The organism is Rhizobium sp. WSM1328, assembly GCF_057653715.1.
The window spans coordinates 732,172-784,985 of sequence record NZ_CM172788.1 but is presented as its reverse complement, the minus strand read 5'-3'; the positions used below and the strand labels follow the sequence as shown (position 1 = coordinate 784,985).

Genomic DNA, 52,814 nt, shown 5'->3' with positions numbered 1-52,814 from the left:
CCGCATCCAAGGAGGAAAACAGATGAATATCAAAGCACTAGGAATCGCCGCAGGCATCTTGTTGGCATCGACCTCTGCCTTTGCGCAGTCTTCGACGGTGACAGGAGCAGTAGGCGGTGCTGCAACGGGTGCGATTGTCGGCGGCCCGGTCGGTGCTGCTGTCGGCGGCATCGTCGGCGGCGTGGCGGGTAGCGTCATCGATCCGCCGCCGCAGCAGGTGTTGACCTATGTTCAGCAGGCTCCCGCCCCGACCACGCGCGTCGTGGTGAAGGAGAAGGTCGTCGTCGGGCAGCCCCTGCCTGAGGCCGTGGTCGTCACCCCAATTCCCGACGATCCGAAATATGCATACGCGATCGTCAACGATCAGCGTGTGATCGTCGAACCCTCCTCCCGGAAGGTCATCCAGGTCATTCAGTGACCACGTGCGGCTGACGCCGCCCCCTATCAACAGTCAGGGCACGCATCCGACGCATGAGAATGCGTGGCGGCATCGCGTGCCCGAAACCTCGGAGATCGATCATGAAAAGCAACCATCTCGCCATGCTCGTAGCAGCGTTGTCACTCAGCGTATCGCCGCTTGCCACACTGCCCGCGGCGGCACAGCAGGACACCAAGAGCGGCGGCCAGGCCCAATCCGGTTCGCAGACGGGCACGGACGCCGGTTCGCAGCCCGGCTCCAGCGCCACCGGCACCGGCGCCGACTGCACCCCCGACGCTTCGGGAGCCTGCCCGCAAGGCAAGGGCCAGTCATCGCAGCAAAAATCGGGTCAGGGTTCGGACATGAAAAAGAGCGCCGAACAGCCTTCGAACGATAATTCTTCGACAAAGGGAAGTGCCTCCGGCAAGGCTTCGACAGAAGCCAAACCCGGATCCCAAGACGCCGGCGGCGCCGCCACGACCGAACAGAAGCCCGCCGCCAAATCCGGCAGCAGCGATACAAGCGGCTCGGCCACCTCAGGCACGAAGAGCAGCACGCAAAATGCCAAGCCTGCAGAGGGCTCGGGCAACGCCGCCACCACGCAAAGCGGCGATGCGTCGAAACAGTCGACCGATCAGAACTCTTCGACGACGAGCAAAAGCTCTTCCGAAACCAACGTCAACAACAACACCACGACGAACAATCAGACGTCCAACACCAAGACCAACGTCAACATTTCCGTCGAGCAGCAGACCGAAATTCGCACAGTGGTGAAGGAGGTCCATGTTGCGCCGGTGAAGGAAGTGAATTTCACGGTCTCCGTCGGAACGACGATCCCGAAGAAGGTTCGTCTCGAACCGCTGCCGCCACGCATCGTGAAGATCGTTCCGCAGTACGAAAGCTACCGCTTCTTCATCCTTGCTGATGGTCGGATCGTCATCGTCGATCCCGATGCGCTGACGATCGTCTACATCATCGAGGTCTGACAGGCATGTCCCGGCGGCGTTTTGCGCCGCCGGAATCCCGGGAGCAATCAAGCGGGGTAACCCGAAACGTGATGAAGGCGGCCGGTTTGCGGGGCCGCCTTCTGTTTGATCAGGCCGTCCGCCTGACCATTCTGGCAATGGCGATGAGGATGCAGGCTCCGATGAAGCCCGCGATCAAATAACCCAGCCATCCGCCAAGCACGACACCGAAGAGCGAGAGGATGAAGTTGGCGACGATGGCGCCGACAATACCGAGAACGATGTTCATCAGCACGCCCATGTTGCTCTTCATCAGCATTTCGGCGAGCCAGCCGGCAATGCCGCCGATGATGATTGCGGCGATCCAGCCGATACCTGCACTTTCCATAGCAATTCCCCCTTGTGAATGATGAGCGGCCGGCGCGGGCTGTCACGTCTCGCAGATCAAGCTAAACCGATCGCCAAAACTATAACCTTCCGCGGTGCCAGTTGGTTCCATAAGCCCCGCCCCAACAGGCCGCGTGCCCCTCCCCGATCGGCTTCAGGTCACTTGTCGGCCGCCGGCCAATCGTTCGCAGGCTCTTCTATCACAACAGCGTCGTCCTCCGCAGGGTCAGGATCGCGCTCAAGGGCCGCGCGCAGATTGCCGATCTCCTTGATGATCGTATCGAAAACGTCCTGCTGCCTCGCGCCGGCCACAACGCAGTCGTCGACGAGATGCTCGAGCTTCGCGCGAAGCCCGACCTGCCAATTACTTTTACTCATGACCTCTCCTCCTCTGATCGATCCACACGGAGCATGGTCGCTCGCCTGTTCCACCGCCTTTGATGGGCGGGCGGCGGTTTCCGCACTCAGGAGACAGTGACCGATGTGTGGCCCTGGTTGACGGTTCGATCCTCGCGAAATCCTGTTGTCCGGGATGAGATCGCGGCGAACGGGTAAGGTGCTCGCCTGGCGCTTCGTTGCCCGCACCGAGAAATCGGAAAAACCGGTGCGTTCACCATCTCCGTCACGTCCGATTGGCACGCCGCGACCTCGGCGGATTAACCGATAGCCGCAGCAACGGTTCCGCCCTGTCTGGACTCTTTGCGTCCATAAAACTGTCTATAGGCTGGCCGTGTCTTCCCGAACCGTTAGAATACGGTCGATAAGACCCCATTCCAATGCTTCTTCCGCCGTCATGAAGCGGTCGCGATCCATCCCGCGCTCAAAGTCTTCATAGGAGCGTCCGCAATGCTCCGCGTAGAGCCGCGTCATGCGCTGCTTGGTCTTCAGAATTTCTTCGGCATGAATCATCATGTCGGAAGCCTGCCCCTGGAAGCCACCGGATGGCTGGTGAATGAGGATACTGGCATTGGGCAAAGCAGCTCTTCCGCCGGCCTCGCCTGCCATCAGCAGGAACGATCCCATGGAACGGGCTGTCCCCATGCAAAGCGTATGAACCGGCGCGCGGATAAAGCGCATGGTGTCGTACATGGCGAGGCCGCTGGTCACGACACCGCCCGGAGAATTGATGTAAAGATTGATCGGCTTCTTTGGATTCTCGGCCTCGAGGAACAGTAACTGCGCGCAGACCAGAGCGGAAACGGTATCGTTGACCTCGCCGTTGAGGAAGATAATGCGTTCGCGCAGAAGGCGGGAGTAAATGTCAAAAGACCGCTCCCCTCTGCTGGATTGTTCTATGACCATAGGGACGAGTTGCATCGCTTCGCGCATCGGCGAACTCCAATCTTGCAGACATCAAAGGGGAGAGCTTACCGCGTCAGGCGGCGAGCATGAGGGGCGGACCGTTGCTGTTCGCGGGCGTTTTCGCCATCCGGTCAAGCCTCTCGTCGGTCAGCTCGTGGATAATGCGCAGGCGGGTGCCGCCGGTCGCGTTCGGGACGATCGTGAACGTCACCGTGCTTTCAAGGAAAGGCGGAGCGTCGTCGCGCAGGCTGTAACGGACCTCCTCGCCAGGTGTGATCGTGGCCGGGGTGGGATCGGCTAAAGCGTCTTTCGGCAACCAGTTTTCCCGAAATTCCGGAATGCTGATTGCACGCCAGACCTTTTGCGGCGGTTCATCCAGATCGAATTCCAGGTCGATGCCGTCTTTCTGCTCCTTGGCCTTTCCATCGTTCATTGGTCCATATCCTTCAGCAAGACCTTGAGAGCTTCGATGCGGGCAGGCCAGTAGGCGCGATATTTCGCCAACCATTGTGCGATGAGAGCCAGCCCGTCCGGATCGACTTCGTAATTCACGAAACGCCCCTGCCGTTCTTCCCTCACGAGCTTTGCGCTCCGCAAAACCGAGAGGTGTTGCGACATTGCCGGCTGGCTGATCTCCATGCCCTCCCGCAGGGCACTGGCGTTCATGCCGCCCGCCGCCAGCTTCTCGAAGATCGCGCGGCGGGTGGGGTCAGCCAAGGCTCGGAAGATGTCACTCTCGATCATGCGAACACATAAGCACACACTTATGCGATTCGCAAGTCCATTTCGCGATGGCAAAACTCTTCGAGCCCGAGACTATGCCAAGGCAATTCCCTAAAGTCCGCGATCGGCATATTTCCCGCTGTGCGCGCGGCGGATTTGCGTCAACAGCAGACATTGCCGGCATCGCAAAACCGTCTGTTCTGCGACGTCGCAAAATTCAGGAAAACAAGCGTCGCTTTAATCGGGACTTTCGCGACAGGCACCCGATTGACAATTTTTGAAAATTTGCCCTTCTTGTCGTGTCTTAATCCTCGATCGGAGAGAGACCACAATGCGCAAAACCTTCTATGCCTCCCAAAGTATTTATTCGGAACCCGGCCCGTATCGTGAAGCCTTGATGCTCGGGGGCGACGCGCCGGAGTTGATTGCCCGGTGGATTGGCTCGTTCATGCAGCATCCTCGCGGTGCCGTGTCGAAGGAACGAGGCTTTACCACTAAACAGGTCATCGATCTGGAGCTTCGTTCCGTAACCGAGATTCTGGCAGTTGCTGCCGAGCGCAACTTGCTTGAAGGCGATCCTACGCAGATCAAGGTTGGTGGCCTCTGCCGGGATTTCGCAATTCTGGCAGCGAGCGCTTTTCGCGCCAAGGGTATCCCGGCACGTCTTCGCGTCGGTTTTGCCGACTACATCGTTCCCGACTTTTGGGAAGATCACTGGCTTTGCGAATGGCATGATGGCCAGCACTGGAAACGGCTCGATGTGGAATTTGCGGCAGCCGGTGGAGCTTCCTTCAACACATTAGACGTACCGCGCGAGCGGTTTCTCACCGCAAACGAGGCATGGTTTCGGATTAAAGACGAACCGGGCATCGCCTCGCGATTTGGCGTGTCGAGCCTCAACCTTGGGGGCGAGTGGTTCGTCGCGGGAAGCCTGCTTCGAGAAATCGCAGCCCTGCGTAAGCTGGAACTGAAGCCCTGGGATTACTGGGGTCTATCAAAGGACCTTTCCCCCGCTTCAACCGAGTTGTCGCAACAGGCGAGCACAACGCTAGACCAGCTCGCTTCGCGACTGAGGAGCGCCGATGTTGACGGGGACGGCGAGCCGGAAACTACAGCGGACTGGCCTTTACCAAGGGAGGTTATCAGCTTCCCACAAGGCGAGCCTGTGGTTGTCGCGTTGCAAAACTACTGACTTTTGCGACACGGCCGGCGGAAAGAGTTGTCTGGCTGCAGCCGACGCTGATCGCAGAGATTGAATATAAGGCGTCGACGGAGGACGCGAAGCTTCGGCATGCGTCATATAAGGGGCTGCGGGAGCGAGGACAACGCGGCGGTTTATGACCTAGAATAACGTTCAAGAGCTTCGGCCTGCAACCGACGCAAGGCTAAATAATTCCCGTCAAACCTAAAACTATGAAAGTCAACATAACAGAGGTAATTACCACGAAAGAAGGCCAGAAGATCAGGAACTTCTCTTTCGGCTTCATCAACACGCATTCATCATCACCTCCCCGATCGGACCAGTACGCCTCGGGTCCGAAATCTTCGCGGAAATCGAAGCCGTTTCTACTGTAGAAGATGATCGACCTGATGAGCCAATACCAATGGTAAGCGCAAAAGGCGCCCACCACGCAGAACATGATCCAACTTACAATTAAATCGCCATCAACCACTACGATGCTCCCAACGTCCGAAGCCTAGCAGCGGTGGCGCAGTTGGATCAAGCAGTGCCATCCACTTCGCCATCTCCATCTAGAGCGTGCACCGGCAGCAGGATTGGTTCCGCCATGCCGAAACTCTTTGGGTCCGTAAAAGTATCTCGCCGTCTTTGGCTCTTGGGAGATCACAAAGGCTGCACAAGCAGACCTGCCGCCAAGGCATGAAAAGCCTCGACCGCCTTTGGCATCACGCTCTGCGGATCTTCGCTGGCGGCGATCCAGAGAGCCGCATTGAGAGCGGCGCCGCTTAGCAATCGGGCGGCCGCCTCTGGGTCAAGCGGCTTGAGGATGCCTTGGGCGATCAGGCGCTCCACCGTGCTCTTGGTCACCTGCAGGCAATTGTTCTGGCTCGGCCACTGCGAGGGATCACCCAAGACCGCCGGTCCGTCGAGCAGGACGATGCGCTGGACTTCCGGATTGAGCGCCATCTCGATATAGGCCGCACCCTCGGCGAGCAGGCCCTGCCAATCATTGCCTGCGCCCGCGCCAATCTCTTGAGCGCGCACCGCCATTTCCGTGTCGATCTGATCGACGACCGCCGCCAGGAGCCCGCGCTTGTCTCCGAAGTTGTGGTAGAGCGCGCCCCGCGTCAGACCGACGTCAGCCGTCAACTCATCCATTGATGCTGCCGAATACCCCTTTTCCGCAAAGGTCTTGCGCGCCGCCGCGATCAGCTTGACGCGGTTTTCCTGCATCGTTTCGCTGCGTTTCCTCGCCATTCGACCCCTCAATTTCAGATACGAAGCGTATATGGACTTGACATACGATGCGTATCTCATACATTTCACATACGAACCGTATATAAAATTGGGCGCAAGATGTGAAGCGATACGTCGCGCTCAACGGTCGTTGTCAACAATGAAGAGAGACCAGAATGACAAAACGCGAAGCAATCTTTCCGGCCAACAGGCACGCTCTTTACGAGAAGCACGGCTATTCCGCCGCGATCCGCTCCGGTGACCTGCTGTTTGTATCAGGACAGGTCGGCAGCCGTCCGGACGGAACGCCGGAACCGGATTTCGAAAGCCAGGTGCGGCTCGCCTTTGAAAACCTGAAGGCGACGCTGAGTGCCGCCGGCGCAACGCTGGATGATATTGTCGACGTCACCAGCTTCCACACCGACCCCGAAAACCAGTTCGGAACGATCATGGCCGTCAAGCAGGAGATGTTCAGCACGCCGCCCTACCCGAACTGGACCGCCATCGGCGTCAACTGGCTCGCCGGCTTCGACTTCGAGATCAAGGTCATCGCCCGTATTCCGTGAAGTCACTGAACATTGCCGGGGCTGCATCCGTCACCCGCACGAAGTGCCGGCAGGAGAGCGGCCCCGCGCTGCCAGCCCTGGGACATTTGACAGCAGCACAACTTTAGGAGTTAGAGGACCGACCTCACTCCGAGAGGTTTCCTCAAGGCGCCCGTGGATCGTCGGCTACCCTCCCTCGTTACTGTCTGCTTACATTGCCCTGGCACCGTAGAGAATGACCCCGCAGCCCGCCGCGTTGCCTTATATTTAGAAAAATCAATTGCATAATCTTCGGGAACAAAGAACTCCCTTGCGTGTTTTCAGCGCATGGATCGTCATCTGATCCGCAAAATGAGAGGAAACACATATGAAGAAGATCGTCTTTGCGGCGACAATTCTCTGCGCGTCTGCCGTTGCAGCCCTTGCCCAGACAACGCCGGCTCCATCTGCTGATGGAAATACACCTGCGGTTGCAACCCCGGACACCAAAAATCCGACTGCACCCGTTGAGGGCGCCAACAGCTTCACCGAAGCCCAGGCTAAGGATCGCATTACGGAAGCGGGTTACACCGACGTCAAGGATCTCAAGCTCGATGACAAGGGGATCTGGATGGCCGCCGGCATGAAGGACGGGAAAGCCGTCTCCATTGCCCTCGATTATCAAGGCAACATCGTCGCCAAGTAACCCCCAGGGAGAAACATCATGAGAACTGTAACCGGACTTTTCGACGACTATTCGGACGCTCGCTCCGCCGTCAGCAAATTGGAAGCGGCAGGCATTCCCTCAAACGACATCAGCATCGTCTCCAACAAGGCTGGCCGCATCGATCGCGACTCTGACGTTGGCGAGGATGCCGCGACGGGCGCCGGCATTGGCGCTGCCGTCGGCGGCGCTGGCGGCCTGTTGACCGGACTTGGCCTGATGGCCATTCCCGGTGTCGGGCCGGTGGTTGCCGCAGGCTGGCTTGCCGCGACTGCAGCTGGTGCCGTCGCCGGCGCCGTCGCCGGTGGTGCTGCCGGTGGCCTGATCGGCGCCCTCACCGACTCCGGCGTCCCGGAAGATGATGCTCACCTCTATGCCGAAGGTGTCCGCCGCGGCGGCAGCCTGGTCACCGCCAAGGTCGACGACGCCCGCGCCTCCGAGGCGCAGGCTATTCTCCAGGGTTCAAACTGGGTCGACCCGATCGAACGCCGGCGTGCCTATAACGACCAGGGCTGGACGCGGTTCGACGACACGCTCGATCCATATGCGCCTGAGCAGATCGCGCAGGAGCGTGACCGCTATCGGCGGACGATCTAACCGGCCTTGAGCTCAACCCTCCTTGCACGTCGCAGGGAGGGTTGAAGCGTTAATTAAAGCGCAGCCACGCTGGCCTGGATCCCTTGCCTCCACCCACTGGCCGCCCTTCGCCCCACTCCCACCAATGACGCCGTAGCCGATTTCCTCCTGCCAATTGAACAATCACGGCGCAGCCGCATTAGGGTGTGCGCAGGAGGAGGACAAGAAGTGGTTGAAATAACAACTCTGTCGGAGGTCACTATCGACGGCAAACTGTCGCTGGGGGCGACGGCTTCCAGCAAGGGTCTGTTCGATTTCTATGGCGACGATCTTCGCGCGTGGTTCCATGGCCAGAGAGCGGCACACGATGCCATCATGGTCGGTGCCGGCACCGTCCTTTCGGACGATCCAGAACTCACCGTGCGTCACGCACCAGGGCCAAATCCGTTGCGGATCGTACCCTCGTCCATGGGCAGGCTGCCCCTCGACGCAAAGCTTTTGAACGACGGCCATCCGACGGTCGTCGTCGTCTCCCGCTCCGCGAAGGAAGCCGATATCGAAGCGCTCAAAAGCAAGCCCAATGTCGAAGTGGTGCGATGTGGCGAACGCCGGGTCGACCTCCCCGGCTTGATGAACATTCTCGATGCTCGCGGGATCAAAAGCATGATCGTCGAAGGCGGAAGTCGCCTGCTGCACAGCCTGCACGAGGCGCGGTTGGTCCACCGGATCGTCATAAAACATATACCCGTTATCACTGGATCGGCGGACGCCCCGAGCTATATGCGCCCTGACGAATACAGTCGGCCGTTCGAATTGTCGAAATGGCGATTGGTCGAGTGCTTCACAAAGAGTGGGATTGCCGTGACGATCTACGAGCCTGGAACGGCGCGCACATGACCTTCATCGGAAAGCAAGATCTGCTGGATTCGGCGAACGCCTCGCGGCGCGAGCAGGCGGAATTCCACCTTCGGTATATGATATTCGCATCGACGCTGAAGCTCTCCGCGGCAATGAAGATCCCAGCCTTCGGCGATTTGTCCAACATCAGGCGCTGATGCGCAGTTATCAGGGTCGTTATGTCCTGCTGCCAAGCGCAGCGCCTGCAGGCTCGATCCTGTCGCGGCTACAGAAGCACTACGATCCCCGCGAAATGCTGCGTCTCGACGAAATGCGCGCCAACCTTGAAGACGAGCTTGTTGGCCCGCTGGTTGCCGAGGCACGCAGCCTTAGCGATAGACAAGATTGCGCCGGGTATGTGGCAAACCTTATACCCAATCTCAAAGCGAACAGGCCGAGCGGCTTCCTTGAGTTTTTGGATAGCTCGAGCAACCGGGATCATTACTACCGGAACTTTCTGCTTCAGTCCTCTGTCGATTTGCTGGCTGAAGCCTCCGCCTCCGCGCTCGGCGTCATCGGCGAATATGGGGAGCCTCAGTCTGCACTCTTCCGCATTCTCATCGATGAATTCGGATACGGGGTCCACAACAAGAAACACAGCGTGCTCTACCGATCAACACTGAGGGGGTTCGGACTCAGCGAAGAATACAATGCCTATTGGTTATTGTTCGATACTCCGACTCTGGAGTTGCACAATGTCATCCACTTCATGTTCCAGAGCCCTCGCAATTTGTTTCTTCAGATTGGCTTCCTCCTCTTCGCCGAAGCAAGCTACCAGCGATCCACGGAGGAGCACTTCCGGTATCTCCAGCGCTTCCATCCCGGCGTAGACGCGCATTACTTTGGCGAACATGCACACATCGACATCCACCATTCCGCAATGGTTGCCGACGAAGTGGTCGCGCCCTTGGTGTCCAAGTACGGTCCCGAGGTCGGCTCCGAGATCGTCGCCGGCGCCGAACTGACGAGACTGGCCTTCGAGCGGTCGGGAGATCATCTGCTGGCCGTGACCTTGGCATTCGAGGCCGCGGTGAAGGCAGGACACGCCGAGTTTGGCATGCCGACAAATTTGGCCTCGCCTGGTCGCTGCGCGGTGCCCGCGACGAACTGGAATACGGGTTCGGCTCTGCAGATCGGCGGCATTGGATTTTTGACCGACCCGTCCGCCTTCAAGGTTTTTCCACCGCTGTCGGTCGGACGCGAGGTTATGCCATGAGTGAGGCGGCAAGCTGGATCGGTCAGGACCTTCCCCCGATTGTCAGGGACGGAATAGAGTATTTTCTACTTTCCTACCAAAGCGAGCTTTACCTGATCCCGAATAGGTGCCCTCACCGTGGAGGGCCGCTCAAATTTGGTTTCATCAATGAGCGTAATCGGATTGTCTGCCCGATGCATCACAACGCCTATTCTATTGAGAAGCTGATTGCACGCGATACGACCCTCAAACTGACCGCGGAGCCAGTATGAGCGTCGTCCATGGTTTGGGTTTGGGAGATGGTCCAATCAAGCTCGCCAACGTGGTGACGCTCAGTCGTGGCCTGTTGATAGCCCCTATATTGCTGCTTCTGAGCTATGGGTATGCTGGGCCGGCGCTTGTCCTCTACTTGATTGCATCCATGACCGACCTCGTCGATGGATGGCTCGCCCGACGGACGAAGCGAGCTTCCGAATACGGTGCCCGCCTTGACGCCATCGTCGACAACATCTTCTCCGTCGCCATTCTGTTTTTTCTACTCTCGTCATACCCCGGCCTCGCGTCCCGCCACGGAGTTGCGTTGACAGTCCTGTTCGGCGGCCCGGTGATCTATCTGCTCGTTTCGTGGCTGCTGACTCGACGCCTGCTGATGTTCCATTTTTGGTCCGCGAAGGCCGGCGCGCTTTTGCTATTCGCGTTGTGGCCGTTGCTTTATATCACGGGATGGGAGGCCTTCATTCCACTGGCTGCGACCGTCGTCGGGCTCAGTAGACTCGAACAGGTGATTTTCATTCTGCGCGGAGGTGTCGATCAGGATGCGCCACACATGTTCGCCTCGGTGGAACGGTCCCATGAGTAGCGTCTTACCCGCTCCTGCTGACGAACGCTCGCATCTGCTGTTGGTGGGACGGCGCTTTCCGGAAAGGCTTCGGCTTCCTGCTCGATGGCCTCTCTCCGAGACGATGGATATTCGTCATCGTCGGCTTATCGCGTCGACACGGCAGCCGCGATATTTAGTATGAAGGGATTACCTCTCAGGCGTGTTACGGTCTCTTTGTCGGGCTGAGCCCTTTGGCCGGTTGGCATTGTTGCCGAGTGATGACTTGCTTCGCGAGTCTCCGGCCCTTGAGGGCCTCTCCATGCAAAAGACACCCCCAGCGCATTTCGAAGCGGCGAGCACTCTTGACGTGGTGGTATCGTCCAATGAACCGCTGCTGTTCCTCTCCGACGACCAGAAGGTCATCGCAGCGAGCGCATCCTTCTGCCGGGTCTTCGACATCGATCCCAAGACAGTTTGCGGCCGACGCCTCAGCGAAATTGGAAACGGCGAATGGGCAATGCCCCAGCTTGCGTCACTGCTGACGGCGACCGCCTTGGGCAGCGCCAACATCGAAGCCTACGAAATCGACTTTCGACGGCCAAACCAGAAAACACGGCACCTGGTCGTCAACGCGCGGACGCTCGATGATGGCGACATCGATCATATTCGCCTGCTTCTGGCCATCACCGATGTGACCGATGTGCGCGCCGAAGCTCGGCTGAAAGATGATCTCGTTCGCGACAATGCGATCCTGCTGCAGGAAGTCCAGCACAGGGTCGCAAACAGCCTTCAGATCATTGCCAGCGTTCTCATGCAGAGCGCCCGGCGGGTCCAGTCGGAGGAAGCGCGCGGGCATCTCCACAATGCCCATCACCGGGTCATGTCGATTGCGGCCCTGCAACGCCAACTCTCCATGTCCAACAGCGGCAAGGTTGAACTCCGTACCTATTTCACTCAGCTTTGCCAAAGCCTCGGCGCGTCGATGATTGCTGACCCCGACAGGCTTTCGATTCAGGTGATGGTCGATGACAGCGCCGTGGAGGCGGACGTTTCCGTACGCCTGGGGCTTGTCGTGACTGAGCTTGCCATCAACGCCCTCAAGCACGCCTTTCCCGTGGAACGACCAGGCGCAATCGTCATCGCCTATCGATCATCCGGCAAGGATTGGACTCTCTCCGTTACCGACAACGGCATCGGCATGCCTGCAGGTCGCGACGCACCAAAGGCGGGACCGGGGACCGGCATTGTGGAGGCGCTGGCAAAGAGCCTGCATGGTGACATTCAGTTAAGCGATGCGGGTCCCGGCACGGCCGTCACAATCCGCCACCGGGAAAGCGCCGGTTTGCGAACCGACCTTTCTACGGCGGCTTCGGAACCGAATGGCTTGCGAAACGCTATCCCTGCGGAGCCCATGCGGCTCGCACCTCCAATCTGACCGAGTGAGCAATGAATTATGGCAAAGCGGTCGTCCTGGTCGTCGAAGACAGCACGATTATTCGGATGAGTGCCGTCGATCTGGTCTTCTCTGCGGGTTACGAAGCGCTTGAGGCGTGCGATGCGGACGAGGCAATTCGTATCCTTGTGTCGCGAAACGACATCGATCTGGTTTTCACCGATGTTCAGATGCCCGGCACGATGGACGGCATCAAGCTATCCCATTACATCCGAAATCGGTGGCCGCCTGTCAGGCTGATCGTTGCCTCCGGCGCGGCAATCCTCGAAGAGAGCGATCTCCCCATGGGAAGCAGGGCCTTCTCGAAACCCTACGACAACCACGCAATTACCGATGCAATGGCTCATCTGCTGTCGATCGGGAACACGCCTGAGCTGGTAAGTTAAGTACACCCTCGGGTCGAGCTGCGGGTGAGACGATCCGCCATCCGCTGCGCCGAAGGGGAGTTTGGCGGAAAGCGCCTCCCCACCCTCCGTCCTCCCAGGCCTCGAGCCTGGGATCCAGGTCCACTGCTGATGGAAGACCGGCGTGGGTCCTCGGGTCAGCCCGAGGACGACGGAGGGTGGGTAAAAATATGCAGATGAAGCGAACCATCTTTGTCTCCAGCCGGCTTGATGCGAGGCTGATCCGGGCGTAATCCAGAACACAGCCACCCTCTCCTTCGACACCAATCTGAAACGACCCCATGGCGCACTCCCTCAATACAGCCCCCTCGCCCGCCGGCGGCCCCAACCAGCCGAAACTCGATACGGACGACATCTGGCAGGCCCGCGTCGATCTTGCCGCCTGCTTCCGGATGGCGGCAAGGCTCGGCATGGAGGAAGGGATCTGCAACCACTTCTCGGCCGTCGTCCCTGGATATGACGACCTGTTCCTCGTCAACCCTTATGGCTACGCTTTTGCCGAACTGACGGCATCGATGCTGTTGATCTGCGATTTTCACGGCAACGTCGTGTCGGGCAGCGGGCAGCCCGAGGCCACCGCCTTTTACATCCACGCCAGGATTCACAAGAACATTCCCCGCGCCAAGGCGGCGTTCCACACCCATATGCCTTATGCCACCGCCCTTTCGATGACGGAGGGCGATCCCCTGATCTTTGCCGGGCAGACCGCCTTGAAATTCTATGGACGCACGGCCGTCGACCAGAACTACAACGGCCTGGCGCTCGATGCGCGCGAGGGCGATCGCATCGCCGCCGCAATCGGCGATGCCGACATCGTCTTCATGAAGCACCACGGCGTCATGGTCTGCGCACCTAACATCGCCGAGGCCTGGGACGATCTCTACTACCTCGAGCGCGCCTGCGAAGTGCAGACGCTCGCCCTGTCGACCGGACGCGAAGTCCTTGCCGTCGCGCCTGAGATTGCGGAAGCGGCGTACCGGCAAATGCGCGAAGGCGACCCGGAGTCGGCCCGGCTCCATCTGGAGTCCGTGAAGCGCGCGCTTGATCGCAGCGAGCCCGAATACAAGCGCTGAGCCGCAGCTCGCGGTCTAGGGCGTGAACTCATAAAAGCGCAGCCATAGTCGGATGGAGGCGACGGGGGTCCGCTCGCCAATGGTTGCATCTCCTGATAAGATCAGCATCACAAGCCCCGATCTGGAGGCCTCGCATGCCCTGCAGCAGCGCGCTCGCTCCGTTCGTCATTGCCGCTCTCGTGGCTCTCGGTCCGCTGCCGGCTGGAGCGCAGAACAATGCTGCGCCACCGCCGGCGGCAATCTCCCACAAGGCCAAGCTTTGCCAGATGTGTCACGGTAGGAAAGGTCTGCCGACTGTTAAGAACACGCCGATCATCGCCGGCCAGCACGAGTCCTCTTTGCTGATAGCTTTGCAGGAATATCGCAATGGAGCGCGCACCGACGACCTCATGGGCCGGATCGCGAAGAATCTTTCCGACGACGACATGAAGGCGCTTGCGGCCTACTTCTCCGCGCTGCCTTGGCCCGCCTACCGCGAGCCGGCCGACGCAGCGAGCATGACCCGCTTCCAAGCGCTCGACGTCGAGAAGAAGTGCACCTCGTGCCACCGGGAGGGTTTCGTCGGATACGCCAACACTCCGCGCGTCGCAAATCAGAAGCTGGACTACCTGATCAAAACCCTCTCCGACTTTCACGATAATAAGCGCCCGAACATGCCCAGCATGACGGCCTTGGTGCGCAATTTGTCGGCCGACGACATCGCTGCCATGGCTCACTATCTTGCCGGCCTCTGACGATCAGTTCGGGGTCGGCGATCGACCGAATAGGGCCGCAGCACGGCGCTCTAGGCGTGTGCCGGCCGCCAATGCGGATGGGTGACATAGGCGGTGAGCGCGCCCTCCTCGTGCGAGTGGATGGTCACCGTTTCACCCTTGGGCATGTAGACGATCTCGCCAGGCCCGGCGGTGACCGTTCCCCCGTCGGTCGAGACCGAAAGCCGGCCTTCCAGAACGATCATCACGTCGTCGACCGCCATCGTCTCGGTCAGGCTCTGGCCGGGTGCGTAACGTCCATAACCGATAGTGATCGGCCCTCCGTGCCGCTCGTCGACCAGATTGCCGACGGAGATGTCTGCCTCCTGTCCGGGGGAACGCTCCAACGACGCATCGGCGATCGTAAACTTCCGCATCTTCATCGTCTTCCTCCTTTGCCGTGTGCAGAGGTAGCGCGGAAATTTTACACGCCAAGACGGATGGGAGACGCACGAGGAGGAGGTTTCCGGTCTTGTGGTCCCCTCGCCAGCGAGAAAGGTGGGGCGAGGCATGGCGACACGCTTCCCCTCACCCTCCGTCATCCCAGGCCTTGAGCCTGGGATCCATTGCCCGCTGCTGATGAATGCCGGCGTGGATCCTCGGGTCAAGCCCGAGGAAGACGGAGGGTGGGGTGAGCTCTGCGGCAAGTACACCGGCAACAACCGTGAAAATCGACATATCTTTCGGACTGGCTTCGCAGCCAACCGGAGCGAGAGGCGGCAGGCCAGCCCCGTCCTTCGAGGCCCCTTCGGGGCACTTCAGGATGAGGCTGGAGAGAGGTTGCAGCCTGGTTCAATGGAAGCGCGGCGGCAAGACGCGCCGGTAGCCCATGCAAGCACCACGGTTAGCCCTCATCCTGAGGTGCGCAGGCCAAAGGCCGGAGTCTCGAAGGACGAGGGCGGGTGGCGCTTGGTTGCGTCTGAAGCCACTCCCCACCCATCACCTTACAAATCCGTAAGTTGCGGCCAAGCCGTCCTCTCGGCTAGATCTCGCCCCCAGGCATGCCGGGAATGATCGGGCTGATGCGAATCCTGCTTATTGAGGACGACCGGAAAACATCCGATTATATCGCCAAGGGCTTCTCCGAGGCCGGGCATGTCTGTGACGTGGTTGGCGACGGCCGCGATGGGCTGTTTCAGGCGCAGCGCGAGGCCTATGACGTCATCGTCGTCGATCGCATGCTGCCGGGTCTCGATGGCCTGGCGATCGTGCGTTCACTGAGGGCTGCCAAGGTCGGCACATCGGCGCTGTTCCTGACGTCGATCGGCGGTGTCGACGATCGGGTCGAGGGGCTGGAGGCGGGCGGCGACGATTATCTGGTCAAGCCCTTTGCCTTCTCCGAGCTGATGGCGCGCGTCAATGCGCTTGGCCGGCGGCCGCCGGTGCAGGAGCAGCGGACGGTGCTGAAGGTTGCCGATCTCGAGCTCGATCTGATCCGGCGGGAGGCCCGCCGCGCCGGCCAGGTGATCGAGCTGCAGCCGCGCGAATTTACCCTGCTCGAGGTGCTGATGCGCGGCGAAGGCCGGGTCATCACCAAGACGATGCTGCTGGAGCGGGTCTGGGATTTCCACTTCGATCCGAAGACCAGCGTCGTCGAGACCCATATCAGCCGGCTGAGAGCCAAGGTCGACAAGCCGTTCCAGGTCCAGCTTCTGCATACGGTCCGCAACACCGGATACAGCCTGCATGCGCCTCGCTAGAACAGGATGATTTCAGGGCCTATCGGCCTGAAAATCTCAAAACCTGTTCGCAATTTAAAGAGTAAGAGCATGATCTCGTCCGAAAACCGCGCACACTTTTCGGCATCATGCTCGAGCCTGCGCAGGAGCACGCCGTTCCGGCTTGCCGTCACCTTCGGCGTGCTCTTCGTCGTCACCTTCATCCTGAGCGGTGCGATCATCTACCACATGCTGCGCCTCGGCCTTGAGCGTGATCTCGAACAGTCGCTCCACGAGATGAATTCGCTCATCGTCTCGACCTACAATCCCGGTGACACCGAGGATCTGATCAACACGCTGAACAATTATGCGAGCTTCCAATCGACCTCCGACGGGCTCTATTCGCTGACGGATGCAGGCGGGCGCAAACTCGCCGGCAATTTCGCCGCACCCCGCATCCCGAACGGCGTCTATACCGTCACCTCCAGGGATGTCGGGCTGAAGGCGCATGAACGCTACCGGATGCAGGTCTCGACCATCGGTCCCTACAGCCTGGTGGTGGCGGAAAACTTCAACGATGTCGACGAGATGCTGCGGATCGTGCTGGTCAGCTTCGAATGGGCCGCCGCGATCGTCGTCGCGACCGCGATCGGCGGCGGCGTCTTTCTCGCCGTTCGCGCCCAGGCGCGGCTGGACCGGGTCGCCCTCACCATGAACGACGTCTCCCACGGCGCGCTCGACGCTCGCATTGCCATCACCGGCAACGGCGACGATCTCGATACGGTGGCGATCCAGATCAACGCGGCGCTGGAGCGGCTGCAGAGATTGGTCGAGAGCATGCGGCAGGTGAGCGCCGATATCGCCCACGATCTGAAGACGCCTCTGAACAGGCTGCGCCTGACGCTGGATGCCGCGGTGGCCGGCAACGACCAGCAGGCGGATGTTTCGGCTCTGCTTGACGAAGCCAGACACGAGAGCGACCGGATCAACGCCACCTTCGAGGCGCTGCTGCGCATTTCCCAGATCGAGGCCGGCGCCCGCAAGGAGCGTTTCCAGGCAACCGATATCGACGCCGTGCTTGCTGTCATTTCCGAAGTCTATGTCGATGTCGCCGAAGACGCACTGATGGCGCTTGATATCACGGAGCGCTGTCCGGCGCTCATCCGGGGCGACCGTGATCTGTTGACGCAGATGATCGCCAACCTGGTGGAGAACGCGATCAACCACTGCCCTGATGGAACCGACATCACCGTTTCGCTCCGCTGCCAGGGCGGCCGCGCTATCGTCTCGGTCGCCGATACCGGCCCCGGCATTCCCGCCGGCGAAAGGGACAAGGTCTTCCGGCGTCTCTACCGGCTCGACAAGAGCCGCGCGACGCCGGGAAGCGGGCTCGGGCTCAGCCTCGTCAAGGCGATCGCCGACCTGCATTCGGCTAAGATCACCATGGCGGACAATCATCCCGGCCTCATCGTTTCGATCGGCTTCCCGCTGATCTCGGCGGCAGGTGCTAATTTCGCATCCGCCATGCCGCGAGCCGGCTGAAGCGGGCGGCAAAGCGGCGCAGCTCGGCGGCAGCGCGATACGGCAGCACGCTCCACGGCCGGCGGCGGCCCAGCCGGTAGGTCGAAAGCCCTGCCTGGATCTGCGAGCAGGGATCGGCCCTTTGGCTGACCGGCAACGGATCGACGAAGCAGGCGCTCAGCCCATCATCGAACTCCAGATCGAAGGCGAGATCATAGGGCAGGCGCATGGGGACAAGCACATCGGCAATCCAGCCCGCCGCCTTGCGATTGATCAGATAGGCGCCGGAGCCCTTCTCGCGGGTCAGCGCGATGGCGAGCGAGCGCGATGCGGTCAGCGGCTCCACCTTGTGCTTTCGCCCGGTATTGACGGTCGACAGCCGCAGGATGTCCCAGCGCGCCTGGTGCTCGAGAGCGGCGTCGAGCAGCTCGGCCAGATCGTCATCGAAATCGAGATCGTCTTCCAGAATGAGCGCGAACTCGGCATGGCTGCCGAGGAACCGCTTGGCGCATTCGACGTGGCTCAGATAACAGCCGATCTCGAAAGGGTTCGGCCGGCGGCCGTGCCGGCGGAGATAGGATGCTTCGTCGAAGCCCGGATGCGGCAGGCTCAGCCCTGCGCCATCGACCGCCGCCACACGCTCGAAGGCAAGGCCGAAGCTTGCCAGCAGGCGCTCCATTCGAAACCTGCGCAATGGCGCACGGTCGAGATTGATCAGGTAGGTGTTCACCCGCAGGCTGACCGGATGAAGGGCCGGCATAAGGGCGGCAGGTGCGGTGCGCATGTTCATGAAAGAGCTGACCTTCAACTTGGCAATGATGGCGCCAAGCCTGCGCTCCAGACCTCACGGGGACCTCGCTGGAACTATACATTTTGGTAAAGTGCGGCGGTCGAACGGCCGGGGCTGCATTCTTACGGATTGGTATGATCCCGGCAAAGTGCGCGCAACAATGCCGCGCTACCAGCTCTCCTGCGGCACGCAGTGGACGCCTCCCTTCCCGCGATCGAAACGACAACCCCGCGCCTTCGATGACGACAGCGACCACTGCGTGCCGCGCCGGATGATCCCTTGGCTTGAGCAATCGGCTCAGCACCCCCACCCACTCAGAGATCGCCGCCCGCCCCTCATCCGGCTGCCGCCACCTTTGTAACGCTCGCTGGTGAGGACACCTCGCCTTCTTCCCCGGGGGCCGGAGCACGGGACGGTGGCGGAGCTGTTCCTGCCGTTGAGTGGTTCATCTTCGAAAGTGGACGAAATGTTCCAATCCATTGTCACCCATTGACGTGAACAGGTTTCACCCCAATACGGTCAGGCCAGCCAGACGACAACAGGAGTGCAATCGTGAGCGAACCAACCGTAGCAGATGCAACAAACCGCATTTATGAGTCGCTCCAGGCGGACAACGCCGACATCGACGTGCATATCGCGGCCCTCAAGGCAGCGTTGACGCGGGCGGGTGTGAAAGAGGCCGTATTCGACCCGGCTAGGCTCGTGCAGAATAACCGTTCTGGCAGGAAGCGGATGGAGGCCTACTTTCGCCAGCGCGGTGTCATGGTGAAATTCTCAGCCTCGTGAAGCCTTGCTATGAAGGCAGGCGGCTGTAGTCACCCTCAGTGGGGCCTGACACCACGGTTGCTGGTCTTGCGGGCGCGGTCGGCGAAGGTTTCGGTGACCTCGCCTTCATGGCCTTTGACTGAGAACAGCGATTGCGCCCTCGGGCTCGGGGCCGGGACTGCAGCCCTCGGGATGGCGGAGGCTAAGCGACGGGCACCACCCCGTCACTCCTCTTCCTCCCAATATCTTTGCCAAAGGTCGAGCCTTGGCTTCAGCGGATCTGCTCCGAACGTCACGCCGTGATTGGTGAAGTCGATGACCCTGTGGACGAAGGGGTCGTGGTGAGGCCATTTTGGCCGTGAGCCTCCATTGGGGTCACCGCTCGTTGCAAAATCGACCCAGTAAGCACTCGCCAATGTGGCCATGGCCCAGTCGGCAGGCGTAACCTTGTCTTTCACCAGCGCGTCTGGAATGTTGAGCGTATACGGAATTTCGAAGCCGTGCGGAGTGCCTTTCCATGCCGGATCGTTGCGGAGAGCCTCGGCGACATAGGAGAAACGATACCACCACGTCGGCTGACCAGCGCGGATCATCTCGTCAGCGAGGTGGCGAGACGGTTCAACAAGCGTTTTGTCGGCCAGAACCTGCTGCTTCAGCTCATCGAGCGTTTGTTGGCCGGTCGGATCGTAGAGGGTGCGGGCCTCAGCTGCATGCTTCCCGAACAGCGCGAAGAGATCGTCTTTCGTCGCTGCCTGACCGATACCGAGATCTCGATTATTTGCCCCGACGATGACGGGAACCGGCGCCTGCCGGCCTGCCGCAAAAGCCGCTTCCGGCGTTTCGAGCAAAAACCGTCCGTCAATCATCGCGCCTGAGATGCCGATGACGGGCTTGCCTGTCGACATTCCCGCCAGCACCTCTTCTACCGATGCACCCTCGGTCAGCTTTTCCGCAGGCAGCGCCCGAAGCGCCGTGAGAGCCTCGGCATCGCTGCCGTTGATCCCCAGAGAAGCCGCATAGTCCAACGCGGCTTTCTCCGCTTCTTTCAGAGGTGACAAAGGCGTGCTCTCAGCACGCGCGGTAGGCAGAGCCGGTGACTGTAGAATGGCGCCGCGGAAAAGCCCCCGCGACAACGGCGATATCATGTGCGCCATCACCGAGCCGCCACCGGCCGACTCTCCGAATATCGTCACTTTCTTCGGATCACCGCCGAAGGCTTCAATATTTTGCTGGACCCATTCCAAGGCTGCAAGCTGGTCCATGTAACCATAATTGCCGACGGGCTCGTCAGGGGATTCCTTGATCAGTGCAGGATGGGCAAAATAACCCAGTCGTCCCATGCGGTAGTTCATACTGACGAACACGACTCTGCGGGCGGCCAGCTGGCCACCGGGATACTGAGGGGTGTTTCCCTGGGCAAGAGCGCCGCCATAAATCCAAACCATCACCGGCAGCGGTGTCCTGGAACGCTTGGCGGGTGTCCAGACATTGAGAGTCAAACAATCCTCTGACTTCGGCAGGTCATCGGTCTGCATGCAGGACGGGCCGAAATTGCGGGCATCCCTGGTCCCGTTCCATCTCTCCGTTGGTCTTGGATTGCGCCATCTCAGATCACCAACCGGCGGCGCCGCGTAGGGTATGCCTTTGAAGCTGACGACCGTGCCCGACCTCTCACCCTTCAGCATTCCGCTGTCGATCGTAACGGTGTCGTCTGCCGCACCCAATCGTGGCGCGAACGTCAGTTGACACGATGCGACGGCCAAAAAGAGCAGGAACTTGCGACTGCCGTCCACAAACACTGCACTCTCCAACGCCAAGTTGAGACACTTTGAGAGCAAAATACTCCCATAGAGCGGCAACGAAAAGGGACCGTCCGACGTCGATCAAAGTCGCCATGTCGGCATCGGCCTCTTGCTCGCGCTCATTTATCTGGGCGCCAGGACAAAGTTCTTTGAACGGCGGTGGGCCGAGTAGCTCGGGGGCGGTCAACCGGTCTTAGACCCGCGGCGTTTTGGACGCGAGCAGCGGATCCCATGTCATGCGGCAATCCCGCACATAGATCGCAGCCTGCCCCTCATCCGGCTGCCGCCACCGACCGGCGTCCGAGCCACGGGTCTCGCCCCGTCCTTCGGACCCCCGCGCGCGGGGAGAAGGGACATGCCGCACCGGCTTCCTCAATCTTGACGCTGCGTTTGGCACGTCCCCTCGCCCCGTTTTTACGGGGAGAGGGTTAGGGTCATATGCGCTAGGTTTAGCCCTGGACATAAGGAATCTGGTTGTGATTCAAGCTTTGGATGAAGATTCGTCCTGAGGTTTTGGATCATTGGCCGGAAGTGCGCGAGCGGCTTCCGGCGGGTTTTGACTTGGAAGCAACGGCGCGGTTGCGCGGTGCTTTTACGCGGGTGCGGGAAATCAAGAATGCCGAGACGCTGTTGCGGCTGGCACTTGCCTATGGCGGCCTTGGCATGTCGCTACGCGAGACCTGTGCATGGGCCGAAGCGGGCGGGATCGCCCGTTTGTCAGACCCATCGCTGCTCGAGCGGCTGTGCAAAGCGGCGCCTTGGCTTGGCGACATCGTGGCCGCGCTGATTGCCGAACAGGCCAAAGTGCCGACGGGGCGCTTTGCGGGATATCGCTTGCGTGTGCTCGATGGAACGTCGATCTGCCATCCGGGCGCTGACCGCACGACATGGCGGTTGCATGTCGGCTACGATCTGGCAACGGCTCAGGTCGATCAGCTTGAGTTGACCGACATCCATGGTGCCGAGAACCTTCAGCGCCTTACCTACGCACCCGGCGATATCGTGCTGGCCGATCGCTACTATGCAAGACCGCGCGACCTGCGGCCGGTGATCGATGCCGGTGCAGACTTCATCGTGCGGACCGGCTGGAACTCGTTGCGCCTGTTGCAGACGAATGGCGAGCCCTTTGATCTGTTTGCCGCACTCGCCGCTCAGCAAGAGCAGGAAGGCGAGGTGCAGGTTCGTGTCCACGAAGGCATGACGGGGACGCCGCCACCACCGCCGCTGGTCCTGCGCCTCATTGTCCGGCGCAAGGATCCGCAACAGGCCCAAGCCGAGCAAGAGCGCCTGCTCAAGGATGCCCGCAAGCGCGGCAAAAAACCCGATCCGCGCAGTCTCGAGGCGGCGAAGTACATTCTGCTGCTGACCTCGCTGCCGACCGCCACCTTCCCGCCGGCCGATATCCTCACCCTCTATCGCTTCCGCTGGCAAATCGAGCTGGCGTTCAAACGGTTCAAGAGCCTGGCCGGCCTCGACAGCTTGCCGGCCAAGAAGCCGGAACTGGCCCGGGCATGGCTCTACGCCAGACTGATCGTCGCCATCATTGCCGAACAGATTGCCGGGCAAGTCCCGGACTCTCCCCCCTCTGGATGTGGCAACCCCACTGGCTAGCCCCCCATTGGCAAGCCCATCGCGCTGGCGTCTCATGAAGATCGCCCTGGCCACCATTTGCGCCGCCATCCGCGGACCACTTCTGTGGCAGGCCGTCTGTAATCTCGTCACGCGAAGTCGTCGCCACCTCTGTGAGCCGCCGCGACGACGCCGAAAACAATGCGACGATCTACACGCTCGCTTAACCTAGCGCATATGAGGGTTAGGGTGAGGGGCAGTTCCCGGCATGAACCGGATAGAGCGGGAGTCCGGGCTTTCGCGGCTATTGCTTGCTGCGATCATCGATGACGTCGGTTCGACGCTCCTCGCCTTTGCAGGCACCTTCTCCGTTGACCCGTCAGTTCGCCCTCGCCTAAGCTAGGGTATGGACGAGCCAGAAAATCCTCTTATCGGCGGCAAGGATTCGAATGTCGTGCGCATCGGCGAAACGGTGCGGCGCGGCGGACGTGCGTGGTCTCCCGCCGTTCTCGACCTGCTGCGGCACGTCGAGCGCCAGGGATATGATGGCTGCCCGCGTGCGCTCGGCCTCGATGACCAAGGACGGGAAGTCCTTACCTATATCGAAGGTGATGTCGGCAACGGCGAAGGCTTCCTTCCCGATAAAGGCGGTCGCTTCGATCTCCGTCTCCCGGATTATGTCTGGCGCGATAACGTCCTCGAGCGCCTGGGACAATTGCTGCGATCCTACCACGATGCTGCAGCCAGCTTCTCATGGCGGGATCGCGAATGGCGTCTTGACGCCCGCCACCCTGTTGAAACGGTCTGCCACAATGACCTGACGCCGTGGAATACGGTGTTTCAAGCAGGGCTCCCCGTGGCTTTCATCGATTGGGACGCGGCAGCGCCGGGACCGCGCGCCTGGGACCTCGGCTTTGTTGCCTGGCGCTGGGTGCCGTTCTGGCGTGACGAGAAATGCGAGGCGCATGGCTTGCAAACGGGCGTCCGCGAGAAAGCCCGGCGCTTTCAATTGTTACTCGATGCCTACGGGATAGAGCCGGAGATCGGCATCATGCAGGCCGGAATCGAACGGGTTCGGCAAATGCAGCAACATATGCGCGACCTTGCCGCAGCGGGCTCCGCATGGGAGATGGAATTGGCCAGCCGCGGTGTGCTTGACGAGGGGATGCTTGAGGTCGCCTGGATGGAAGACCATGCGACAGACCTGATCCAGCGCCCACGCGGATGAGCGTCGGGCCGAGCAGCTCCGGCGTCGACCGGCCCGCCCCGCCGCAAGCCCCCTGCTCGCCCACGAGAACAGCGGCGGCGGCATCTGGTGCGGGCGCGCTTTCGCTCTCCCAAGCCACTGAGATCTGACCTAAGCGATTTTGCCGACGGTGATGAAGAGCCGTCTGTGAAGCGCCCCATTCCGGCCGTTCGGGCAGCGTTGGCGATATCCTAGAGCATGATGCCGAAAAGTGTGGTCGGTTTTCGGACGACATCATGCTCCAACTATTTAATTTAGAACAGGATTCAGATTTTAGGCCGACCGGGCCTAAAATCATCCTGTTCTAGGAGCTGCCGTTCTTCATCGCTTCCGCGGATGACCAGCTCGGGTGGAATTCCGACTGGCGGCAAGCGGGGATCGGTGGTGTCTTACTTTACTGCCGAAAAGGCGGTCGGTGACAACAGCTGGCTAGAGATATTGGCGAGGATTTGCCCGTCGCGCTCTGACTCGTCGCGGGCCTCAAGCCATGCAGGATCAGTGGTGAAAGCATTCCATTTCACCTCGCGATCAGCTAGCGATTCCCAGGCGATGAGATAGGTGAGACGCTGGCTGCTTTCGCCCACGATTGTGGTGAAGAAACCCGCCTGCTTGATGCCGTGCTTGTCCCATATTGCCAGCGTATGTTCAGCAAAGCGGTTGAGCAGCGCGGGCAATCGGCCGGGCAGGCAGTCGTAAATTCTGAGCTCGTAGATCACAGTCTTGCTTCCTTATGTCCCTTGAGAACGACATGTGTTTGGCAATTGCTCCCCCGCGCCCACAATGTCCTCAAAACTTGCAGCAACGTCAATTTCACGGTGGATCCGTCAATATCCCTATTAGAACAGGCCCTGCAGGTATGTGCGAACCGCTAATCTTCTGTCAATCCGATCGCCTGTGTTTAGGCGTGGCAATTTTGCCCCCCTGGTGATGTAGATCAGCGCTTGGCCTGCCCGGCGCTGGCCGGGGTTGCAGAGGGCGCAACGGCAGGGCACACCGACCAGCCCTCATCCTGAGGTGCGCAGGCCAAAGGCCGGAGCCTCGAAGGACGAGGGCTGGTGGCTGGACGCCAATGGCAGCATTGGTATATCGAGGCAGGCGGGAGGCCAGCCCCGTCCTTCGAGGCCCCTGCGGGGCGCCTCAGGATGAGGCTGGAGAGAGGTCGCAGCCCCGGACTCCCGAGAGGAGCCTTACCCCCCATCACCCATCCCTCGCCCCCCGCAACGCCGTCAATCCCCTCCGCAGCCACAGCAATTGCTGCGGCGGCATCTGCCGCAAGTGTTCATAGTCCATCACCGTGACGTTATAGACCATGCTGCGCACCTGCGGCCCATCAGGGCAGCGCAGCAGGATGCCCTGCAGCGCCATCATGCGGTTGCTGGCTTTGCGGGCGCGGTCGGCGAAGGTTTCGGTCACCTCGCCTTCATGGCCTTTGACGGTAAAGAGCGATTGCGCTCTCGGGCTCGGGGCCGGGATGCCTGTCGTCTTGTGGTAGCGGGCGATGGCCTCGGCATAGTCGTCGCCGGCCTGGCGCTGCTCGGCGGTGATCAGGCCGTCGAGGAACATGCGGCCGAGGGTGTAGCCGGCAAAGGGGCTTTTGACCGTCTCGTCATCAACCGTCCGGCCGAAGCCGTGGATGCGGCGGCGGGCTGATATCGCCACGCTGATATTCTCCTTCTCGGTTTCGAAGGGCTTGATCTTGCCGCAGGGAAAACGCTCGACATTCTCCTTGCGCGGACGGCCGGCGCCCTTGTTTGCCCGCCCTGTCTTCACCTTGGTGGCTTTGCCGCCCATGCTGATCGTCCCTCTATCGAATGATGCCGTTTCTGAGTGCCGCGGCGACCAGCGCCGTATCCTTGAAGACGCCGAGCCTCGCCTTAGCGTTGGCAATGTGCGTGTTCACGGTGATGTGGGAGATGCCGAGAATGGTGCCGATCTCGGCGGCCGTCTTGCCCGCCGCCATCCAGCGGATCACTTCGGTTTCGCGTGGGGTGACGGTGCTCATGGCTCTGCATACCCATCGATGCAGGGCACGCGCGGCATCGTCACATGCGCGCCCGACATGGTCACGCGCGTGACGCGGTCGGGGTGGCGGATCGGCTGGACGGGCGGGCCCGCCTTTGGCTGCGGATGCCAGGTGTCCTGCCTGGAGGGGAACCTGTCGCGGTTGCGATGCGCCATGTTGATGACGGTGTTCTTCTTCGAGCCGAACAGGTTGGCGATCTCTCTCGCCGATAGCCCTTCCTTCCAAAGCTTTTCCGCCTTGACGATCTTGTCTTCCGTCCAAAAGGTGATGGTCATCTCAGTGCCTCCTCGTATCGTGCGGCCCTTGCAATGATCGGGTTGTCGGGAAACATCCTGGCGAGCTCCCGCTTGGCGCTGCGGCTTCCATTGGCTGCGTCCCGCAGCAGCTGCATCTTGTAGGCCGGCACTTTCGGCTGCGGGCTCTCGGGCTCTGCCTCCATGCGCGGCCGGCTTTCCGCCTCGATCGCCGCCTGCTGATTGCGGCATTGCTCGGCGAAACTGGCTGAGCTCGGGGCGAAGGCGCGGTTATGATCCCTCACCTTTCCTGATATGAAGAGTTTGGCGGCCTGCCAGACCGCCTCCAGCGGGATGCCCTCGATCGCGACGAGATAGGCGCGGATCTGCATGTCGGGATCAGTGCCTGCGGATGCCGGGAAACCCGAAAGCATCCCAGCTATGATCTTCACCGGAGAGGAAATCTCTTGCGGCATCGACTGTCGTCCTTCTCGTGCTGCTGTTGATCGACCCGGCCTCCCTCGCTTTCTCCTTGAGGTACCAGTCGCATTTGATCGCCTGCCAGCCGCGGAAGATCTGCATCTCGGCGGCGCCGACCGGGTCACCGGTCATGAGATATTCCCTCGCCTGCATCCTGGCGGCATAAGCCGTCAGCGGCTTCTTCAGCGTGCGCTTGCGATGCTCGATGATCGCTGCCGCCAGCTCCTCCCCCAGCACCGGGCGGAGGATTTCCATGATCTCCTGGCTCACTGTGTCCTTGCCCATGCGATGTCCCTTTCCCGATTGAGATGGCCTCTTCAAATCCGCAGCCGCCGTCGCCCGCCGGCAAAATTGACCGGGGCACCGGGCCTGGCGGTGCGGCGGGGAAACCGCCTGATCTCTGCGCCGGCATGGTCCTCGTGGGCGGTGTCGCCCTTTTCCGCGCTTCGAAGCCGGTGGATCTCGGTTTCCACCGACGGCACCGACCTCCCGAGGAGGGCCGCGATCTCGATGTAGTCCCGGCCGCTGCGGAAGAGCTCGAGCGCGTTCATGTGCGTGCTTTGCTGCGCTGGCGTGGCCTCGGCCTGGATGCTCATCGCTTGATCCTTCCTTCCGATTTCAAGCGCGGCTCGCCGTTCCCGCCGGAGCGGGTGCTGCCAACGTCTTTGATTTTTCACGGATGACGACCGGAGCCCCGGCTCTGGGAGCAAAGGCTCCGGTCGTCTGCCAGGCCGCCGCCTGGGTCGGGCACGACATTGTCGCGCCCGAGATGCTGGCGTCGCCGAGGGAGGGCGACGACGCCAGCCACCGATAGCCGTCAGGGAGGGGCTGGGCTATCGGGGTTGGTGATCGGCAGAGCGCCGGGCGGGATCATCGTCTCGCTGATCTCTTCCGGGCGCGTCGGCCGATCGCAATTTTCGCAGTGGCGCTCGATCACCTCGGCAATCGACAGCGCCTTTGCGCAGATCGGGCAGCCGGTGTAGCGGGCGCCGCGGCGCTGGAACTCGCCGGCGGGTGTTGCGGCGGAGATGGTCATATCGACTCCACCTCCCGGTTGGCGTTCAGCACCTGCTGCAGGGCCTTGGCCAGGAAGGGGATATCCTCGTTGCGAATGGGGATCACCGACATGCGCCCTCCCCTTGGGCCTTGCGGCCGGTGAATGACGACGCCGGTCGGAATGACGTCCATGGCAAGCCGCTCTTCGCTTGAGATGGTGAACCTCATGGTGCCGTCTCCTCCAGTCCGAAAGGCTGGCCGTTGTTGATGATGTCGCTGTGTGTCATGGCGAATAGGGTACAATTAATACCCTAGATGTCAAGCACATTAGGGCATGACATGTACCTTAATTTAGGGTATTTTTTATATCATGTTGAAAGATCAGGAACAATTTGAACGCGAAGAACGCGCAAAGCGCCTCGTCATGGCCAGGAAGAATGCTGGCTTTGCCGGGCCGAAGGCGATCGTCGATCGGTTCGGCTGGAATGCCAATGTCTTCAAGGCGCATGAATCCGGCCGCAACGGCTTCGGCATTGCCGATGCGAAGAAGTATGCCCGCGCTTTCAAGGTCAATCTCAACTGGTTGCAGTTCGGCACCGGCAACGCGCTCGATCCGGATGAGCTGCCGGCCTCAGTCGCCGATGTGCCAAAAATCTCCTGGGTCAGCGCCGGCCAGCTGAGCGAGCAGGCGCCGATCACCGATTTTTCGGAATTCCCGACGGTCGCCGCCCTCGACCTGCCCGATGGCGAATGGATCGCGCTCGAGGTCGAAGGCAATTCGATGAACAAGATCTCGCCGCCCGGCTCGATCATCTTCGTCAATCTGCGCGACAAGCGCCTGGCGCCGAACGCGCTTTATGTCGTCGCCGACGAAACGGGTGCTGCAACCTACAAGCGCTATCGCCCGAACGACGACCCGCCCTTCCAGCCGGCTTCCTACGAAGACGTGCCGCCACCGGAATTCCAGGGCGCCGTCACCATCGTCGGCCGCGTCCGCCGATCGATCATCGAGATGTGAGGCTGACTGCCAAAGCTCGGAAATAACGCCGCGAATCAATCATATTTCAATAGGGAAAACAGGATGATACGCCCTTCCTCACGCTCCGGCCGAATCTGGTTCTATATCGTCACGATAGCGGTGTTGCTCCTGGCGTACAGTGCCGCGCGCGAGATGTACGGCCTGTAGGATTTCGCTCCGGAGCTCGCCGAGCCCTAGCCGGGATCACGATGTATATCGGGACGATTCATCCTCTGAAACCAAAAATTGCGGAAGCTTCGGATGCCCTTCGCGCACCACTCGTCACCGCCACCAGGATGGAACGGATGGCCGCGGGGAATGTCCTTCGGCAGCTTCTCATCCCATGGATCGTAAATTCGGTGATCCCAGACCCGCCTCGATCACCTAGTCGGTGATTTCGATTTCGTTGCGCATGGCCGGCCTCCTTTTTTCTCGTAGCTTTCATACTCCAACTTCAGTTCTCACTCCTCTCTCTTCAGCTTAGGAGGAGAAGGTTCCTGAAGGCTGGTGAGGGAGGGTTCCGGCCAAAGCTTCCCCCTACCCCATGAGCAAAGCCCATGAAGCCGGGAGAGCATTGGCCAGGTCTTGAAGGCCGGAGCCGGGATGGGACACGTGCCAGAGGGGCCATTCGCTTCGCCCTCGTCCTGATTTTCTGACAGCGCACTTAAGGACTTTCGCTTCCCGCGCCGCTGGGCTTCGTCATCTCGGGAGTTGCACCCGGTCGCCCAATCACTGGCGACAGACATAGACCTACGATTCGTACCTCGTCAATCGCAGAGGTATTTTTTATACCTTTTGCGATTGACGTAATCGGGTATTATATATACCTTTCCCTCACAGGCCGACCAGAGGCGCGAGAGGACAGGCGATGCAGCACATCCGCAATATCGAGACCGAGGAAAGCAGGCGGGACACCCGCTGGAATGCGGCGCGCACGATGGGCGACTGCCGCGCCTATATGGCCAATGAAGCCCAGCGCATGGGCGCCCTCGGCTTTACGTTCCTGCGCCGACCCGAACATTCGATCCGCGGCCCGTCCTGGCTGCGCGGTGCTGCGGCCAGCGTCGAGGAGCACTACCGCTATGCCCGCGAGATCATGGGCATTACCGATATCGATCAGCTTTACGCCTGAGGAGAAGGGAGATGTCTGCCGCCAATCCCGCACCAGAGCCATCGACCGAGAGCCCTTCCCTTCCTGCCGCCCGACGGGCCGGAGCAAACGAAAAGACCCGCGCCCGCTTCACCGCCGGGGCACCCGATCTCCTGAAGGCACTGGTGGAGGCCGAACGTTTCTTCGATGGCAGCGACGATCACGGCTGCCCCCTTCACCAGAAGATCCTCGCCGCCATCGACACGGTGAAAGGCGGTGCAGCATGAGCGATTGCCTGATCAAGGCCTTTACCGGCTGCGCCTGCCCGCCCGGTGAATGCGCGAAAAAGCCCACCGTCCCGGCACCGGTCACCTTCGTCTCGTGGCGGACCCAGGCCATCGCCTGCCTCACCTTCGGCTTCCTCGCGGCGATCGTCTCGGCCGCCTGGATGGAGACGCAGTTCAAAACCCGGGATCTGCGATACCAGGAGCATGTGTCATGGAAGTGAGCCAGGGCTTTCGCCGACACCGCCGCTCAGGAGCTGAACTTGATGTCGCTCGCCTTCGCCGCGGTAATGAATGCCCGCCGCACCTGCTCGGGCCCGGCGGCATCGTTGAACACGTCGAGCACAAGCCGCTCGGCCACCTTGGCCGCCGGCGTCTGCTCGGGCCAGTCATTCAACAAAGTGTTGCCGGCCTGAACGACATTATAGACCGTCCTGACCTTGCCATTGATGGTGATCTTCACCGGCTTGAACCTTCGTCGCCTGCTCATGATGCATCCCCCTCACGCTGGAAATACGCGACTCAACTAATCACCGCGGGACTCGTTCCGGTTGAGATGATTCTTTGTTCGCCAGCCGGGCGCCGAGCCCGATGTCCTCCGCCTGCATGACAGAGCGGGGCTCGGATGCGTGCGAGAATGCGGCAGATGAAGCCCGAACCGGGAGGCAACACAATGGACCTTCAGAGTCTCGTCGCCGCGCATATGCCAAACCGCCGCCGCCCGACGCAGATGGGCGCCGCGGCCGAGGATCGATACTACCGAAATCAGATCACCCTGCCGCGCCTGAAGCTTCGGCTAATCGGGCTGACTGCCGCGACCGCCGGCCTGACGCTGTTTCTGGCCGGCATCATCCACACATGAGGTGCCGCCATGATCCGACAGACCGATCATGCTATGCTGCGATCCGTTGTGGGGGACCGCGCGATGGACGACAGCGAGGCTGACCGGGCGGCGATCATGGCAGTGATCCGCGCCGAAACCGAGGCTTGGCTGCAGCGAGACTTCGAGGCGCTGGCAAGCCACTGGGTGCAGTCGCCGCAGACCCGGCGGATGGAATACTTCGCCTCGCTCGGCGTCCGGGTGGACGAAGGCTGGGATCCGATCGCCGCGCGGATCAAGAAGATCGTCGAGCGATTCCCGGAGAAACACGCCTTTTCGGAGCGCGTCCGCTGGGAAAAGGTCAACATCGTCGTCGACGGCAACATGGCCTGGATGACCTTCGATCAGATCGGCAGCGACACCGGCGAGGATCGCAAGCGCCAGCTCCGGATCCTCCACCGGATCGACGGCGCCTGGAAGATCGGCTGCATGGTGATGATGGAGAGCAGCGTCGAGGAGGCGAACTGCCCGCTGATCGAGGTCGACGCGGATGCAAGGATCCTCTGGACGAACCGGCTGGCGCGGGAGCGGATGCATGACCATCCCGGGCTCGTCGCCGCTGCCGGCCGCCTGCGTGCCCGGCAGCGCGAACGCGACCCTGCGCTGCGCGAGGCGGTGCGTCTGGCGTTCCGCGAGCTGCAGAGCCAGAGGCCGCTGAACATCGCGCCGAAGCAGGCCTGGGCGGTGGCGCTCGGCGAGGACGCGGCGGGGATTCCGCTCCACTGCTGGGTCCTGCTCGAGGACGGCAAGACGCTGGTCTCCTTCGACGACGCCGAGACGCTGGTGCGCCGGATCGCCGGCGCGCGGGAGGTCTTCGGCCTCTCGCCGGCGCAGACCCGGCTTGCTCGCCTGATCATCGATGGCCACGACCTCGCCGCCGCCGCCGATCTGCTCGGGGTCAGTGTCAACACGTTGCGCACCCAGCTACAGCGCATTTTCGACAAAACCGGCGTCCGCAGCCAGGCGGCATTGGTGCGGGCGCTGTTGAGCGCCGGGGCTCCGAGTCAATAGGCTCGACCGCCGGCGTCTGGCCGGGCCAATCCCGCCGCACCTGCTCGGGCTCGGCGGCATCGTTGAAGACAGCAGCTTGGCAGCTTTGACCGCGGCCCCTGCTCCCGGCACAGCACCTCACGCACCGATCTGAACCTGATCTAAACCCGACCTTCCAAAGAGATCGTGATATGGTTGGCGTCCAATTTGGAGAAGGGGCTATGCTGAAAAATCCCATCGTTGGACTGGCGGTTGGCGCGCTTATGGTTTTTGTGCCCCACGCAGCAGCGACTGCCGATCCGCTCCCCAAAGGTTTTGAGCGCCACAAGTTCAACGGATCGGTCAGACCGGAGGTCAAGGACGGCGTGACCCGGTTTGAGATATTCGACCGTCAGTGTTCCCATGTCGACTATGGAGATGGACGCGGCGAAAATGATTGTCGCAATGGCAACGTCCGCTCAACGATTCGCTATACGCGAGACATGAAGGTTGGCGAAAGCGTCGAATACAAGTTCGATTTCCGGCTCGATCCGACTTTTGCCTACAAAGGCTGGCAGAACAACTCCGCAAACGGCTTTTATCCCGATGGCTGGGACAGCCATTTGCGCCTCGCGTCCTGGGAAGGACCGGCAATCCACAATTTCATCTACATGCTGAAAGCCGACACGCGCAACGGCGTGAACTTTCTGGCCCGCCAGTGCCAAAAACCGCAAGACTTCGGCAAATGGGCGACATTCTCGCTGAAAATCCGATGGGCAAACGATGAGAGCGGATGGGTTACGGCAAGCTGCGACAACAAGGTGATCTACGCCGCCGAAGGCGAAGCAACCAACCAGGCTCCGCATTGCTGGGAATCGAACGAGTGCGAGCCGCAATCAAACCGCGACCCAAAATCATTCAACTTCATTCTCGGCCCGGTGATGATGGGTTGGGGCAATGAATGGAAGACCTATGACCATCATACGTCCCAGTTTGACGTGGTGCAGCCGGATGGTATCGGCATCGATGTCCGCAATGTCAGTGTGACCCGCGGTGTCAGCGACTATTCCGCCAAACAAGCAGTTTTGCTCAAGACGTTGCAGCAGCAACTGGCTCATTTGGGCTGCAAGCCAGGGAATGTCGAGGGCAAGCCTGACAAGGCAACACGGCAAGCCGCGCTCTCCTGCCGCAAGTTCGAGAGCGGTTCGCTTCCCCAAGCGCTCAACCTCACGACACTGCAAGCCTTCGCTGACGCCTATGCCAAGCCGGAGACCGCCAGTCTGCCTTCGGGCAACGCCGCGGTTGGTACCGAAGACGTTTCGTCAAAACCGAGGACCTATATCAAGCTGGGCGAAATGCTCGCCCTGACGACAGGCAAAGACACCAAGGTGAATTCCGACTTCTTTGGCAAGATCAAAGGCGCCAAGAAGGGGCAGAACGAGCTGGACTTCATCATACTGGGTCAGTTCGACTACACCGACAACAGTTTCAGCCAGCTGTCGTTTGTTCTGCAAGACAAGCTCTCCAAGCCCGAAGTGAATGCGGCGGCCAAGTGCGGCTATGGGACGATCAGATTTCCAGACGGCACAGATCATTTGGAGATCCGCATGGAAGGTTCAGGAAACACGTTCTCGTCGCCGCCAAGAACTGACTGCCTGATCCAAGCGCTCGGCAAACGATCGGCATCGCAGGTTCCCTACCTCACCAAGGGGTTTGCCGATCTGGCTAAATCAATGGTTTCCGACGGCAGTTGGAAGAAACTCCGGCATGAAGGTTTGAAGATATTTGTCAAACGTGTTGCGGATGGTGAAATCACAGTCGGCGGCTGAGATCGCAGCACAGCGCCGCACTTGCCATCGGCCTCTAGAGTCACGCCAGACCGATATCACTAGTGATGAGACGTGGACGTCGGCGCGTTGACATCAAGTGAGTGAAGGCTATCAAACTTCATGATCAGCAGCGTGCCCAGCTCCTCGCGCGTCCTGTGTCCTTGATTATAGAGGTCGATCGCCGCGCTGCAAAGCAGCTGTGTCGATTGTTCCGTTGGCGTGGCGTGATTATGCCGGTACCAAGTCCGAACAGCATCCGAAAGCATGTTCACGTCTTCTATCTGGAGTGAGAGATTGAAGTCCGTCATATCTTCCTCATTGAGCGTCGCAACAGCTCACCCGGATCGCGATAAGACAACCGTAGTGCATCAACCTCTGAAGGCCAACCATCAGTGCGGTTGCGCACAATTGCCGGCGATGACATGGGACAGTGGCGAATGCGTTATCGATGCCGTTGCCTTGAGCGCGACGGAGAGAGGCAAAACGAACCAGGCGATATCCTGCTCGTGTTGCCTTTTTTGGAAGCGGTTAAGCGAGTGGACTAATCTACCTGGCGCGGAGCGGAAGACCCAGCACCTTTTCGTATTCGCGCTCCGGCACTCCATAGCAGCCGCCGGCAATTTCGATCAATTTTTCCCTGTCCACTATTCGGACGTTTCCGCGGGTCGATCGGATGGCGTGGACGCCCTCAAGCACGTGTAGTTCATTGGTGACGCCCGAACGCCGGACACCAAGCATCAATGCCAGAAATTCATGGGTAATTGCCAGGTTGTTGCCTTCAAGGCGATCGTGACACATCAGGATCCATCGAGCCAACCGTTCATGCATATTGAAGCGGGCGCTCGCAAGCGCCGAATGGGCGAGCTGCAGCACGGTTGTGTGAACATAGCGAAGGAAGAAATCCTTCATCTCAGGATCATCGGCCAGCGCGCGCTGAAACGTCTCCATCGGCACCATAATTCCCGACCCTGCGACTTGCATGAACGTGCGCGTGGGGGTGGTCTCTACCGCCAGGACGACGTGCATGCCGGATGCGCCTTCGGGCCCGATGTGGCCAATCTCCACCGCTTCTTCGTCGGTGCTGCCGACAACCATAGATCCCAAGCCCCTTTCCAAGAAGCAGACATGCGTGGATGGGACATCGCTAGCAACAAGAACGTGCCGCAATGGAAGGTCGACGCGCTCCATCTCTCCCGAGAGGCGTGCGAAGCCGTCTACGCTCAACAATTTCAGTAGAGTGTTCTCGACCGTCGATTGGTCGAAGTGGGGCATAGCAGCTCCGCGTGGGGAGCTTGGATGTCAAACCAAACGCCTGTGGGTGTGGTGAAAGCTACGGGACGGCCAAAGATTTGGCTATCGGTCCCGCGAAAGGGTGCGTTTATGACAAACCGCACATAAGCCACTGACATTGTGGATGATCAGCGACGATAGACCGGCAACGCTGTTCGATACCGACCAAGAGAGCTTAGCACATTTTGCCTCGGCATGCGCGCTGATTGCGAAAGGACGAGCGATTGACAATATAAATATCTGCCGTTTGTGGATCGTTGATGGATGTCGCAATCAATCTCGCCAGCCAAGCCGGCGGCAATGCGCTTCGGCGGCAAAAACGCCCGCCTTTCGGTCAGCATAGGGACCTGGCAGATAGACCGTGACTCCGCGGAAACTGACGATCACCGCCTTTGTCACGCTATCGAAGACGATAGCCATATCAGGCTCATAGGCCATTTGTTTTCCTGACGGCGCTTACTCCATCGAGATGTGCTCTTATTCGAATGAAAAAGGTGCCGACAGCCATGCTTCCGACTATCAATGGGTTAGGTCGCAAGGATCGCGCAGGTGCCCCGTCGTGACGGGGCCGTACGCCACCCCTTGCAGTGCGATCCGCCCCTACCCGAATTACCCCGTTTCGGCGGGGCTCCTTTTTGATCCACAGTGCGCAAACGCGCAGGACGGTCAGGACGCGGCAGGGTTTGGCGATGATGTCACACGCACGTTCTGCGCCACACGGAGCCGATGCACCGCTCCCGTTCAGCCGCGCCTCAGTTATAACTTTCCTGTAGAAAAATTATAACCAGAGGAAGGATGGGCTTTCGGCCGGTCGAACGCGGTGTTATAATCTTTTTACAGGAAAGTTATAACCGGAGAAAATCCGTGCCCATCCGCGAGATCGATTTGATGTACCAGACCATGCTGGCGGAGCTCGGCCAGCGTTCGCTGGACGGAAGTTTTGTCGCCGAGTTCCCGCTGGAGGGTCGGTTCGTCTCCGTCCCCGTGAAGGGCAAGGAATACTGGTATTTCGATCATCCGGGCCAAGACGGAGTCAAACGGTCTTATGTCGGGCCAAAGAATGACGAGGAGCTTACGAAAAGAGTGACCGACTTCGGCGCGATCAAGGATGATCTCCGAAACCGCCGGCGAATGGTGGCCACTCTTACGAGAGAAGGCGGCATGAACGCACCGCCCAGGTTTACGGGCGACATCATCGAGGCGCTTGCCAATGCAGGGCTCTTCCGTCTGCGCGCGGTTCTCGTCGGAACCGTGGCATTCCAGACCTATTCCGGCATTCTCGGCGTTCGACTGCCGGCGTCGCTTATGCAGACGAGCGATGCCGACTTCGCCCAGTTCCATTCGATCTCGACGGCGGTCAACGACAGCATCCCTCCCATAGGCGAGGTTCTTGAAAAGCTGGACCCGACATTCCGGGAGGTCCCACATCTCAACCATCCCACGCGCTCGACCCAGTTCGTGAACGCGAAGAACTACAAGGTCGAATTCCTGACGCCGAATACGGGCAGCGACGACAATCAGCAGAAGCCCGCTGATATGCCCGCCCTTGGGGGAATTTCTGCCGAACCGCTCAGATTCCTCGATTACCTCATCTACAACCCGATCAGGACCGTGATCCTTCACAAGAGCGGCATTACGGTCAATGTTCCCGCTGCGGAGCGCTACGCAGTTCACAAGCTGATCGTCGCCTCGCGGCGGCAGAACGACGACAATGGCGTGCTCAAGCGCGAAAAGGACGTGCAGCAGGCTTCCCATCTTTTCGAAGCGATGGGCGCGACACGCCGCCATTCTGATCTTGCGCTGGCCTATTGCGAGGCGTGGGAACGCGGTCAGTCATGGCGTGACGCAATTGCACGCGGATTGTCGTTCATGCGACCGGACCGCCGTCTACAGCTCATGTCCGTTCTCGCCGAAGGCATGGCGGAAATTGGCGAAGATCCCGCCCGTTACGGAGTTGAAACTGGCCCCGACGGAGCCGGGGGAACTTCAACACCTGCGCCAAAGTCCCGCCGTTAGGAAACTTGATCGGTGGGGAGGAGACTAAGGCTGAGATCAGCACAAAAGAAAAAAGCCCGGGTTACCGGGCTTTTCGGCTGGTCGGAGTGGAGTGATTCGAACACTCGACCCCCACGTCCCGAACGTGGTGCGCTACCAGACTGCGCTACACTCCGTGACCAGCGGCGCTTCTATAGAACAGCCTATCTGGTTGCACAAGCACCAAATTCCAAAAAGCCGGCGGAAATTTTGACGGGGTTGTGACAGGTTTGGGCGGCTACAGCTGCAGCAAAAAGCCACACCTCTCGCAAATCGAACGGAAGTCTCAAAGGAGCAATTTTCTTTTGCCAGGTTCCGCGCTAAAGGGCAGACGGGACAGGCGAAACCGCTGCGACGGCGGCTTCGCAGCCAATGCGCTTGAGATCAGGGACGACACGATGAATTTCCGCACCATGACCGCGGCCGGGCTTGCAATTGCGCTTGCCGGATGCACGACCATACCTTCCGCCGGCAACCCGATCGAGGCCCGCTGGGTCGGCAAATCGGCCGGCATCTTCTTTGCCGCCTACGGGCCGCCGATCAGCGACAGCGAGCAAGGCTCGACCACCGTCTATACCTGGCGCGGCGGCTACAAGACCGTGCGCATTCCGGCGAAATATGCCGAAGGCGCCGATGGCAAGCGCGGCAAGCAGATCGCGTCCGCCCGCACCGCCTATCTGCGCTGCCAGGCCGAAATCACCACCAGCTCCGACTACACGATCCGCGACATCCGCACCGTCGCCGATATCCCGGGCGTCGACGGCCCGTCCTATTGCGCAGAGTTTTTGGCGCCGGAACAGAAGTAACGGACGGTTTGTTTGAGATGCGGGGCCGATGCTGTCCGGTTTGTGCCGGGCGCTGCCCCTCATCCGGCTGCCGCCACCTTTGCCGGGGTCGAGCCACTGGTCTCGACCCGTCCTTCGGACCCCCGCAAACGGGGCGAAGGGGACACGCCGCACCCTCTCCGTTCCCTCACAGCCTCTCGCAGGGCACGTCCCCTCGCCCCGTTTTTACGGGGAGAGGGTTAGGGTGAGGGGCAGTTCGCGATCTGATAGGCCGCCGACGCTCACGCCGCCTGCTCCCCCTGCACCGCAGCTTCCGCCAGCTTCCGCGCCGCGACGAAATCCACCTTGCCGGAGCCGAGCACCGGCACCTTGCCGATATTGACCTCGGCCGGCACCATCATGTCCATGGCGCCCTTGGATTTGGCGAAGGCGAGGAATTCGGCGCGGGTGGCGGTGGGGGCGTCGGTCAGGAGCACCAGGCGCTCGCCCTTCTTGGCGTCGGGCAGCGAGGAGACGACCGACAGCGCGCCCGGCCAGAGCTCGGCGGCCAGCGTCTCGACGGCGGCGAGGGAGATCATCTCGCCGCCGATCTTGGCGAAACGTTTGGCGCGGCCGCGGATCTTGACGAAACCGTCCTCGTCGATGGTGACGATATCGCCGGTGTCGTGCCAGCCGTCGACGAGCGGCTCAAGCACGCCGGGCTTTTCGGCACGCAGGTAGCCGGCCATGACATTGGCGCCGCGCACATGCAGCCGGCCGCCCTCATCGATGCCGGGCACCGGTTCGAGCTTCCATTCCATGCCGGGCAGGATTTTGCCGACCGTGCCCGACTTGTTGTACATCGGCGTGTTGATCGAAATGACAGGCGCGGTCTCGGTGACGCCGTAACCTTCGAGAATGCGCAGGCCGAATTTTTCCATATAGGTCTGGCGGGTCGAGGCCTTCACCGGCTCGGCGCCGGAGAAGATGTAGCGGATCGAGCGGAAGTCGTAGGGATGCGCCGTCCTCGAATAGCCGTTGAGGAAGGTATCGGTGCCGAAGATGATCGTGGCGTTGGAGGCATAGATCAGTTCCGGCACGATGCGGTAATGCAGCGGCGACGGATAGAAATAAACAGGCACGCCCGAAATCAGCGGCAGCACCGTGCCGGCCGTCAACCCGAAGGAATGGAACACGGGTAAGATGTTGAACACCTTGTCGCCGCTGTGGAAATCGATGCGGGCGGCAGCCTGGGCGGCGTTCGACAGGATGTTGCGGTGGGTCAGCACCACGCCCTTCGGCGTGCCTTCGGAGCCCGAGGTGAAGAGGATGACGGCCGGATCATCCGGCTGGCGTTTGACCAGCGGCCGCGCCTTCCTGAGATAACCCAGGATCTTGTCCTTGAGTGAGATTTCGGCCCTGAGATCATCGAGCCAGACGATCGTCACCTGCTTTTCCATCTCGGCGATCACTGGCCCGAGTTTCGCCTGGGTGACGAAGGCGCGCGAGGTCAGCACATGCCTGACCTCGGCGGCCTTGCAGGCGGAGAGGATATTGGCGGCACCCGCGGTGAAGTTCAGCATCGCCGGCACCTTGCCCGCGCTCATCACCCCGAGAAGCGTGGCGGCGGCGCCATTGGCATTCGGCAGCATGACGCCGAGGTTTTGTTCCGGAAACAGCGTGCGGAATTTGGCGCCGAGCACGGCAGCCCCGGTGAGCAGCTTGCCATAGGTCAGCCGGCCGGTGACCGGATCTTCGACGGCAAGTTTCTTCATGCCGAATTCATGGCCGGCCTGAATGACGCGATCGAGCACGGTGGACGAGGTATCGGCGGTCTGGAACAGCAGGTTCGACATCACCTGATAAAGGGCAGCACCGGCCGCCGTGCGGCGTTTGCGGCCTTTCAGCTCCGGCGGCACTTCCAGCTTCACCGGCTCGAGAATGGTGACCTTGACCTTGGGGAACAGCCGGCGGCGGATCTTGCCGTTGTCGAGATAGGAGAGATAGCTCTTCTCCAGCCCATCGATCTTGACCGGCACGACCATCGAACCAGTCTTGTCGGCGACCATGGCGGCACCATCATAGACCTTCATCAGCGTACCGGTCACCGTCAGCCGGCCCTCGGGGAAGATGCCGATCGGGTTGCCGTCCTGCACCACCTTGATCAGCGAACGTGTCGCCATCGGCTTTGTCGGGTCGAGCGGCAGGAATTTGCACATCTTCAGGAAGGGCCGCACCCACCAGGCCTGGGCGATCTTGTAATCGACGGCAAAGGTCGGCTCTTCCTCGGTGATGGCAAGCGCCAGGGCGCCATCGAGCAGGCTGACATGGTTGAGCGCGATGATCGGCGCGCGGCCGGCCTTCTTGATATTCTCCAGCCCCTCGACCTCGAGGCGCATGAAGGCGCGGAACATGATCGAGATGAAATCGCGGAAAGGATTGGTCGGCAGCGTCTTCAGCATCAGCCAGGCGACGGCAAAATTGATGATGCCGAGGCCGATCAGAATCTGAGGAATGGAAGCGCCAAGCGCCTGGACGGCGGCAACGAGGCCGAGGCCGACGGTGATGAACAGCGCCGAGAGCACATTGGCGGCACCGATGACACGGGCGCGGCGGTCCTCATGCGCCCAGGTCTGCAGGGCGGCGAAGGTCGGCACGGCGATGAAGGCGCCGGCTATCGCCATGCCGGCGAGATCGATGGCGACGCGGATGGTATTCTCACCGGCAAAGAAGGTGGCGATCGTCGTCGCGTGGCTGGTGGATTGCAGACCCCAGAGGTTCCAGGCGAGATCGAGGCTGAAGAGGCCAAGCAGCGCCGTGCCGACGGGGGCCGGCAGCAGCACGATGCGGCCCGACGACATCCAGGCGGCAATGGCAGAACCGACGGCGACGGCGATGGCAAAGACGGTGAGGTAGGCCGGCACGACGAGCTCGGAGCCGCCGAGCAGCTCGGTGACCATGGTCGGCAGAATTGACAGTACGAAGGCGCCGACCAGCCAGAACCAGCAGTTCATCAGCGCCGAACGCCACAGGCGTTTGTCCTGACGGATTTCCATGACGAGGGTGTAGCTGGAGCGGATGACATTGCGGTCGATTTCCAGATCCGGCGCCTTGGAGCCGGTGGGCGGGATCATCCGGCTGGCCAGCCAGCAGAGCACCGAAAGCCCCATCATCATCGTGCCGAAGATCAGCACATTGTCGCCGCCGGAGAAGGCGAAGGCGGCGATGATCGTGCCGGCGAGGATGGCGATGAAGGTGCCGCCCTCGATCCAGGCATTGGCCTTCGGCAGGTCGCGGCGTTCGAGATGATCGGGCAGGATGCCGTATTTGATCGGCCCGAACAGCGCCGAGACGATGCCGAAGCCGAACAGCGCCGCCATCAGCACAAAGATGGAGGAGAAGGCCAAACCGATAACGGCAAGGGCCGCGACCGCGATCTCGCAGCGTTTCAACAGCTCGGCGATTTTCGCCTTGTCGTGCTTGTCGGCAAGCTCGCCGCCGAGCGCCGAGAGCAGCAGGAAGGGCACGATCAGGATGACGCCGGCGAGCGTCACCAGGGCGGCACCTTCACTCGCCGACATCTTGAAGAGAATGAGGAACACCAGGGTGTTCTTGAGGAAATTGTCGTTGAAGGCGGTCAGGAACTGGGTCCAGAACAGCGGCGCGAATTTCCTGGAGGTCATCAGATTGTGTTGCACGGCGGGTCCCTCTTTCGACTGGCAGAGAAGGCCACAGAGTTGTTACGCAAAAGTTGAATGCGGTAACAACTCTGCGCTGTGGTTAACCAAGATCAATCTTCATCGTTACGATTGAACTTGACCAGGAGTTTCTCGGTGCGGGCATCCTCGACCTTGCGGATCAGCTTCTCGGATTCGGCATTGTCGCGCAGCGTCTTGGTGATATTCACCGTGGTCTGCACCAGCATCAGAATGCCCATGGCGAGATAGCCTTTGCCCCAGAGATCGAGCGGCATCATGTAGAGGCCAAGCGCCAGCATGAAGGCGGCCGAGCCGAAGGAGATGTAGGAGAAGCTGACCCAGCTGGAAGAATGTTTCTGGAAACTGTCGTTCATTGTCATAGTCCTTGATGTTCGATGGATGGATGGTTGGATGGATGCAATTTCAGGCAGCCGGCGTGATGCGGCTCTTCAGCCGCGCCAGCACATCATCGGCGGATGAGCGCAGCGGCGCGCCGAAGCCGGCATTGGCAAGCTTTTCGATGATGCCGGCCGGGCGGATGGCGCCTTCCATGTCCTTCAGGGCGGCGGCCGTCAGCTCATTCTGGCTCTGGCGCAGGCGGAGGCGCGCCAGCGTCTCTTCGGCATCGTCGAGCGTCGCAAAGCCCGGGCCGGCGACGACAACATCAAGCTTCTGGGCCTCCTGCGTCGCGCGGGCCAGCCGCTCGCCGCGCTGCAGTTCCTGCAGCCTTGCCTCCGAAGCACGGACGATGGCCTTCAGCTTGTCGATTGCGCTGGTGAACTGGCTCTGCGCCTTCTCGGACGCATCGCGCTCGGCTTCGAGATAGGCGATCGCCTCGGCCGCCTCGCTGGCCAGACCCTCATTGCCCTTCGCCAATGCGGCGGAGGCGCGGACCTCGAGATCGGCGATGCGGGCAACGATCGTCGCGTGCTGCCCCTTCTCCTGTTCGTTCTGGGCGATGGCGACCGCCACACTGCGGCGGGCCGACTGGATCGATTGGGCGGCATCGCGGATCTGCTGGGAAAGCAGCGGCACGGCGTGGCAGTCGGCGAAAGCCTGTTCGGCATCATGCGCCCTGCCCCGCAACAAAATGGAAATCAGTTTGAACATTTGCTTCCTCCGGTTTATGAACGTTGTTCACGAGAGGTGTTATGGCAGAATCATGAACGTCGTTCAAGATAAATTTTGAACGACGTTCAAAAAATCGAAGTGGAATGGTGAATGGCCGGTAGGCGAGAAGAAAAACGCGAAGACCTGAAGGCGCGGCTGATCGAGGCGGCACGCGAGCGGATCGCCAAAGACGGGCTAGCGAACCTCCGGGCCCGCGACATCACCCAGGATGCCGGCTGCGCGCTCGGCGGCCTCTACACGGTCTTTTCAGACCTCGCCGAGCTCGTCATCCACGTCAACTCCGCCACGCTGAAGGCGCTGGAGGCGAGGCTCACCCTGCCCGAGGCCAAGGACCGGCCGCCGACCGACCGGCTGCGCAACCTGGCGCAGGGATATCTGAGCTTCGCCGTCGAACACCGGAACCTCTGGAAGGCGCTGTTCGAACACTTCCCGCCGGAAAGCAGCCCGACGCCGCAATGGCATCTTAACGAGCACCTCTTCCTGATGGATGTGATCGCCGAACCGCTGGCCGAACTGCAACCCGACATGCCCCCCGAAGACCGCGCCATCCGCGCCCGCACCCTCTTCGGCGCGGTGCACGGCGTCGTCAGCATCAGCCTCGAAGGCCGCTTCGTCGGCCTGCCGCTGGAGCGGCTGGCGCGGGAGGTGGATGAGCTGGTGCAGACGATTGCGGCGGGGGCGGAGCGGCGGAGGGGGTGATGGGGGTGATTTCGTTGGTTTAGTGGTGGGACGCCACCCCACCCTCCGTCATCCTCGGCCTTGAGCCGAGGATCCATGCCCGCTGCTGATGGATGCGACGTGGATCCTCGCGTCAAGCCTCTGAAATCGCGACCCAAATGCCCCTCATCCGGCTGCCGCCACCTCTGCCTGGGTCGAGCCACGTGTCTCGCCCCGTCCTTCGGACACCCGCTCGCGGGGCAGAGACCCCGCCCCAAACCCCTCCCCACAAGGGGGAGGGGCTTAACCTGCCGCTCCGCAACTCCCAAAACTCCAGATCGGCAAACAACGAGATGATCTCGGGCAAAGCGGTGATGCTGGGCTAGCCCCTCCCCCTTGTGGGGAGGGGTTGGGGAGGGGTCTTAGATCGGTCCGAACCGGCTACATATCGGCCAAACACCGGGAACCCACACCCCAACTCCCGCATTGAGCAACCAGCCAAAAGCTGCTTGACTGCCCTACCCCACCGCCGCGAAGGGAAACCCCATGAGCCGCATTTTCATCACCGGTTCCACCGATGGCCTCGGCCTTGCCGCCGCCCGCACCCTGATGAAGGAGGGCCATGACGTCGTGCTCCATGCCCGCTCCCGGGAGCGCGCCGCCGCTATCTCAGAGATTTCGGCTGCAGCCCTCGGCCTCGTCATCGGCGATCTCGCCAGCGCCACGGCAACGCGATCGATCGCCGAGCAGGTCAACGCCATCGGCCGCATGGACGCCGTCATCCACAATGCCGGCATCTACCTCGAGCGGAGCCGGGGCGAAACGCCTGATGGTCACGCCAAGACGCTGGCGGTGAATGTGCTTGCCCCCTATCTGCTCACCGCCTGGATCGCGCGTCCCGATCGCCTGGTCTATCTCAGCAGCGGCATGCACCGCAGCGGCAGCAGCGCCCTTGACGATATCGACTGGAAGAAGCGGCCGTGGAACGCCAGCCAGGCCTACTCGGAAAGCAAGCTCTACATCGCCACCCTCGCCGCCGCTATCGCCCGCCATTGGCCGGATATTTTCAGCAACGCGGTGGATCCCGGCTGGGTGCCAACGAAGATGGGCGGCGCCGGCGCGCCCGATGACCTTGAGATGGGGCACCTCACCCAGACATGGCTTGCGGCAAGCGATGCGGAGGCTGCGAAGGTCAGCGGTGGTTATTGGTATCATCGGCAGCGGCGGGAGGCGGCAGCGGAGGTTGGGGATCTTGGGTTTCAGGAGGTGCTGCTGGAGAAGCTTGCCGAACTCACAGGTGTTCGTTTGTTCGCGGAGGGACGGTAAGGCGCAGGAGCGGCCGGTTATCTGCGCCCGCGTACCCCTCTTCGACGCCGTCCAGGACGTCGTCAGCATCAGCTTGAAGGCCGCTTCGTTGCCGCTGGAGCGGCTGACACAGGAGGTCATGAGCTGGTGTTGACGATTGCGGCGGGGGCTGCCGGCGGGGGCACAAATCGCGTCGCCGCACTCTTCGACAAGATACAGCGGCGGCCAATTTCAAGACACCAGGTTCAGGCAGTCGCCCAACAATCGGACTATATGAGGCGAATACGCCGGAACGGCGGAGCGCGAGATATTCTAGCCCCCCAAAGGCATCGCAGTCCTTTGGTGTTCAAAAGACCGGAAGCTGATCGACATGCTAAAACTTGGACCCGTCACCCCTGAAGAGTTCATCTCGGTGACGCCTGCCGATGCGGATGAAGACGCCCTTCTTAGAGACGCTGGACACATAGACTGAGCATCCCCGACGCCGTAGCTGTATCTTGAGAACATATCCTCCTGATGGATTTATGCCGAACCGCTAGCAGCGCGACCTCTCCCGACGACCGCAATGCGCGCCCACACCCTTTCGCCGCCCATACCATGTTCAATCGAGGGTTTTGGCGACTTTGTAAAATGAGAATCTCTGATAAACCTGTCCGCATTGACGTGGTTCGCAGGGTTCTGTGGCAGTCAGTCGACCGGAGGGCTCATGGAAGCGGTACAGAAACTCACGACTTTGATGCGCAGCTATCGCAACCGCCAATGTGTGTTGTTTGCAGGTGCAGGCTTTTCGCTAACAGCGAAAAGCGTTGACCTCGAAGGAAATGAAATCGATGTGCCTTCTGGCCGAAAACTCACAGAATACTTTAAGAGTGACCTCGGTGAAGATAGCGACGATCTCTCGTCTTTGGCTGATCTGTACGAAGATGAACATGGAGAACACGGCCTCTATAAGCTTTTGAAGGCGTTCTATGTGGTTAACACTGTATCGCCATCACAAGAGTCCGTTTGCCAGTTTAAATGGAAGGAAATTTATACAACAAACTACGACAACGTCATCGAAACATGTTTAGGGAAATCGGGACAACCGCATGCAGTTTACACCCCCTAAAAAAGCCATCCGACGTCGATTACCGAACACTTCCTGTCATACATATTAACGGGTATATTCAATCTGCTAGCTTTAACGAATTCAAACAGGAAATAAAACTTACAGATTCCCAGTATTTTTCGGACGACTTTTCCCGCTCAGCGTGGGGTGAGCGATTCAGGAACGACATAATTACATCCCCCTGCATCGTTTTTGTGGGTTATTCTCTTTTTGACCTCGATGTAGCTCGAGTACTTAATACCTTTGAAGGAATGAAGGAACGAATATTTTTTATTATCAAAAATAAACCGTCTCGCTCTCTTCAAAAAAAACTTGAGCAGTTCGGATCGATTATTGAAGTTGGCGTCGAGGGGCTAGCCGATATAGTTGAGAGTATACGCCCCGATAATGCAGCCCCGAAAATCGATTACCTTTCAGCTTGGGAAAAGATTGCAATTCCAAGCACGCCGGCGCGGTCTCTTCGAGACATTGATGTTATCGATTTCATGATGGCGGGTAGTTTCGACTACGATTTATTCGCGGCTGATATAATACAAAAGACATTCGCGTACGCTATAAAGTAACCGCCCGATTGCTACCGCGGCGATTTTGCTTTGATGCGAGCGACGAGCAGCTCGTCGTCAACAAAGCTGTCGAGGAAGTCGTTCCATTCTTGGGGTGAGCGGCGGGCATCTTTGAGCATCTGCTCCAATTCGTCCATGCCGTCGTCCGTCAGTGCGGTCACCGATTCGTCGTCTCCGGTGTACACGGAGATGATGCTGCCGTAGCTCAGATTATCATCGTTGGAGACAATTGCCTGAAGAAGCTCCGGGTCCTCTTCGAGGATTTCGGCAACAAATTTGATCGTACGGACGTAGGTGACTGTCGCCATCAGGCTGCCTTCGCGTCGATTGTGGTGATCGCCGACCAGTTCCACGGAAGCAATTCGTCTAACCGATTGATCTTGTGATCGTGGATGCGATCGAGCACGTCTGCCAGATAGGCCTGCGGATCAAGACCATTCATCTTTGCCGTCTCGATGATCGTCATGGCGCGTGCCAAGGTCTCCGCTCCCGTATCGGCTCCCGCGAAGAGCCAGTTTCGTCTTCCCAGGCCTATCGGACGCAGTGCCCGCTCGGCGGCATTGTTGTCGATCGCAACGCGACCGTCTTCGAGGAACAGACAGAGCGAAGACCATCGGCTCAATCCGTAGCGGAAAGCTGTCGCCAGATCGCTTTTGCCCGGAATGCGCGTGAGTTGAGCTTCAGCCCAGTGGCGGAATGCATCGGCCTTAGGCTTGCTCTGCTTTTGACGCGCAGCAAGACGGATCTCAGGAGGCTGCCCATTGATGCCACGCTCGATGTCGTAAAGCGCTCCGATGCGATGAAGAGCCTCTCGCGCGATCTCGGACTTGTTTGATGTCCAGATATCGTGGAAGTCTCGTCGCCAATGAGCCCAGCAGGCGGCTTCCTTGAAGCGAGATTCTCCCTTTTCTCCAGGCGAGTATAGCTTGCCATATCCTTTGTAGCCGTCAGCCTGAAGGATGCCGCTTGATTGCTTGAGGTGGCGGTGGACGTGCTCTTCTTTCCAGTCAGGAGCAAAATAGTAGACTGCACCGGGCGGGGAACTGCCTGCCCATGGACGCTGATCGCGGACATACGTCCAGATCCTGCCCTTCTTCACACCCTTGCCCAACCCCTTGTCTCGCAGCGAGCGATCCAGCACCCTGATCGGGGTGTCGTCCGCATGAAGCAGGTCACTTGCCATGACCGCCGTTTCGATCCGCTCGATGAGAGGCTGCAGAACCTGCATGGCGCGACCACACCAATCAACCATCGTGCTGTCGGGAATGTCGGCGCCCATGCGGGCGAAGATCTCGTTCAGACGGTACAGTGGCAAATGGTCGTCGAACTTCGAGACCAGAATGTACGCCAAGAGGCCAGCGCCGGCCATGCTGCCCGGTATCGGGCGGCTGGGTGCTGCCACCTGCACCATTTTCTCGCAGCAGCGGCAGGACTTCTTCAGTCGAGCAACTTCGATGACTTTCATCTGCGCGGCGATCATGTCGAGGATTTCGCTGACGTCCTCACCGACAAGACGCAATTCACCTCCGCATTCCGGGCAGCAGGAGCCAGGATCGAGCTCTCGGCGCTCGCGAACCGCCTTGTCCGAGACGCGTGGGCGCCGGCGCATGATCTTTTCAGACGTATCCGCCAAGGGAACAACAGACGCCGCCTCATCAGGTTCATCGATTGGCGCCGTACTGCCTTCAGCGGCGGCGATCAACAGATCCTCAAGCGCCAGTTCCAACTGCTCGATTTCACGCTCAATCTTTTCAGACGACTTGCCGAAGACCTGTTTCTTCAGCTTGGCAATGCGCAGCCGCAGCGTTTGGATTAACTGATCATGCGCCTGCAATGTGGCCGACATCTTCGCGTTTTCCGCCTGCAAAGCGGCAATCATTGCCTTGAGAAAGGCTGGATCGTCCGGAAGATTTGTCGTCGCGCTAGACATGATCCTGACTACCACGAGACAGGATAAATTTCCATAAAAACCAGTGGTTTCAGTGGGATAAAATCACCCGACACGGGCCGGTGGCGCACCCCAATCAGGACGACGCCAATCGATCCCTTCCCACAACATCGCCAGTTGGGCCGACGTCAGCCGGGCAGTCCCGTCGGATGCCGAAGGCCAAGGAAACCGCCCCTTCTGCAAGATCTTGTAATACAGGCAGAAGCCCTGGCCATCAAAATACAGCAGCTTCAAACGATCGCCACGCTTGCCGCGAAAGGCGAAGACCGCGCCGCCAGTCGGCTTCTGACGCAAAACATCCTGCGCAAGCGCGGCAAGGCCTTCTACTCCCTTGCGCATATCCGTGATCCCGCACGCAAGATACACCCGAACGCCGGTCCCAGGCCCAATCATGCTGCTTCCACTGCCCGGATAATCTGCGTCAGGACATCGGGAGCCATAGAACTCTCGAAACGAAGCGTGCGGCCGCAGATCAATCGTAGCTCAATCATCCCGGAGCAGCTCTCCCTCAATTTAGGGGCATCGTTCTGCACGGCATTCAGATCGACGGGAATGAACAATGCATTCGAAGACACCGGGAGCAGCCCCTTCTTCTTGAGCTCGCTACGCCAGGCGTATATCTGCTGCCGCGTTACATCATGACGATGAGCAATCTCTGTGATCGTGGCTCCAGAAACCCCAACCGACATGACAATCGCAAGCTTGTCTTCTTCGCGCCACCGCCGTCGACGTTCCTGCCCAAGAATTTCAACGCGCATCGCAATCCTCGCCTAAGACACGTCGCTAACGACGTCGTTAAACACGTGTCTTAGGCCATCAGGGCGCTAGGCGGCAGGCGGTTCCAATCGGGCGGTTACGCTATAAACCGCGACGACTCTGACTATGTTGCCGACAATATCGCTTCATCCCGACTGGATCACGCTTTGATCTACTCAAACACAGGGAATGGGAAGACGACTTTCCTTGATTCTGTGGGCTATAAATTAGCTGCTCGTAATTTTCAGGTATATAGAGCGACTTCGAATTCATCGATTATTCTTAAAGAGATACCAATAATAAGAAATATCCCTGGCGATATAGTTCTCCTTATCGATGATGCGTTCTCCCATATAGATGCAATAAAATCGATAATCGCGCTCGGCCGGAAAGACATACACATTGTTGCAAGCGCAAGAACTTCTCAAACGGAGCTACAAGAGGGCGAAATAACAAATGCCTTTAATAACGCAGTTGAGCTGTTTAGCTTGGACCGTTTGAACGAAAAGGAAATATCTGCGTGCATAGGTTTCCTCGATAAATATGCGCTATGGGGTTCCCGACAGGCGCTGCCGTTCGAACAGAAAAAGAGGTTCATCGAGAAAGATTGTTCCAGTGAGTTGCTCTTTGTCATACTGGAGGCGCTCGACTCACCAAATATAGGTCGCGCATTCAGGAGATTCTGAATTTCCAGGCCCCCCCCGAAGCGCGAGATAGGGTTCGTACAGTCTTAATAGTCTCTCAACTTCTCAACCTTGCGCAAGTCCGTTCCGACTTGTCGCTTATCAGCGAATTGGTTCAATTTGATGCACGCAAGGCAATAGGCGAACATGCAGCCAAGCTGCGCGACTTTTCGCTTATCCGAGGCGGCCAGATTTCTATTAGATCGTCGGTCTTTTCAGACTACGTAATAAAGAAACTGATAGAAACGTCATTCGTGATTGACGTGATGACTAAGACGATGAGACACCTCGATGTTGTTCACGACAATGATCAGCAATACGCGTACATATACAAAAATTTTTCGCGATTTCGTTTCGTGGAAAGTGCGATATCCTCCGATAAACGCCTTATCCACATGGTGAAATACTTTGAAGATATAAAAGATCTACGACACTCCAGATCACATCCGCTGTTTTGGCTACAATATGCAATGTGTAGGATATCGCTCAGTCAATTTAAGGAGGTGGAACGGCTATTTGACGTCGCATACGCGTTTTCAAAACAGTCGGGATTTAGAGAAAATCGGCACCTCAACAATCAGTTCGCGCGATTTCTACTGGAAAGTAGGACAAAATCGAATGAATACACCGATTATATGGCCGCATTCAACAAGGCACATGCTATCTGTGTTAAGCAGATGATTGATGAGCCTCAAAGCAATAATCCCTATCGCGTTGCTCAAAATTATTTTCCGTTTCTGGAACGTCGGATCAGCGACCTGGAAATTGGCGATCTAGTGGGAATTATCCGGTCATGCTCGGAAATCCTAAAGCAATATCGTTCGCGCTCCGGCAGCGTTAGCCAAAACTCAATAGTAGAGAACTGCGCAGTGGCGATGAAAAAAACATCAGAGGCAGCAACTGCGTCATTGGCTACGCGGGGCATTCAACTGTAGTGCGATCACCTAGACAATCGAGGATGGGGGCCATAGGGCCTGGATTATAACGCAAGCTTTTGATGAACTATTATGTTTTGACGGTGTCGACCCTTGGATCGTCGAGCCATGGAGAACCCGTAAGAAATATGGCTGGGGCGCCTGGATTCGAACCAGGGATGACGGTACCAAAAACCGTTGCCTTACCGCTTGGCGACGCCCCACCAGAGCTTGAGCGGAAACCGCCTGCTCAAATCGACGCCTGATTAGCAAAGCTCTTCGCCTGTCACAATGACTAAGTTTAACCCGGCGCAGATTTATGCGCTGCGCAGCACCCGCCGTCGTGCTAGGAAGTGGCGACGTCATCGGCCCGAGATCATTCCTTCATGGACAGTCCCGCATTCGACCTCGCTTTCGAGCCGGCCTATGGGCAGGCCGTGCCGGTTGTTTCAGGGGTCGAGCGGGTTACAGTGAACAATCCCGGGCCTTTCACCTTTTTCGGCACCAACAGCTATATCGTCGGCTCGTCCTCCGTCGCGGTCATCGATCCCGGCCCGGAGGATGAGGCGCATTTTCAGGCGCTGATGGCAGCGCTTGCCGGCCGCGCGGTGACGCATATCTTCGTCAGCCACACGCATCGCGACCACTCGCCGCTGGCCAGGCGCCTGCAGGCGGCAACGGGGGCGGTGACGGTGGGCCAAGGGCCGCACCGGCCGGCGCGGCCGCTCAGGGATGGCGAGATCAATCCCTTTTCCGAAAGCTCGGATCTATCCTTCGTGCCCGATATAACGCTCAGTGACGGCGAGCGCCTATCGGGCGATGGCTGGGCGCTGAGCGCGGTGCTGACGCCGGGGCACACGGCCAATCATGCCGCCTTTGCGCTTGAAGGCCGCGACATCCTGTTCTCCGGCGATCACGTCATGGTCTGGTCGACCTCGATCATCGCGCCGCCGGATGGCTCGATGGCGGATTACATGGAATCACTCGACCGGCTGATTGCGCGCGACGACCGGTTGTTGCTGCCCGGCCATGGCGGGCCGGTGACGGAACCCTCGACCTTCCTCAACGCGCTGAAGGCGCATCGCCTCAGGCGCGAGCAGGCCGTGCTGGCGCGCGTCCAGGCAGGCGACCAGCGGATTGCCGAGATGGTGAAGGTGATCTATCGCGACACCGATCCGAAGCTGCATGGGGCGGCCGCCCTTTCGGTGCTCGCCCATATCGAGGATCTTCTGGAGCGTGGCGAGATCGCGGCGGATGGGCCGCCTTCGCTTGCCGCCCTCTACCGGCCGGCGGCATGAATATGAGGGTGGGGTCATGAGGATGGGGAGATGATGATGCGGGCTCAAGCCGATTACAGCTATCGCAACGATGCCGATGTGCCCGCCTTTGCCGATGACCGGCCGTTGATCGTCTTCGATGGCGAATGCGTGTTCTGCTCCGGCTGGGTGAAATTCGCGCTGAAACATGACAAGCAGCAGCGATACCGCTTCCTGGCGGCGCAGACGCCGCTCGGCGCCGCGCTCTACCGGCATTACGGGCTTCATGCGCGCGACTACGAGACCAATATCCTGATCGAAAATGGCCGCGCCTTCTTCAAATCCGACGGCTCGATCCGCATGGTGGCGGGGCTCGGCTTTCCCTATTTGCTGGTCAAGATCTTCCGGCTGCTGCCGCGGCGGGCGGCCGATGCGCTCTATGAATACATCGCCCGCAACCGGCTGAAGATTGCCGGCCGGCAAAGCTGCATGGTGCCGACGCCGCAGCAGCGCGGCCGCTTCATCACATGAGCGAGGACCGGTTTTCGCTGCTCATCATCGGCGGTTACGGCACGTTTGGCGGGCGGCTTGCCCGGCTGCTTGGCGATGAACCGCGGCTCAGGCTGCTGGTTGGGGGGCGGTCGCTGGAAAAGGCTGACGATTTCGTTGCCGATCTCCGGACGCCGAAAGATGGCGCCGAGGGCCTGGGAAGCCACAATCTCGGCGCGATGGTGCAGGCCGTCAGCTTCGACCGAGACGGCGACCTCATCGAACAGCTGACGCGGCTGAGGCCTCATCTCGTCGTCGATGCCTCGGGGCCGTTCCAGAGCTTCGGGAAGGATGCTTATAAGGTGGTCGAGGCCTGCATCGATCTCGGCATCGATTATGCCGATATCGCCGACAGCACCGGTTTCGTCGCCGGCAT

At 60.0% G+C, this 52,814-nt stretch carries 68 protein-coding genes, 2 tRNA genes and 1 pseudogene (1 of these 71 running past the window's edge); 40 read left to right on the top strand and 31 right to left on the bottom strand.

The window, feature by feature from the left end; all coding sequences use genetic code 11:
• Positions 1-22: 22 nt before the first annotated feature.
• The gene (locus tag AC2444_RS03920) at positions 23-418 is read left to right on the top strand and encodes a DUF1236 domain-containing protein (protein ID WP_012756452.1); all 396 of its coding nucleotides are present in this window, start codon (positions 23-25) and stop codon (positions 416-418) included.
• A gap of 101 nt (positions 419-519) precedes the next feature.
• Positions 520-1,404: a DUF1236 domain-containing protein gene (locus AC2444_RS03915; RefSeq protein ID WP_012756451.1), complete on the top strand. Its 885-nt coding sequence runs from the start codon at positions 520-522 to the stop codon at positions 1,402-1,404.
• A gap of 109 nt (positions 1,405-1,513) precedes the next feature.
• Here AC2444_RS03915 and AC2444_RS03910 read toward each other — a convergent pair whose 3' ends face one another.
• The 5 genes from AC2444_RS03910 to AC2444_RS03890 form a co-directional block, all read right to left on the bottom strand.
• Complete coding sequence (locus AC2444_RS03910; protein ID WP_012756450.1) at positions 1,514-1,771, bottom strand: GlsB/YeaQ/YmgE family stress response membrane protein; 258 nt, start codon at positions 1,769-1,771, stop codon at positions 1,514-1,516.
• Positions 1,772-1,929: 158 nt separating this feature from the next.
• Positions 1,930-2,148 (bottom strand): hypothetical protein, encoded by a 219-nt coding sequence (locus AC2444_RS03905; RefSeq protein ID WP_012756449.1) that lies wholly within the window; start codon positions 2,146-2,148, stop codon positions 1,930-1,932.
• Between the two features lie 339 nt (positions 2,149-2,487).
• A complete protein-coding gene (locus tag AC2444_RS03900) occupies positions 2,488-3,099 on the bottom strand; it encodes an ATP-dependent Clp protease proteolytic subunit (RefSeq protein ID WP_012756448.1) in 612 nt (203 codons plus the stop codon).
• Between the two features lie 46 nt (positions 3,100-3,145).
• On the bottom strand, positions 3,146-3,505 hold the full coding sequence (locus AC2444_RS03895) for an SRPBCC family protein (protein ID WP_012756447.1): 360 nt from the start codon (positions 3,503-3,505) through the stop codon (positions 3,146-3,148).
• Positions 3,502-3,816: an ArsR/SmtB family transcription factor gene (locus tag AC2444_RS03890; RefSeq protein ID WP_012756446.1), complete on the bottom strand. Its 315-nt coding sequence runs from the start codon at positions 3,814-3,816 to the stop codon at positions 3,502-3,504. The genes AC2444_RS03895 and AC2444_RS03890 overlap by 4 nt, the downstream gene beginning before the upstream one ends.
• A 310-nt stretch (positions 3,817-4,126) precedes the next feature.
• Here AC2444_RS03890 and AC2444_RS03885 point away from each other — a divergent pair, with 310 nt between their 5' ends.
• Positions 4,127-4,987 (top strand): transglutaminase-like domain-containing protein, encoded by an 861-nt coding sequence (locus AC2444_RS03885; protein WP_012756445.1) that lies wholly within the window; start codon positions 4,127-4,129, stop codon positions 4,985-4,987.
• Positions 4,988-5,013: 26 nt separating this feature from the next.
• A pseudogene (locus AC2444_RS03880) lies at positions 5,014-5,146 on the top strand (ATP dependent DNA ligase); the annotation flags it as partial.
• 492 nt (positions 5,147-5,638) lie between these two features.
• Here AC2444_RS03880 and AC2444_RS03875 read toward each other — a convergent pair.
• Entirely contained in the window at positions 5,639-6,232 is a 594-nt protein-coding gene (locus AC2444_RS03875; protein ID WP_012756443.1) for a TetR/AcrR family transcriptional regulator, read from the bottom strand.
• A 155-nt stretch (positions 6,233-6,387) separates the two neighbouring features.
• On the opposite strand from AC2444_RS03875, the gene AC2444_RS03870 reads away from it, so the two are divergent.
• The 12 genes from AC2444_RS03870 to AC2444_RS03815 all read left to right on the top strand — a co-directional run bounded on the left by AC2444_RS03870 (position 6,388) and on the right by AC2444_RS03815 (position 14,611).
• Positions 6,388-6,777 carry a RidA family protein gene (locus AC2444_RS03870; protein WP_012756442.1) on the top strand — a complete coding sequence of 130 codons (390 nt, stop codon included), beginning with the start codon at positions 6,388-6,390 and terminating at the stop codon, positions 6,775-6,777.
• Positions 6,778-7,123: 346 nt separating this feature from the next.
• Complete coding sequence (locus tag AC2444_RS03865) at positions 7,124-7,441, top strand: PepSY domain-containing protein (protein ID WP_012756441.1); 318 nt, start codon at positions 7,124-7,126, stop codon at positions 7,439-7,441.
• An 18-nt stretch (positions 7,442-7,459) separates the two neighbouring features.
• Complete coding sequence (locus AC2444_RS03860) at positions 7,460-8,056, top strand: general stress protein (protein ID WP_012756440.1); 597 nt, start codon at positions 7,460-7,462, stop codon at positions 8,054-8,056.
• A 207-nt stretch (positions 8,057-8,263) separates the two neighbouring features.
• Positions 8,264-8,932 carry a RibD family protein gene (locus tag AC2444_RS03855; protein WP_012756439.1) on the top strand — a complete coding sequence of 223 codons (669 nt, stop codon included), beginning with the start codon at positions 8,264-8,266 and terminating at the stop codon, positions 8,930-8,932.
• Positions 8,929-9,090, top strand: coding sequence for a hypothetical protein (locus AC2444_RS03850; protein ID WP_012756438.1), 162 nt, complete (start codon positions 8,929-8,931; stop codon positions 9,088-9,090). The genes AC2444_RS03855 and AC2444_RS03850 overlap by 4 nt, the downstream gene beginning before the upstream one ends.
• Positions 9,090-10,148, top strand: coding sequence for an iron-containing redox enzyme family protein (locus AC2444_RS03845; protein ID WP_012756437.1), 1,059 nt, complete (start codon positions 9,090-9,092; stop codon positions 10,146-10,148). Before AC2444_RS03850 ends, AC2444_RS03845 begins: the two co-directional genes overlap by 1 nt.
• Positions 10,145-10,399: a Rieske (2Fe-2S) protein gene (locus tag AC2444_RS03840; protein WP_128450397.1), complete on the top strand. Its 255-nt coding sequence runs from the start codon at positions 10,145-10,147 to the stop codon at positions 10,397-10,399. The genes AC2444_RS03845 and AC2444_RS03840 overlap by 4 nt, the downstream gene beginning before the upstream one ends.
• A complete protein-coding gene (locus AC2444_RS03835; protein ID WP_128450396.1) occupies positions 10,396-10,986 on the top strand; it encodes a CDP-alcohol phosphatidyltransferase family protein in 591 nt (196 codons plus the stop codon). The genes AC2444_RS03840 and AC2444_RS03835 overlap by 4 nt, the downstream gene beginning before the upstream one ends.
• Before the next feature lie 280 nt (positions 10,987-11,266).
• Entirely contained in the window at positions 11,267-12,382 is a 1,116-nt protein-coding gene (locus tag AC2444_RS03830; RefSeq protein ID WP_012756434.1) for a sensor histidine kinase, read from the top strand.
• Between the two features lie 11 nt (positions 12,383-12,393).
• On the top strand, positions 12,394-12,786 hold the full coding sequence (locus AC2444_RS03825) for a response regulator (protein WP_012756433.1): 393 nt from the start codon (positions 12,394-12,396) through the stop codon (positions 12,784-12,786).
• A gap of 299 nt (positions 12,787-13,085) precedes the next feature.
• A complete protein-coding gene (locus tag AC2444_RS03820; protein ID WP_012756432.1) occupies positions 13,086-13,877 on the top strand; it encodes an aldolase in 792 nt (263 codons plus the stop codon).
• A gap of 134 nt (positions 13,878-14,011) precedes the next feature.
• A complete protein-coding gene (locus AC2444_RS03815) occupies positions 14,012-14,611 on the top strand; it encodes a c-type cytochrome (RefSeq protein WP_012756431.1) in 600 nt (199 codons plus the stop codon).
• A 50-nt stretch (positions 14,612-14,661) separates the two neighbouring features.
• Here the strand turns inward: AC2444_RS03815 and AC2444_RS03810 are convergent, their stop codons facing one another.
• Positions 14,662-15,012, bottom strand: a complete 351-nt coding sequence (locus AC2444_RS03810; protein WP_012756430.1) for an AraC family ligand binding domain-containing protein — start codon at positions 15,010-15,012, stop codon at positions 14,662-14,664.
• A gap of 639 nt (positions 15,013-15,651) precedes the next feature.
• Between AC2444_RS03810 and AC2444_RS03805 the strand changes: the two genes are divergently transcribed.
• Positions 15,652-16,329 (top strand): winged helix-turn-helix domain-containing protein, encoded by a 678-nt coding sequence (locus AC2444_RS03805; protein WP_026157276.1) that lies wholly within the window; start codon positions 15,652-15,654, stop codon positions 16,327-16,329.
• Positions 16,330-16,398: 69 nt separating this feature from the next.
• Entirely contained in the window at positions 16,399-17,829 is a 1,431-nt protein-coding gene (locus AC2444_RS03800) for a sensor histidine kinase (RefSeq protein WP_012756428.1), read from the top strand.
• Here the strand turns inward: AC2444_RS03800 and AC2444_RS03795 are convergent.
• Positions 17,795-18,598, bottom strand: coding sequence for a glycosyltransferase family 25 protein (locus tag AC2444_RS03795; RefSeq protein WP_012756427.1), 804 nt, complete (start codon positions 18,596-18,598; stop codon positions 17,795-17,797). The genes AC2444_RS03800 and AC2444_RS03795 overlap by 35 nt on opposite strands.
• 549 nt (positions 18,599-19,147) lie before the next feature.
• Between AC2444_RS03795 and AC2444_RS03790 the strand changes: the two genes are divergently transcribed.
• Positions 19,148-19,384: a hypothetical protein gene (locus AC2444_RS03790; protein WP_085997531.1), complete on the top strand. Its 237-nt coding sequence runs from the start codon at positions 19,148-19,150 to the stop codon at positions 19,382-19,384.
• A gap of 203 nt (positions 19,385-19,587) precedes the next feature.
• Here the strand turns inward: AC2444_RS03790 and AC2444_RS03785 are convergent, their stop codons facing one another.
• Positions 19,588-21,162, bottom strand: a complete 1,575-nt coding sequence (locus tag AC2444_RS03785; RefSeq protein WP_012756425.1) for a carboxylesterase/lipase family protein — start codon at positions 21,160-21,162, stop codon at positions 19,588-19,590.
• Between the two features lie 495 nt (positions 21,163-21,657).
• On the opposite strand from AC2444_RS03785, the gene AC2444_RS03780 reads away from it, so the two are divergent.
• Both AC2444_RS03780 and AC2444_RS03775 read left to right on the top strand, forming a co-directional pair.
• The gene (locus AC2444_RS03780; protein WP_012755893.1) at positions 21,658-22,776 is read left to right on the top strand and encodes an IS4 family transposase; all 1,119 of its coding nucleotides are present in this window, start codon (positions 21,658-21,660) and stop codon (positions 22,774-22,776) included.
• A gap of 364 nt (positions 22,777-23,140) precedes the next feature.
• Positions 23,141-23,962 carry a phosphotransferase gene (locus tag AC2444_RS03775; protein ID WP_012756424.1) on the top strand — a complete coding sequence of 274 codons (822 nt, stop codon included), beginning with the start codon at positions 23,141-23,143 and terminating at the stop codon, positions 23,960-23,962.
• A 407-nt stretch (positions 23,963-24,369) separates the two neighbouring features.
• Here the strand turns inward: AC2444_RS03775 and AC2444_RS03770 are convergent, their stop codons facing one another.
• The 9 genes from AC2444_RS03770 to AC2444_RS03730 all read right to left on the bottom strand — a co-directional run bounded on the left by AC2444_RS03770 (position 24,370) and on the right by AC2444_RS03730 (position 27,940).
• Positions 24,370-24,696: an NIPSNAP family protein gene (locus AC2444_RS03770; RefSeq protein WP_012756423.1), complete on the bottom strand. Its 327-nt coding sequence runs from the start codon at positions 24,694-24,696 to the stop codon at positions 24,370-24,372.
• Positions 24,697-25,177: 481 nt separating this feature from the next.
• Positions 25,178-25,771 carry a hypothetical protein gene (locus tag AC2444_RS03765; RefSeq protein WP_012756422.1) on the bottom strand — a complete coding sequence of 198 codons (594 nt, stop codon included), beginning with the start codon at positions 25,769-25,771 and terminating at the stop codon, positions 25,178-25,180.
• Between the two features lie 13 nt (positions 25,772-25,784).
• Complete coding sequence (locus tag AC2444_RS03760) at positions 25,785-25,982, bottom strand: response regulator transcription factor (RefSeq protein WP_012756421.1); 198 nt, start codon at positions 25,980-25,982, stop codon at positions 25,785-25,787.
• Positions 25,979-26,278 (bottom strand): GcrA family cell cycle regulator, encoded by a 300-nt coding sequence (locus tag AC2444_RS03755; RefSeq protein WP_012756420.1) that lies wholly within the window; start codon positions 26,276-26,278, stop codon positions 25,979-25,981. Before AC2444_RS03755 ends, AC2444_RS03760 begins: the two co-directional genes overlap by 4 nt.
• Complete coding sequence (locus tag AC2444_RS03750; RefSeq protein ID WP_017993249.1) at positions 26,275-26,670, bottom strand: hypothetical protein; 396 nt, start codon at positions 26,668-26,670, stop codon at positions 26,275-26,277. Before AC2444_RS03750 ends, AC2444_RS03755 begins: the two co-directional genes overlap by 4 nt.
• Complete coding sequence (locus AC2444_RS03745) at positions 26,636-27,001, bottom strand: hypothetical protein (RefSeq protein ID WP_003546097.1); 366 nt, start codon at positions 26,999-27,001, stop codon at positions 26,636-26,638. The genes AC2444_RS03750 and AC2444_RS03745 overlap by 35 nt, the downstream gene beginning before the upstream one ends.
• Positions 27,002-27,033: 32 nt before the next feature.
• Positions 27,034-27,312 carry a hypothetical protein gene (locus tag AC2444_RS03740; protein ID WP_012756418.1) on the bottom strand — a complete coding sequence of 93 codons (279 nt, stop codon included), beginning with the start codon at positions 27,310-27,312 and terminating at the stop codon, positions 27,034-27,036.
• Between the two features lie 221 nt (positions 27,313-27,533).
• Positions 27,534-27,752, bottom strand: coding sequence for a hypothetical protein (locus tag AC2444_RS03735; protein ID WP_012756417.1), 219 nt, complete (start codon positions 27,750-27,752; stop codon positions 27,534-27,536).
• On the bottom strand, positions 27,749-27,940 hold the full coding sequence (locus AC2444_RS03730) for a hypothetical protein (RefSeq protein ID WP_012756416.1): 192 nt from the start codon (positions 27,938-27,940) through the stop codon (positions 27,749-27,751). The genes AC2444_RS03735 and AC2444_RS03730 overlap by 4 nt, the downstream gene beginning before the upstream one ends.
• Positions 27,941-28,082: 142 nt before the next feature.
• On the opposite strand from AC2444_RS03730, the gene AC2444_RS03725 reads away from it, so the two are divergent.
• The 4 genes from AC2444_RS03725 to AC2444_RS03710 all read left to right on the top strand — a co-directional run bounded on the left by AC2444_RS03725 (position 28,083) and on the right by AC2444_RS03710 (position 30,328).
• Complete coding sequence (locus AC2444_RS03725; RefSeq protein ID WP_128450455.1) at positions 28,083-28,730, top strand: S24 family peptidase; 648 nt, start codon at positions 28,083-28,085, stop codon at positions 28,728-28,730.
• Between the two features lie 868 nt (positions 28,731-29,598).
• Entirely contained in the window at positions 29,599-29,862 is a 264-nt protein-coding gene (locus tag AC2444_RS03720; RefSeq protein ID WP_012756413.1) for a hypothetical protein, read from the top strand.
• An 11-nt stretch (positions 29,863-29,873) separates the two neighbouring features.
• The gene (locus tag AC2444_RS03715) at positions 29,874-30,107 is read left to right on the top strand and encodes a hypothetical protein (RefSeq protein WP_012756412.1); all 234 of its coding nucleotides are present in this window, start codon (positions 29,874-29,876) and stop codon (positions 30,105-30,107) included.
• A complete protein-coding gene (locus AC2444_RS03710) occupies positions 30,104-30,328 on the top strand; it encodes a hypothetical protein (protein WP_012756411.1) in 225 nt (74 codons plus the stop codon). Before AC2444_RS03715 ends, AC2444_RS03710 begins: the two co-directional genes overlap by 4 nt.
• A 26-nt stretch (positions 30,329-30,354) precedes the next feature.
• Here AC2444_RS03710 and AC2444_RS03705 read toward each other — a convergent pair whose 3' ends face one another.
• Positions 30,355-30,594 (bottom strand): DUF982 domain-containing protein, encoded by a 240-nt coding sequence (locus tag AC2444_RS03705; RefSeq protein WP_012756410.1) that lies wholly within the window; start codon positions 30,592-30,594, stop codon positions 30,355-30,357.
• Between the two features lie 183 nt (positions 30,595-30,777).
• Here AC2444_RS03705 and AC2444_RS03700 point away from each other — a divergent pair, with 183 nt between their 5' ends.
• The 3 genes from AC2444_RS03700 (at position 30,778) to AC2444_RS03690 (ending at position 33,782) form a co-directional block, all read left to right on the top strand.
• Positions 30,778-30,966, top strand: a complete 189-nt coding sequence (locus AC2444_RS03700) for a hypothetical protein (protein WP_012756409.1) — start codon at positions 30,778-30,780, stop codon at positions 30,964-30,966.
• A gap of 9 nt (positions 30,967-30,975) precedes the next feature.
• Complete coding sequence (locus AC2444_RS03695) at positions 30,976-31,995, top strand: LuxR family transcriptional regulator (RefSeq protein ID WP_012756408.1); 1,020 nt, start codon at positions 30,976-30,978, stop codon at positions 31,993-31,995.
• 200 nt (positions 31,996-32,195) lie between these two features.
• A complete protein-coding gene (locus AC2444_RS03690; RefSeq protein WP_012756407.1) occupies positions 32,196-33,782 on the top strand; it encodes a hypothetical protein in 1,587 nt (528 codons plus the stop codon).
• Between the two features lie 59 nt (positions 33,783-33,841).
• Here AC2444_RS03690 and AC2444_RS03685 read toward each other — a convergent pair whose 3' ends face one another.
• From AC2444_RS03685 to AC2444_RS03675, 3 genes are all read right to left on the bottom strand, one after another.
• The gene (locus tag AC2444_RS03685) at positions 33,842-34,090 is read right to left on the bottom strand and encodes a hypothetical protein (protein ID WP_012756406.1); all 249 of its coding nucleotides are present in this window, start codon (positions 34,088-34,090) and stop codon (positions 33,842-33,844) included.
• Positions 34,091-34,328: 238 nt separating this feature from the next.
• Entirely contained in the window at positions 34,329-35,054 is a 726-nt protein-coding gene (locus tag AC2444_RS03680) for a Crp/Fnr family transcriptional regulator (protein WP_012756405.1), read from the bottom strand.
• Positions 35,055-35,345: 291 nt separating this feature from the next.
• Positions 35,346-35,510 carry a hypothetical protein gene (locus AC2444_RS03675; RefSeq protein ID WP_012756404.1) on the bottom strand — a complete coding sequence of 55 codons (165 nt, stop codon included), beginning with the start codon at positions 35,508-35,510 and terminating at the stop codon, positions 35,346-35,348.
• 432 nt (positions 35,511-35,942) lie between these two features.
• On the opposite strand from AC2444_RS03675, the gene AC2444_RS03670 reads away from it, so the two are divergent.
• Positions 35,943-37,088, top strand: coding sequence for a nucleotidyltransferase family protein (locus tag AC2444_RS03670; RefSeq protein WP_244432261.1), 1,146 nt, complete (start codon positions 35,943-35,945; stop codon positions 37,086-37,088).
• A 78-nt stretch (positions 37,089-37,166) separates the two neighbouring features.
• On the opposite strand, the gene AC2444_RS03665 is transcribed toward AC2444_RS03670, so the two are convergent.
• Positions 37,167-37,243: transfer RNA gene (locus AC2444_RS03665), tRNA-Pro, on the bottom strand.
• Positions 37,244-37,504: 261 nt separating this feature from the next.
• Between AC2444_RS03665 and AC2444_RS03660 the strand changes: the two genes are divergently transcribed.
• The gene (locus tag AC2444_RS03660; protein WP_041935634.1) at positions 37,505-37,912 is read left to right on the top strand and encodes a hypothetical protein; all 408 of its coding nucleotides are present in this window, start codon (positions 37,505-37,507) and stop codon (positions 37,910-37,912) included.
• Positions 37,913-38,172: 260 nt separating this feature from the next.
• Here the strand turns inward: AC2444_RS03660 and AC2444_RS03655 are convergent, their stop codons facing one another.
• From AC2444_RS03655 to AC2444_RS03645, 3 genes are all read right to left on the bottom strand, one after another.
• Positions 38,173-41,568 (bottom strand): acyl-[ACP]--phospholipid O-acyltransferase, encoded by a 3,396-nt coding sequence (locus AC2444_RS03655; RefSeq protein WP_012756401.1) that lies wholly within the window; start codon positions 41,566-41,568, stop codon positions 38,173-38,175.
• A 92-nt stretch (positions 41,569-41,660) separates the two neighbouring features.
• The gene (locus AC2444_RS03650; RefSeq protein ID WP_003557239.1) at positions 41,661-41,942 is read right to left on the bottom strand and encodes a YiaA/YiaB family inner membrane protein; all 282 of its coding nucleotides are present in this window, start codon (positions 41,940-41,942) and stop codon (positions 41,661-41,663) included.
• A gap of 49 nt (positions 41,943-41,991) precedes the next feature.
• Positions 41,992-42,678 carry a PspA/IM30 family protein gene (locus AC2444_RS03645; RefSeq protein ID WP_012756400.1) on the bottom strand — a complete coding sequence of 229 codons (687 nt, stop codon included), beginning with the start codon at positions 42,676-42,678 and terminating at the stop codon, positions 41,992-41,994.
• Between the two features lie 111 nt (positions 42,679-42,789).
• Here AC2444_RS03645 and AC2444_RS03640 point away from each other — a divergent pair, with 111 nt between their 5' ends.
• The 5 genes from AC2444_RS03640 (at position 42,790) to AC2444_RS03620 (ending at position 46,332) form a co-directional block, all read left to right on the top strand.
• Positions 42,790-43,398 (top strand): TetR/AcrR family transcriptional regulator, encoded by a 609-nt coding sequence (locus AC2444_RS03640; RefSeq protein WP_012756399.1) that lies wholly within the window; start codon positions 42,790-42,792, stop codon positions 43,396-43,398.
• A 504-nt stretch (positions 43,399-43,902) separates the two neighbouring features.
• Positions 43,903-44,682 (top strand): SDR family NAD(P)-dependent oxidoreductase, encoded by a 780-nt coding sequence (locus AC2444_RS03635; protein ID WP_012756398.1) that lies wholly within the window; start codon positions 43,903-43,905, stop codon positions 44,680-44,682.
• Positions 44,683-44,808: 126 nt separating this feature from the next.
• The gene (locus AC2444_RS03630; RefSeq protein WP_164902829.1) at positions 44,809-45,060 is read left to right on the top strand and encodes a NaeI family type II restriction endonuclease; all 252 of its coding nucleotides are present in this window, start codon (positions 44,809-44,811) and stop codon (positions 45,058-45,060) included.
• Positions 45,061-45,367: 307 nt separating this feature from the next.
• Positions 45,368-45,769: an SIR2 family protein gene (locus tag AC2444_RS03625; protein ID WP_012756397.1), complete on the top strand. Its 402-nt coding sequence runs from the start codon at positions 45,368-45,370 to the stop codon at positions 45,767-45,769.
• Positions 45,679-46,332: an SIR2 family protein gene (locus tag AC2444_RS03620; protein WP_128450454.1), complete on the top strand. Its 654-nt coding sequence runs from the start codon at positions 45,679-45,681 to the stop codon at positions 46,330-46,332. The genes AC2444_RS03625 and AC2444_RS03620 overlap by 91 nt, the downstream gene beginning before the upstream one ends.
• Before the next feature lie 11 nt (positions 46,333-46,343).
• Here AC2444_RS03620 and AC2444_RS03615 read toward each other — a convergent pair whose 3' ends face one another.
• The 4 genes from AC2444_RS03615 to tnpA form a co-directional block, all read right to left on the bottom strand.
• Complete coding sequence (locus tag AC2444_RS03615) at positions 46,344-46,640, bottom strand: hypothetical protein (protein WP_003554972.1); 297 nt, start codon at positions 46,638-46,640, stop codon at positions 46,344-46,346.
• Positions 46,640-48,262 (bottom strand): IS66 family transposase, encoded by a 1,623-nt coding sequence (gene tnpC, locus AC2444_RS03610; protein ID WP_128450348.1) that lies wholly within the window; start codon positions 48,260-48,262, stop codon positions 46,640-46,642. Before tnpC ends, AC2444_RS03615 begins: the two co-directional genes overlap by 1 nt.
• A gap of 63 nt (positions 48,263-48,325) precedes the next feature.
• On the bottom strand, positions 48,326-48,619 hold the full coding sequence (tnpB, locus tag AC2444_RS03605; RefSeq protein WP_130665924.1) for an IS66 family insertion sequence element accessory protein TnpB: 294 nt from the start codon (positions 48,617-48,619) through the stop codon (positions 48,326-48,328).
• Between the two features lie 50 nt (positions 48,620-48,669).
• Positions 48,670-49,038 (bottom strand): IS66-like element accessory protein TnpA, encoded by a 369-nt coding sequence (gene tnpA, locus AC2444_RS03600; protein ID WP_012756395.1) that lies wholly within the window; start codon positions 49,036-49,038, stop codon positions 48,670-48,672.
• Between the two features lie 57 nt (positions 49,039-49,095).
• Here tnpA and AC2444_RS03595 point away from each other — a divergent pair, with 57 nt between their 5' ends.
• Both AC2444_RS03595 and AC2444_RS03590 read left to right on the top strand, forming a co-directional pair.
• The gene (locus tag AC2444_RS03595; RefSeq protein ID WP_487762906.1) at positions 49,096-49,722 is read left to right on the top strand and encodes a P-loop NTPase; all 627 of its coding nucleotides are present in this window, start codon (positions 49,096-49,098) and stop codon (positions 49,720-49,722) included.
• 89 nt (positions 49,723-49,811) lie between these two features.
• Positions 49,812-50,654, top strand: coding sequence for a hypothetical protein (locus AC2444_RS03590; protein ID WP_041935472.1), 843 nt, complete (start codon positions 49,812-49,814; stop codon positions 50,652-50,654).
• Positions 50,655-50,783: 129 nt separating this feature from the next.
• On the opposite strand, the gene AC2444_RS03585 is transcribed toward AC2444_RS03590, so the two are convergent.
• A tRNA-Gln gene (locus AC2444_RS03585) sits at positions 50,784-50,857 on the bottom strand.
• Between the two features lie 162 nt (positions 50,858-51,019).
• Between AC2444_RS03585 and AC2444_RS03580 the strand changes: the two genes are divergently transcribed.
• The 3 genes in view from AC2444_RS03580 to AC2444_RS03570 are tightly spaced (at most 30 nt apart) and all read left to right on the top strand, a layout consistent with a single transcriptional unit that may run on beyond the window.
• A complete protein-coding gene (locus tag AC2444_RS03580; RefSeq protein WP_012756394.1) occupies positions 51,020-51,931 on the top strand; it encodes an MBL fold metallo-hydrolase in 912 nt (303 codons plus the stop codon).
• A gap of 30 nt (positions 51,932-51,961) precedes the next feature.
• Entirely contained in the window at positions 51,962-52,420 is a 459-nt protein-coding gene (locus AC2444_RS03575; RefSeq protein ID WP_012756393.1) for a thiol-disulfide oxidoreductase DCC family protein, read from the top strand.
• Positions 52,417-52,814: the 5' portion of a saccharopine dehydrogenase family protein gene (locus AC2444_RS03570; protein ID WP_012756392.1), read on the top strand. Its footprint extends 1,327 nt past the window's final position; the window shows 398 of its 1,725 coding nt (coding positions 1-398); its start codon is at positions 52,417-52,419; the stop codon falls past the right edge of the window. Before AC2444_RS03575 ends, AC2444_RS03570 begins: the two co-directional genes overlap by 4 nt.

Bases quoted from the DNA above. Each gene is read 5' to 3' on its own strand.
- AC2444_RS03580 (WP_012756394.1), top strand. From the start codon at position 51,020: ATGGACAGTCCCGCATTCGACCTCGCTTTCGAGCCGGCCTATGGGCAG.
- AC2444_RS03795 (WP_012756427.1), bottom strand. From the start codon at position 18,598: ATGAACATGCGCACCGCACCTGCCGCCCTTATGCCGGCCCTTCATCCG.
- AC2444_RS03885 (WP_012756445.1), top strand. From the start codon at position 4,127: ATGCGCAAAACCTTCTATGCCTCCCAAAGTATTTATTCGGAACCCGGC.
- AC2444_RS03660 (WP_041935634.1), top strand. From the start codon at position 37,505: ATGAATTTCCGCACCATGACCGCGGCCGGGCTTGCAATTGCGCTTGCC.
- AC2444_RS03780 (WP_012755893.1), top strand. From the start codon at position 21,658: ATGAAGATTCGTCCTGAGGTTTTGGATCATTGGCCGGAAGTGCGCGAG.
- AC2444_RS03720 (WP_012756413.1), top strand. From the start codon at position 29,599: ATGCAGCACATCCGCAATATCGAGACCGAGGAAAGCAGGCGGGACACC.
- AC2444_RS03745 (WP_003546097.1), bottom strand. From the start codon at position 27,001: ATGGGCAAGGACACAGTGAGCCAGGAGATCATGGAAATCCTCCGCCCG.
- AC2444_RS03735 (WP_012756417.1), bottom strand. From the start codon at position 27,752: ATGACCATCTCCGCCGCAACACCCGCCGGCGAGTTCCAGCGCCGCGGC.
- AC2444_RS03910 (WP_012756450.1), bottom strand. From the start codon at position 1,771: ATGGAAAGTGCAGGTATCGGCTGGATCGCCGCAATCATCATCGGCGGC.
- AC2444_RS03710 (WP_012756411.1), top strand. From the start codon at position 30,104: ATGAGCGATTGCCTGATCAAGGCCTTTACCGGCTGCGCCTGCCCGCCC.
- AC2444_RS03835 (WP_128450396.1), top strand. From the start codon at position 10,396: ATGAGCGTCGTCCATGGTTTGGGTTTGGGAGATGGTCCAATCAAGCTC.
- AC2444_RS03615 (WP_003554972.1), bottom strand. From the start codon at position 46,640: ATGGCGACAGTCACCTACGTCCGTACGATCAAATTTGTTGCCGAAATC.
- AC2444_RS03810 (WP_012756430.1), bottom strand. From the start codon at position 15,012: ATGAAGATGCGGAAGTTTACGATCGCCGATGCGTCGTTGGAGCGTTCC.
- tnpC (WP_128450348.1), bottom strand. From the start codon at position 48,262: ATGTCTAGCGCGACGACAAATCTTCCGGACGATCCAGCCTTTCTCAAG.
- AC2444_RS03725 (WP_128450455.1), top strand. From the start codon at position 28,083: ATGTTGAAAGATCAGGAACAATTTGAACGCGAAGAACGCGCAAAGCGC.
- AC2444_RS03690 (WP_012756407.1), top strand. From the start codon at position 32,196: ATGCTGAAAAATCCCATCGTTGGACTGGCGGTTGGCGCGCTTATGGTT.
- tnpB (WP_130665924.1), bottom strand. From the start codon at position 48,619: ATGCGCAAGGGAGTAGAAGGCCTTGCCGCGCTTGCGCAGGATGTTTTG.
- AC2444_RS03915 (WP_012756451.1), top strand. From the start codon at position 520: ATGAAAAGCAACCATCTCGCCATGCTCGTAGCAGCGTTGTCACTCAGC.
- AC2444_RS03890 (WP_012756446.1), bottom strand. From the start codon at position 3,816: ATGATCGAGAGTGACATCTTCCGAGCCTTGGCTGACCCCACCCGCCGC.
- AC2444_RS03715 (WP_012756412.1), top strand. From the start codon at position 29,874: ATGTCTGCCGCCAATCCCGCACCAGAGCCATCGACCGAGAGCCCTTCC.
- AC2444_RS03730 (WP_012756416.1), bottom strand. From the start codon at position 27,940: ATGAGGTTCACCATCTCAAGCGAAGAGCGGCTTGCCATGGACGTCATT.
- tnpA (WP_012756395.1), bottom strand. From the start codon at position 49,038: ATGCGCGTTGAAATTCTTGGGCAGGAACGTCGACGGCGGTGGCGCGAA.
- AC2444_RS03875 (WP_012756443.1), bottom strand. From the start codon at position 6,232: ATGGCGAGGAAACGCAGCGAAACGATGCAGGAAAACCGCGTCAAGCTG.
- AC2444_RS03820 (WP_012756432.1), top strand. From the start codon at position 13,086: ATGGCGCACTCCCTCAATACAGCCCCCTCGCCCGCCGGCGGCCCCAAC.
- AC2444_RS03800 (WP_012756428.1), top strand. From the start codon at position 16,399: ATGATCTCGTCCGAAAACCGCGCACACTTTTCGGCATCATGCTCGAGC.
- AC2444_RS03775 (WP_012756424.1), top strand. From the start codon at position 23,141: ATGGACGAGCCAGAAAATCCTCTTATCGGCGGCAAGGATTCGAATGTC.
- AC2444_RS03760 (WP_012756421.1), bottom strand. From the start codon at position 25,982: ATGAGCACCGTCACCCCACGCGAAACCGAAGTGATCCGCTGGATGGCG.
- AC2444_RS03840 (WP_128450397.1), top strand. From the start codon at position 10,145: ATGAGTGAGGCGGCAAGCTGGATCGGTCAGGACCTTCCCCCGATTGTC.
- AC2444_RS03740 (WP_012756418.1), bottom strand. From the start codon at position 27,312: ATGAGCATCCAGGCCGAGGCCACGCCAGCGCAGCAAAGCACGCACATG.
- AC2444_RS03900 (WP_012756448.1), bottom strand. From the start codon at position 3,099: ATGCGCGAAGCGATGCAACTCGTCCCTATGGTCATAGAACAATCCAGC.
- AC2444_RS03575 (WP_012756393.1), top strand. From the start codon at position 51,962: ATGATGATGCGGGCTCAAGCCGATTACAGCTATCGCAACGATGCCGAT.
- AC2444_RS03805 (WP_026157276.1), top strand. From the start codon at position 15,652: ATGCGAATCCTGCTTATTGAGGACGACCGGAAAACATCCGATTATATC.
- AC2444_RS03850 (WP_012756438.1), top strand. From the start codon at position 8,929: ATGACCTTCATCGGAAAGCAAGATCTGCTGGATTCGGCGAACGCCTCG.
- AC2444_RS03640 (WP_012756399.1), top strand. From the start codon at position 42,790: ATGGCCGGTAGGCGAGAAGAAAAACGCGAAGACCTGAAGGCGCGGCTG.
- AC2444_RS03750 (WP_017993249.1), bottom strand. From the start codon at position 26,670: ATGCTTTCGGGTTTCCCGGCATCCGCAGGCACTGATCCCGACATGCAG.
- AC2444_RS03650 (WP_003557239.1), bottom strand. From the start codon at position 41,942: ATGAACGACAGTTTCCAGAAACATTCTTCCAGCTGGGTCAGCTTCTCC.
- AC2444_RS03685 (WP_012756406.1), bottom strand. From the start codon at position 34,090: ATGACGGACTTCAATCTCTCACTCCAGATAGAAGACGTGAACATGCTT.
- AC2444_RS03755 (WP_012756420.1), bottom strand. From the start codon at position 26,278: ATGACCATCACCTTTTGGACGGAAGACAAGATCGTCAAGGCGGAAAAG.
- AC2444_RS03825 (WP_012756433.1), top strand. From the start codon at position 12,394: ATGAATTATGGCAAAGCGGTCGTCCTGGTCGTCGAAGACAGCACGATT.
- AC2444_RS03865 (WP_012756441.1), top strand. From the start codon at position 7,124: ATGAAGAAGATCGTCTTTGCGGCGACAATTCTCTGCGCGTCTGCCGTT.
- AC2444_RS03625 (WP_012756397.1), top strand. From the start codon at position 45,368: ATGGAAGCGGTACAGAAACTCACGACTTTGATGCGCAGCTATCGCAAC.
- AC2444_RS03815 (WP_012756431.1), top strand. From the start codon at position 14,012: ATGCCCTGCAGCAGCGCGCTCGCTCCGTTCGTCATTGCCGCTCTCGTG.
- AC2444_RS03675 (WP_012756404.1), bottom strand. From the start codon at position 35,510: ATGGCCTATGAGCCTGATATGGCTATCGTCTTCGATAGCGTGACAAAG.
- AC2444_RS03920 (WP_012756452.1), top strand. From the start codon at position 23: ATGAATATCAAAGCACTAGGAATCGCCGCAGGCATCTTGTTGGCATCG.
- AC2444_RS03765 (WP_012756422.1), bottom strand. From the start codon at position 25,771: ATGGGCGGCAAAGCCACCAAGGTGAAGACAGGGCGGGCAAACAAGGGC.
- AC2444_RS03700 (WP_012756409.1), top strand. From the start codon at position 30,778: ATGGACCTTCAGAGTCTCGTCGCCGCGCATATGCCAAACCGCCGCCGC.
- AC2444_RS03695 (WP_012756408.1), top strand. From the start codon at position 30,976: ATGATCCGACAGACCGATCATGCTATGCTGCGATCCGTTGTGGGGGAC.
- AC2444_RS03905 (WP_012756449.1), bottom strand. From the start codon at position 2,148: ATGAGTAAAAGTAATTGGCAGGTCGGGCTTCGCGCGAAGCTCGAGCAT.
- AC2444_RS03635 (WP_012756398.1), top strand. From the start codon at position 43,903: ATGAGCCGCATTTTCATCACCGGTTCCACCGATGGCCTCGGCCTTGCC.
- AC2444_RS03645 (WP_012756400.1), bottom strand. From the start codon at position 42,678: ATGTTCAAACTGATTTCCATTTTGTTGCGGGGCAGGGCGCATGATGCC.
- AC2444_RS03895 (WP_012756447.1), bottom strand. From the start codon at position 3,505: ATGAACGATGGAAAGGCCAAGGAGCAGAAAGACGGCATCGACCTGGAA.
- AC2444_RS03845 (WP_012756437.1), top strand. From the start codon at position 9,090: ATGCGCAGTTATCAGGGTCGTTATGTCCTGCTGCCAAGCGCAGCGCCT.
- AC2444_RS03620 (WP_128450454.1), top strand. From the start codon at position 45,679: ATGGAAGGAAATTTATACAACAAACTACGACAACGTCATCGAAACATG.
- AC2444_RS03705 (WP_012756410.1), bottom strand. From the start codon at position 30,594: ATGAGCAGGCGACGAAGGTTCAAGCCGGTGAAGATCACCATCAATGGC.
- AC2444_RS03830 (WP_012756434.1), top strand. From the start codon at position 11,267: ATGCAAAAGACACCCCCAGCGCATTTCGAAGCGGCGAGCACTCTTGAC.
- AC2444_RS03870 (WP_012756442.1), top strand. From the start codon at position 6,388: ATGACAAAACGCGAAGCAATCTTTCCGGCCAACAGGCACGCTCTTTAC.
- AC2444_RS03860 (WP_012756440.1), top strand. From the start codon at position 7,460: ATGAGAACTGTAACCGGACTTTTCGACGACTATTCGGACGCTCGCTCC.
- AC2444_RS03680 (WP_012756405.1), bottom strand. From the start codon at position 35,054: ATGCCCCACTTCGACCAATCGACGGTCGAGAACACTCTACTGAAATTG.